Source organism: Streptodolium elevatio (assembly GCF_040649515.1).
In the GTDB taxonomy this organism is placed as follows: Bacteria; Actinomycetota; Actinomycetes; order Streptomycetales; family Streptomycetaceae; genus Yinghuangia; species Yinghuangia elevatio.
Map to the genome: position 1 here is coordinate 57,672 of NZ_JBEZFP010000002.1, position 57,671 is coordinate 115,342.

Below are 57,671 nucleotides of genomic sequence, written 5' to 3' on the forward strand. Positions count from 1 at the left end.
TCCAAGGGCCTCGGCTCGACCACCCCGCGGGCGGGCATGTAGCGACGATCACGTGTTTCGCCTTGGAAGGGCTTCCGCCGCTCGGTCGGCCGCTGAGCGCGGACCCGCCGGACATCGAGATCCTGGTGCCCGGTCCCGGTCAGGACACCGCCCGGCTCAGCGTCGCGCTGTACTCCGGGACCGACGAGGACGCGATGCGGCAGCGCTACCCCTTCCTCCAGTCCACCACGCTGCTTCGGTTTGACCGCCTGGGCATGCCCACCCCGCTCTTATTCGGACTGCGCGCCGCTCACTTCCCAGGTCCGCCGCAGCCGACCCCGGGCGTTGTGGCGGTCGGCGGATGGGGGCCGGGGGCTGCGGCGGACGGCCCGATCCCGATGGTCTCGGTGTGGGTCGGGCCGGACGAGGTCGACGAGCCCGCCTCCGCCTGAGAGCCCGAACTCTCACATTCGCGAGTTCGCGCGACACCTTGGGGTCAGCGGTTGATGGCGCTGTCAGGCGTCGCCGGGCGGGGCTGCTGGTGGCGTCGCGGCAAAGAACCCCCGCAGCGGCCGCTCGACGAGGGAGTGGCGGACGCCGTCGTTGATCAGAGCGTCCTGCAGCCGATGCGCAATGTCCTTGCCGAGTGCGTCTGACGTCACCAGCCACCGCAGCAGCGTGTCGATAAGCAGGCAGCGGGCGCGATCAACCGCATCGTCGTCAAGGTCCTCGGCTGCGTCGCCGTGCGCGTACCCCGAGCGTAGCTTGTAGCTGCCGCCGAACGTCTCGAACGCGGCCGACCGGCGATCGTCATCGAGCCAGAGCATCGCGGCGTTCTGTTTGATGCCCATCGTCGGGAGCTTCGCACCACCCTTGAGGATCGCCTCCAGCGCAATGACATAGTGCAGCAGGAGTTCGTTCGCCTCCTGAGGGTCAACGTAGTCCGTGCCGTAGGTGCGGGCGGACGCCAGGATCAGATGCTCCACGGCCTCGCGGAACCTGCGCGCACGTCCCTTGAGCGACTGTTGCGTGTGGCCAGCATCCGGATCGACGCGGTCGATCATGTGCCAGACACAGTCAGTGAACCGCTCGAAGTTGAACAATTCGGCGGGTCCCACGGTGTAGCGCCCACGTACATGCGCTTCGCCGAGCTCGTTGCCTTCGTGATCTGGAATCGGCTCAGTGGGGTAGTCGCGTTGGAACAAGTGCGCGCGTACGTGGCGTCCCCGCTCGACAGAGAAGATTGCGTCCACGTGAAGGGGTTCACTGCGCCACAGCATCAACGCCGCCAAAACCTTGGCATGCGTAAGCGCGGGCCGCGTATCAAGGCTTACGCGCAGCGATCCGCGATCGAGCTTGGCTCCTGGCCGAGGCAACTGCAAGAACGCAGATCTCTGCAGTTCCGTCGGGTCCATCACCGTCCGGTCCGACAACGCCAGTAGTGAGGGCAAGGGATGGACGGCGGCAATCTGGTCCTTATCGAGCACGCGCAGGTTGTATGGCCCGATGGCCAGGTCCGTCCCGCGTGGCAGGTCCGCGTCAAGCAGCAGCCAGGTCTCGGGTACCGGCGTTGGAGCCGCACACGCTTGCGCAAGGTCCGATGCGAGCGCAGGCACCGGCACTGGCATGCCGGTGGCCGCAGCATTGGCTGCCCGGTCAAGGCCGAGCACGCTCAGGACGACTCGCGACGATGGCAGCGAGTCTCCGTCGATGTACAGGTCGGGACGTGCGGTCCGCGGCGCGGCTGCGGCGATTTGGCGCAGGACGTTGGCGAAGAGGTCGCTGTCGGGTGACCACTGCGACGGGGCGTTCTGCCTGATGTCGTCGAGCCAGGCATGTAAGACCTGTTCGAAGTCCGAGATAGACACGGGGGCACCGTAACGTGCAGACGCATCGCCGGTCGGTGGGTTGGGCACGGCTAGGCCGAAGTTGACCAGCTTCATCCCGATTGTGCCGGTCGCCTTGTCGAGGATCTCATGGAGGACGCAGAGCGCCTCGCCGGCGACGACGACCTTAACTCGAACGTCTGGGTGCGCTCACGATGTCGGGAAGGCTGACCTCCACGCCGAGAGGACTGTCTGGATTTCCCCCTTCTTGGGCGCAGGCATGAACGTCGTCTGGCTTTGTTCATGAGAGGTCACAGACAGAGTTAGATGGGGACACGGCGAAGAGGCTGGGGGCGAGCTCCGGGGGCCGTTGCTTATTCACAGAGTTCTGCTGGAACGGGCCCAAGAGCTGTCGGACCTCGACGGGGTCCGGCAGCATGGACGCCGCCTCCTCAGGGAGAGCAAGGGCATACTGCCTGTCGTCGTGCGCCAACGACTTGCGATGCCCTGATCAAGTCCGGGGGTTTGGCCGCCGCGACCGAGCTCTAGGAGCCGCTCCTGCGAAGCACACTATCCATCGTCTGGGTGATCCTCCTTGGCGATCCAGCGACCTTGCGCGTCGTAAGGCCACGGGAAGGCTCGCAGGTCCCCATGTAGGTGTTCTTCGAGGGCGCGGATCGTGGCCGGCGGATCGGCCGGTGCCGTAGGAGGCGAGGTTAGGGGATCAAGGGAGTCCGCATGGTGCCGGGCCCAACTGAGCCACTCCGCGGTTGCTTTTGGCGTGTTCTCGGGGAATCGGCTTTCTGCCTTGGCACAGAAGGCTCGGATTTTCTCGGCGAGGCTCCACTGATCGACTTGGAGCAAGATGGCGTCGATGCGATGCTTGCGAACCTGGCGTTCGCGGCCGTCGCGGATGCTCTGGTGCCAGTTACGTTGGCGTGCAGCTTCGCGTTGTTCCCGGACTTTGCGTTCCTGTTCGGCCCGGGCTGAGGCTTCTTCGACGTCGCGTAGGAAGTGGCCCAGTCGGCTCTCCAAGGTCCAGCGTGACGCATCGGAGTAAGCGAGGCTGACGGTTTGATAGCCGCCGCTCGGTGTGGCGATCGTCAGCCTTCCGTCGGGATTTTCGTCGTACTTGGGGATGCGTAGCCATGGCTGGCGCTTCTGCTGCTGAATTTCCTGAGGTGTTGGATCGTGCGGGACCTTGCTGGTGCGCTCGAGGATCTCCCATGGGTAGCTGTGGCGACCAATGCGGATGACAAGTCGGTGGACAGTTTCCCCGTGGACGAGGTCGCTTTCGACAGCGACTTCGTGCCCGCGGCGTTCGGCTTCGCTGATCACGGCTTGAGCGATTCGTAAAGCGCGGTCGGCAAGGGGGCGTGAGACGTGGATCGGTACGGCATCGGGGTGGCCGCGGGAGTCGGCCATGGTGCGTGATCGCCCCAGGGATTTCGCGGCGCGAGCGACGAGCGAGTGTGGGTGTGCAAGCTCCTGGGGGACCTCGATCAGGGGAACGGGCGGCGGTTCTTCGGCTCGTTGCGCTTCCTCGTTGAGGAGGCGTATCACGATGTCGCCCTTGTTCCGGCCGGTGAAACGCAGCTTGTGGCCTTCGGGGACATGGCCGTGGTGCAACGCGTGGTAGTACGCGGCCTTCCAGCGGTTGCGAGTGCCGGGCCCGGGGTCTGTGACGGTCACCGTCCCTTGCCCTTGGACGATCCGGGCTAGGAGTTCGACGCCGTCCTTCGGCGCCAGGGCCGCCTGCGCCGGGTCATTCTTGAGCCGTTCCTTCTCGGCGGCGATCTCCTGCGGGTGTTTGCCGTGTTTGAGGAAGAACCGCCCGTCGGCGGTGACCGCGACAGCCTTGCCGCCACGGGCGTAGCTGCTCTTGACCAGCCCACGCGACTCAAGAGCCCACACGATGTTGGTTTCCTGAGGCCCGGCCACGAAGGTTCCAGGTGCCTCCGACACTCGCCTGAGCAAGCCCAACTGCTTCTCGTTGAGGGTGTATTTCACGGCATCGCTCCGTGGCACTCGACGTGAGTATTCGTGACACCTGCAGCCCGCTCGGACCCCATCACGACTCATACCGCCGTTCGGCCAGGAGTGTGTCCGTGTCGCCGAAAGCGCCTCGATCCGCCACCCACGACCACGGCCTGGACGGACACAGCCGCTTATCCGCGGTCGTCGCCCTCAGACCGGCGCTGCGCGGATCTCTTGCACAACGGCGAGAGTTCGGCGGCGGCGGAAACGATAGGGTCTGGCGGTGTGCCTGCGCAGGCGGGCAGTACGGGGGCTGGGATAGGTGCGTGTGCACACGGGCGGCGCAGTAGCTGGGATGACCGCGGCTCTGGTGATGGTCTTGGCGGGGTGCAGTGGTTCGAGCGGCGCAGGCAGCGCGCCTGCCGCAGTGACAGGGACGCCGACGGGAACTCAGGGGTCGCCCCGGGCGGTGTCAGCCGACTACCCCGGGGCTGCGCTGCCGGGGTTGGACACGCGTGCGTCGTGGTCGGCGCCGCTGCCAGCGACCGGCCGGGACCCGGCGGAGGTCCTGGCGGTCGGCGACGCGGTAGCAGTCGTCGCCCCCGACACGCCTGGGTCGAGGGTGTTCACTGCGCAGATCCTTGACGGCGCAACTGGCGCGCCCCGCGGCACAATCCACAGCGAGGGGACGTGGTCCGTCGCCACCTGGCGCGGCGTACCCGCACTGGTGGTCTGGACCCCGACGCACACGCCGGCCAGCGGGCTGAATCCCGCCAAGGACGGATGGACCGTGACCGGCTACAACGCGCACGGCAAGGTCCTCGGATCCATGGACGTCGACGCCTTGGCCAACACTTCGTCCGGCTCGTCCTCGGTAGAGGACGGTTGGTACAGCACCAAGGGCGGCGACGGGTCGACCACGTGGGCCCAGGTGTCCGATGGGCCCGCGGCCCCGGGCTGGCGGCTGAACTGCGGGACGGCGTACGGCGACAGTTGCGACCGACGTGCCTTGGAGGTCACCGAATTCACCGACACCCGCGGCATGTCCTTCCTCGTCGCCGGCCTGGTGGTCATGGCCGAAGGCATCGGCGACGGCCGCCGGTTGGTCGTGTACGACCCGGCGAGCGGGGCACGCAAGTGGACCTCGGACGCCATGGGCCGCCCTGGCGGCACCGATCCGAAGCAGTTGCCGAAGATCGTCGGCTTGGTCGGCGGGCGGATCCTGGTCGCGTGGCCGACCAAGCCCAACAGCACCGACCGGCTCCTGACCATCCAGGATCCCGTAACCGGGGCCCAGGTCGCCGTCGGCCCGACGATCACCGGCGGGTACGGCCTCGACAGCTACATCGCCGACCAGGCCGGGCGCTACGTAGTCGCGTGCAGCAACCAGCGGTGCACCGCGTGGGACACGCAGACCGGCCAGACCCTGTGGCAGCAGGCCGGTGGGGAACTGCGGTTCATCCCGACCGCGATCGTCGGCGGTGTGCTGTACGGGCAGCGCGTCAACGACGACGCGATGAGCACCAAGACACCGCTCGCGCTGGACGTGCGGACCAAGCAGATCCTCGGTGAAGGCACCGGCCTCGCCCTCCCGACACCGGTCGGCACCGACCATGCAGCCGTCACCCTCAACGGCACCGCGTACGGATTCGTCGTCCGCACCCGGTGACGCCCCGGCCGGTGCCCGCGCCCTGGATGCATGCTCTCCGCCTTTGCGTCTGAGCTCACTCATAGGCCGCGTGACCGCTCGCGCCGCTGACACCATGCGCTCATGGACGCAGGGGTCGTGGCGCACTTGGGGCGGGGTATCGGGTCGAGGGCGACGCTGGGGACACGTAGATAGCCGGTGCTGCACAGGACTGAGTTCAAGAGCGGCAGTGGCTGCGGCAGGTTCGGCTCCGCCCGCTCGGGTTTGCTGGTCGCGATGATCCGGACTTCTGTGTCGTTCACACCATGAGCGGCGCATGGCGGATTGTCCGTACCAGCCGATCCCACCGTTCCTGCCATGCCGTTGATCGCGTCTGGTTCCTCCCGTTGACCTGACACCGCGTCAACACAGGGGTCCGGCTGATGCCGATCGATCTCGTTCCTTGGGTGGCCCAGCCCAGTGCGCAGCGTCGGCACAGCTACTGCCTCACGTGGCAGGACACTGCCGAGGTTCTCGTAGTCATCGTCCGGCACCCTGGTGGGCTCGATGCAGACGATCGCCCGCGGTCGGTTGCACGTTCGCGGATGTACAACCAGGGCGTCTACACGTCCTCTATCATCGCTTGCACGCTACACCTTGTGCACTTCTGCGATCCGTCGTCGAACTCAGCAACTGTTGAAGGACGTGCGCCTTCAGCGCATGCAGATGTTGCGCCTGGGGAGCGGCGAGTTGCGCAGCGCGGGGGGCGATCATGAGGTACTTGCGACCCGGGGGTTTCGTTCGGGTGTCCGGCGGACCGGGGATCGGCAAGATCGGGGATGTCGAGGGCGGGCGCGTTCGCGTCGATTACTTCGAGTCGCCGGTCACGACGGTCGCGCACTCGGAGTGGGTAGCGGATCAGAAGGTGCATCGAGTACTCCTCGAGCGTGAGGAGCGCGTCTGGTGGAGAAGTCGCCACGGGGATTGGAATGCGGGACGAGTAGTTTTCCCGGGGGAGCGCGAGTACGGCGTGCGGTTCCCCAATACGGAACTCGACTTTCCGGTCCCTGAGGACGATCTCTACGTCCGCTGGGATCGACCCGTGCGGGACCCTGTGGCCAGTCTTGCCGTTCGCGGAGGTAGTACGGCGCCCTTCCGGGATGCGCGGCTGCCAATGTTGCACAGCCTGGTGCATCAGCGCGGCGCCTGCGCGGGTATGAGTACCTTCTTGTCCTCTTCGGTGGAGATTTACCCGCATCAAGTAGAGGCCGCTCTGACAGTGTTGTCCGACCCAGTTCAACGCTACTTGCTGACAGATGAAGTGGGCCTGGGCAAGACGATTCAAGCTGGGTACGTGATCCGGCAGGTACTGCTGGATGATCCGGCATCGCGCGTCGTCGTTGTTTGTCCTCCGGTGCTGCGTCGACAATGGCAGAGAGAACTTCAGGAGAAGTTCCACATCGGAGACTTCGTGGCGCAGCGGGTAGTCATCTCGTCGTATGACGATTCCCGCGAGTGGCAAGCGTATGAGGATTATGCGCTCGTCGTCGTGGATGAGGCGCATGCTCTGGTGCGCTCGGCCCCAGACGCGTCGCCGTATCGAGAACTATGTGCGCTAGCGCACTCTGCGGAACGGCTGCTGCTGCTGTCTGCCACGCCTATTACATCGAACTACCTGACCAACTTGGGGCTACTGCACCTGTTGGATCCTGAGCTGTACCGGTGGGACCAGCAAGAAGAATTCGAGCGCCGCTATGCGATGCGCTCGGCTCTGGCAGACAGCGTCCAGTCGCTCGACCCGGATCTGAACTACGTGATCCGCGACAGCCTCGAGGACATCGCCAAGCTGCTCCCGGAGAGCGACAGCCGATTTCACCAACTCGCGCAGGACGTCCTAGCGTTGCTTGACGACGAGGACGAGTTGGTTGATCCCGCGCAGCATAGCGAATTCAGCTACCGAATTGCGCAGGTCCGGGCTCATCTCGGCGAGACGTATCGCATTCACCGGCGTGTGATCCGGCATCGCCGCGAGGGTGTGTTGCGGGAAAGCGTCGACCCGGACGGTCTGGGGTTGGCGTATGCGGTGCGGGGACGGACACGGCCCACGCTCATCCCAACTCTGCCAGGCGCAGGCGAAGCGGGAAGTGAGTTGGTCCTGCGTTGGTGGAGCCATGTGCGCAGTCATCTAGATGACACGGGCGACGCAGACAACGGTGCCTACGGCATGGTGCTGGCACTCCTCACGGCGCGTGCAACCGCGCTGCCGGGGGATGTTGTGGACGTTCTGCGCTGGCGGGCACTTGCTGATCACGACGCGGCTCAACGGGCGGGGTTGAGCGAGCATGACCTGGCTTTGCTGGCCAATGCGCCGGTGGTTGCCGGGGAACGCACCCTCCTCAGCGGATGGGAGTTCGAGGACCTCCCTTCTGCTAAGCGGGACGTGCGGGCACTCGTCAACGTCTTGCTTCCCCATCTCCGTCGGCTCAAGAAGTCCGTCATCTTCTGTGGCCCGGGGCAGTTGGCCGCCCAGTTGGCTGAGCATCTGCACAGCCGTTTCAGCCATTTGACGGTTGCCGAGCACACTGAGCGCCATGGGCCGGAGCGTGCAACTGATGCGCTGACGAGATGGTCGTGTGCTGAAGGACAGGCAGTGCTCGTAGCCGACCATTCCGCAGAGGATGGTCTAAACCTGCAAATGGCCGATGGCGTGTTCCATCTGCGATTGCCGTGGTCAGCCAATCAGTTGGAACAGCGGTTGGGGCGAGTCGACCGATACCCCGGCGCCGAGGGTGCGTGCCCAAATAGCCCGGCGGCACAGTTCCGTCTCGCCGACGAGAACGGCGCAGATGCCTCGTTCGCCGAGGCATGGGCGACGTTGCTAACCGAGGGCTATCAAGTCTTTGACGGGTCGACCTCCACATTGCAGGATGCGATTGCCCAGTCGCTGGGGTTGGTGTGGGCGCATGCCTTCGCGGTAGGTCCGGAAGCGCTGTTGGCGCAGCGGGAGGAGTTGCGACGTCGGCTGGATGATGAGCGGCACGAGATCGCCAAGATGGACCTTCTGGAGTCCATCCACGACGCAGGCCAGGGGCTGCGTAGCGTGCCGACGTCTTTGCTCCATGCGGAGACGGAGTGGCGACAGATCGAGTCGGCGCTTGTGGGCTACACCGCCGAGGACACGGGTGGGGTTCGTCTGCCGCACGTAACGCGTTCTGTGGCGGGCGCGTCCGCGGTGCAGTTCAATGTGCGGTCAGCGCAGCCTCTCTTGGCGCCTCGGCACTGGCGGCGGGTGCAGGCGCGGATCACCGAAGATGCCCTGGCGCTCGGTTTGTTCAACCGTTCAACGGCGCTGCGGCGGCCTGGCACGCGGCTGTTCCGCCTGGGTAATCCGCTGGTTGACCTGCTGGGCGAGGCGGTCCTCAACGACGAGTTGGGCCAGAGTGCTGTGTTTCGTCGCCTCGATCGGGCCATGCCTCGTGGTGAAGAGCCCCAGCCCTACTATGGTTTTGACTTTCTTGTCGAAGCCGATGTGTCGTCCGCGCTGGCGCATGTGGAGGGAAGCCCGGACGCGGCGCGTACGCTGCGCCGGCAAGCAGACCGCATCTTGGCCCCATTCGTGAGGCGCGTGTGGGTGGAAGGCGGCACCAACCGCGCTGTGACTGATCCAGCGCAGTGTGCCTGGCTTAATCGGCCATACAACAAAAGCAACGGCGACCGCAATTACAACAGCGCCCGCGTTGACGATTACTTTGCTCTGTTCGGCGGGCAGGAAGCGGCGGCATCCTTTGCCGATGAGGCTGCGACGGCCGCCCTGGGCTTCCTGTACGAGCACACGAATCTGGAGACCATCTGCGAGGGGGCACAGCAGCAGGCTCTGGAGGTGGCGGCGGTCCTCAACGCCCAATGCGCCGCGCGACGCGCGGCAGGACACCTGGTGGGAGACACCGAAGGGCTGGTCACCGATGCGGCCATCTTGCAGACGTTGGCAAGTGGCCTGTCCCGACCGACGATCCGCATCGTGGCCGCCGCGTGCGTCGTGCGCCGCGGGCTGGAGTACGTGCACGCATGAGCAATGACGAATGGGGGCAGGCACGACGCCTGTTCGACGCGTGGCCAGCCCCAACATCGGATCCTCCGCTTGTAGGGACCGTGCGCCGACTGGGTGATGCACTGGCTGGACTACGCAACGGTGACAGCGGATGGCGCGACATCGTTGCGTTGACACACCAGATCTTGTTGCGGGCAGAGGCTCTGGGCAACTCAGCTCGGCTTCCCGTCCCGCTGCGTCCGGGGCTGCCGACGTTCGAGCAGTGGCGTGCGGGCGGATGCGATGCCCTTTTTGACGGCGAACGAGCCTTGCTGCGAGGCGCCCTGTGGGCGCCGACCGAACCATCCGCCTCGGCGCGGGACGCGGGGCTTGACCAGGTTCGCCACGCGATCATGGGCACCGACTCTCCGATGCGGCGGGAACTGGACGATACGCCAGCCGATCCATTCTGGGCACATGTACTGGGCTATAGCCACTATTTGTCACGGGGGCAGCAACAGGCTGCTCGTTCGCTTGCCATGATGCCGCAGGGAGAAACCGCGATCGTTTGCCTCCCCACAGGGCACGGCAAGACACCGGTGGCGCTTGCGGCCTCATTGCTGGCTGGTACGCACGGTGGTGTGTCGGTACTCGTCGTTCCCACGGTGGTATTGGCCATCGACATGGAACGCAGAATCCGAGACTTGCTCGGTCATAGCGACCCCAGTGCTGCCCATCGCCGGTACGCCTATGTCGGCTCGCTCGATCCTGCTGCTAAGCAACAGATGCGCGACAACATCGTTGCGGGGCGTCAGCCCTTGGTGGTGGCTTCCCCGGAGGCTGTGGCCCTCGGGCTCCAGGCGGCGTTGCTGGAGGCGGCGAAGACAGGGAACCTGAACTACCTCATCCTGGATGAGGCGCATTTGGTCGAGCAGTGGGGGAACGACTTCCGCACGGCGTATCAGTCCCTGGCTGCGCAGCGCCGCTCGTGGTTGATGGCAGCTCTCCCGGGGCGGGCGCCGCGCACCGTTGCTATGAGTGCCACCCTCACTCAGCAGCAAGTGCGCACCTTGGAGAACCTGTTCGCTAGGCCACAGCAGGCGAAAATGGTATGGGCTTCGGAGTTGCGCCAGGAGCCGGCCTACTTCATCAGCTCGTTCCCCATCGAAGCCGACCGGGCTGAGGCCGTGCTGGAAGCCGTCACCCGCCTGCCCAAACCCATGGCGCTATATGTGACGCGGCGTGAAGACGCCAAGCATTGGGTAGAGGTGCTGCGCGAAGCAGGCTTGCATCGAGCCGCCGCCGTGCATGGTGACTCAAGCGAAGACGAACGGCGGGCTGCTCTGGTCGGATGGGCAGGCGGCAACAGTGCAGCCCTTATCCCCACTCGCTTCGACGTCATCGTGGGCACTTCTGCCTTTGGCCTGGGGGTCGATCTTGGTGACGTTCGGTCGGTGATCCACGCCTGCCTGCCAGAAACGGTGGACCGGTACTACCAGGAGGTAGGGCGTGGCGGGCGTGACGGCAGCCCATCCCTGGCCTACCTCGCCACCTGCCCGTATGCAGACCGAGGGATTGCACAAAGGCTGAACCGGCAAAAACTCATCTCTGCTCCGACCGCCTGGGAGCGGTGGGAAGGCATGTTCCTACAGCGTTCCCGCACAGACAGGGACCTTTATCGGCTCAACATGACACACCGGCCAGCCCGACTGCCGGTGGGATACAAGTGGCACCGCGGTTGGAATGAACAGATCCTCAACTTCATGGTTCGTGCAGGTCTGATTGAGATCTTCCCGCCGCAAGCGCCGCGACGCGCGTATGGTGAGGACGACCTGACCTGGGCGTCACGGCTGGCCGCGTTCTACGAGCAGGCATCCAACCTTGTTGACGTGGACCTCAAGGACTGGCAGACAAACAATCCCGGCCATTTCGCTGCCGCTATCGACCGTGTTCGCACCGACATCAAGGTCGCTCAGGACGGCGCTCTTGAGCGAATGGAGCAACTGCTGCTTCGTCAACGGTGCATCGCCGAAGATCTGGCGGAGTACTACACCGTGGACGACTACTTCACGATGCCAGCATGCCGTGGGTGCCCTGCTTGCAGACAGCAGGGGCTACCGCCCACCGGTCCCGGGACGCTGTATCGCGCCGCTTTGTCCCCGGATCCTGACATCGCCGAATGGCCGCGCCACAACGCTCCGCTTGGTTCCCTGCATCCCTACCACCAGAGTCTCTGCCTGTATTGGCGCAGCAGGGAGGAGCGCGACTCGGAACTGATGTCCCTGTTGATACGGCTGGCGCGGGCGGGGGTGTCCTGCTTCGGCGGTCCTGGTCTCGACGCTGCACATGCGTTCCAGATCCAGGAAGAGGCCGGTTCGGCAGCTGTGTTGTTCGACCGCGATGGCAATCTTGTGCACGAATTTCACGGACTCATGGTGTGGGTGGAGAAGGAAGACGCCGCCATTGTGGACGAAGACGTATGGGTGCGCATGTCTGACGGCGAGCCTGTGTATCTGCTGCATCCCGAGACAGCGGAAGAGCCTGGTCGGCCCGGTCGCCTTCTACTCGACACGCATGCTCCCGCGCTCCCCCTTCGGCATGCGAGAAAAGGTCTCTAGCTCATGCAGTTGCTGAACACCCCTGCTCCGTACCCAGCAATCATCTGGACCGTGGTCCGTTTCATGGTGGCGGAAGGAAAGCCCACACACAAGAAGACGATCACTACATACCTGGAGCCCGGCGAAGCAGACGCTAAGAACTCGGGTCCGGTGCACCACTCTCTGGGCACACTCAACGACCTGGGCCTAGCGATCCGTTCTGAAGCCGACACCTGGTCGCTCCGCGGCGGACTGGAAAAAGTCGGTATCGATGACTACGCCGGATTCCAAAGGGTCATCCGTAGGGCGGTTCTGGCGGTCGACGGCGAGGTTCCGGATCCGCCCGATGATATCCGCCGTGCCCTCGCCTGGATATTGATGCGAGACCCGTTCAAGGAGTCCTTCAACTGGGCGACGATTGATCAGCAACACAACCGGTCGGCGCCCGATGGCCAACTCGTGCTGGCCAACGACACCCGCTGGCCCTCTCTGGCCGAGTGGGGCAGGGCACTGGGACTGATGGCGCCTGCACCCCACGCGCGCGACCGGCATGTGCCAGATTGCACGAGTGCCGTGCATCAGGTGCTAACCGATGGATTGGAACGTGGCCGTTCGACCGATTCGATGAGCGTGCTGCAACTGCTGCGCCGCCAACTGCCGGTGGTGCCTGGCGGTTCGCTTGCCGCATCACTGGGTTGTGCACCCGAGGCCCCAAAGATTGCAGGTGCCGCCCTGTCATTTGCACTGATGCGCGGCGAGCACGAAGGCTGGCTAGTTCTGGGCCAGGACTCGGACGCCTCTGCGGTGATCAATTTGCATGACCCAGACCGGTCCTCTCCGCGCTTTTGCTCATCGATCACCTTGCTGGAGGGCGATGATGCCTGAGTTTCAGGGCTATGTCTGCTGGGACATTGAGCGAGTCATCTCGACGATCCAGACTGAGGCGGTGGTGGCCTCGTCGGCAGTCTTCTTGGCCACACACACCCCCCTACAGATCCATCGCGCCGAGATCGACGGAAGGTCATTCAGCAACACCGGCCAACTGGCCAGCGAGAAGGACGTCCTCAAGGATTTCCTCGGACGAAAAACGGCAACGGGGACCGTGCTGATGCCCATCGTCGGCGAGTCCGGATCTGGCAAGTCGCACCTGGTCCGCTGGGTGCGGGAGAACCTCCCTGTTACAGACAAACGAAAGGTGATCTACCTCGAGAAGTCGAAGACGAGCCTGCGGCACGTTATCGAGTCGCTTCTGGAGGGCGTCGATGACACGGAAATCTCCCAGATCCGATCGGATGTGCGGAGCGCCACCGGCAACGCTGATGCGTCGTCGCTGGCTCTGCGGCTCATCAACGAACTGGTGATAGCCCTCGCCGGGACTACCGCTGCCGCACTACCGCGGAGGCAGCGGCAACTTGCCGGGAAGAAGGGCCTCGCGCTGCTCTTGCAGGACCCGGTCCTGCAAGAACAGATGCTTGAGGAAGGCAAGTTCGTCCCACGCTTCGCTGAACATATGATCAGCGACCGCGGCGCGGATGCCGAACGCCCTCCTCGTTTCACCGTTGACGACCTGCCGCTCAGCGTCGCCTCCACGACCCAGGACACTGCCGCTCCCACGAAGAGCATGCTGCGGCTGTTGTTGTCGAAGCCGGAGATGCGTGACGTCGCCGTGGAGATGCTCAACGAGTACTGGGAGAAGTCTGTCCAGGCCACCGCATCGCTCGGAGGCGGACGCGTTCTGGATGCCATGAAGAAGGTGCGGGAAATCTACGCGCGCCAGGGCCAGGAGATCGTCCTGCTGGTCGAGGACTTCGCCCTGATTCAAGGGGTCCAGCGCGACCTGCTGGACGCGATCACGGAAACTTCGCAGCGCGAAGGCCAGAGGGTCCTGGCGCCGATGCGGACGCTTATGGCCATTACGAGCGGCTACTTCCACGATCTACCGGAAACGGCTCTAACCCGGATTGAGGCTTCCACAGGCGGCCATGTCTACAACTTGGATCTTGTCCTGGAGGGCCAGGACAGTACTGAAGCTTTCGCATCCTTCGCCGGTCGCTATCTCAACGCGGCACGCGTAGGACGCACGGAACTGGAGACGCATGCCGGAGAACCGATGCCCAACCGATGCGAGGGGTGTCCGGTCAGGGTCAAATGCCACGACTCGTTCGGAAGTTCGGCTGAAGGGTACGGACTCTACCCATTTAACCGATCCGCTCTGCGTCGGACCGTCCACGCCGTCGCCCCGGCCGGGCAACCGTATGCCTTCGTCCCACGGACCATCCTCAGTCGCGCTCTGATCCCAGTCCTCACCGAGTCCTGCGACACGATCTCAGAGGGAACCTTCCCCGACGAGCAGTTTCGACAGCGCTTCAAGAGCAATCGGGCCGCCAACGATCTGCCCCTCGCCAGCAGAGTCCGAGAACAGATCGATGAGATGGACCAGTCAGACGGCCCTCGCCGCGAAAGGTTGCTGGAGTTCTGGGCGGACAGCCCAACCGATCTCGTCAACCTCGATCCCGGTATCGCAGAAGCGTTTTCGTTGCCCCATCTGCCCATTGACTCTGAGTACCCCCGGGACAGGGGGAAGACGTCCCCCCGTCAACCTGACGTAGAGGCTTCGCCTAAACCATCGCAGGTGCTACATGATCCGCGTTCTTTGCCGGCAAGCCTCCAAAAGCGCATAGATCTAGTGGAACGCTGGAGCGCTGGCGACGCCGGTTTGGCCACGGGGGAAGCCTCGACAGTGCGTTCCATGATTTCGCGAGCCGTTGTCAATCGCCAGGACTGGACACATCCCCCGACAAAACCAACCAGCGGTTCAGAAGCTGCGCAAGCAGGCTGGAACAACAAGGCCAACACGGTTTCCATCGAAGGAGCTGCCGCTGAGGCTCTGGCCCGAGGCGTATCGCCGATCATCTTCAAACGCACTCCGGCCAACGCGGAGTTCTTCAAAAGCTTGATCCTGTTGAGCGTAGACGCCGCTGACGGCGCACGTACCCAAGATGTCCTGCGATTGGCCCACCTGGCCGACCGCTATGCCCAAGTGCTCAGAGAGCGCATCACCGCCCACGCACAGATGAGCGACGACCATCTGGTGGCCGGTCTGCGAGTGTCGTTGATGGGCGCGGCCCTCGCCGGTCGGGCGCATCCCGGCATGTCGTTGCTGCAATTGCATGCTGCTGCCTTCGACCCTGGTGCGTCCTGGCAGCGCTCCGATGCCTCCTCCCGTACCGAGGCATGGCAAGCGAGTCTCGGCGCCCACGTGGCCAAACGCACCAATCTCGTGGAAACCTTGCGCGGAGCCCTAGGCGTGGGGCAGGGATCGGGCGCGGTTCAAGTCATTGATGCTGTCCGGGCACTGCCTCTGCTGCGTCGTGCCGCCGAACGCTGGGAGTTGGATGGCATCGAACTACCGAAGTGGGCGCAGGATGCAGCAAGACCGCTGGCGGGATGGCGCGAACTAGTGCGCGCTCAGCATGTCCAGTTGGTTACTTTGCTTGAGGAGATACGGCAACGCTTCCCGCGCGGAGAGCGTTCGAGCGAAGTTCTGCCCCAGTTGGAAGCCTCGCTGCGGGTAGCGGCTGAGTTGGGTTTGGAAGGCGGCAGCAGAGTCCCGGAGATTCGGCAACTCATCGACCAGGTGCAGGACGCCGACTGGGCCAGCCTGACAGCCCTGGAAAGAGACCTGGCCAAGCTCACCGCAGACCTTGAAGGGACTGCTGCGATGACGGCTGCGCTGCACGGCGTCGTGCCCCTAAGGGATCCCCACCTAGCCGACCTACATAGCTTGCTGCGCGCAGCCGATGCGTTCCTCAGCGATGCCCTTCAGGCGGCCGAAGACCGGGGTCAGACCGCCGCGAGCACTGCCAGCCAGCAAATGACATCCCTAATGGATGACTGGCAACAGGCAGCACGGTTGGCGTTGTCGGCTTCGGAGGACGAGACATGAGCACAGCCTCGGTTCTGGAAAAGGCCCGTGCGTTGCAGAACCAGGCGCGGCACATCGCCGAGGCGCAGAAGGACGCTGCTCAGCAAGAGCGGGTGGTACGCCGAATTGACGAGGTCCGAAGCGCGTTGGAGAAGGCCCGCGGACAACTGCGGACTGCTGTACTACTCAGGGAACGCACGGGACTGTCGGTGAACCTGGCTTCCTTGGCGGCGGCCTATGAGCGTTTCGAGAACAAATCGCGGGGCGGACTCCCGGCCGACCGCGTGTTCGCGGAGGCCCAGAAGGCGCTCGACGCCTGCGCCAAGGAGTTTGCCTCCACGATCCGCGACGCGTGGGCGGAGTGGGCTCGAACCTGCGTCAGCGGTGTGTCATCCGTGCGTTTTGCGGCCCTGGCGCCGCCGGATCGCCGTGAGGCTGAGAACTCCCTGCGTACTCTGCGGGTGCTTGCTGAGCGGAAGACAGTCGACGGGACGACCATTCGCGCCTTTTGTGCCGATCACGCCAATGTGTTGCGCCTTCTGGAGCATGCGCCCAGCGAAGTGCCAACCGAGCTGGCCCAGTTGATTGAGCGGATCGACGGCGGCGGGCTGACCCTCTGCGATCTCAGCGATGATGACATTGCGTTGCTGCGCACTTACGATCAGGACGTTTGGATCTCTGTCACTCGGAAGGCGGACTGACGGTAGGTGGCTTCGCAGACGGTTCCCAGCCGCGCCTTGCTCGGACGTGCATTGACAGCGCTCGAAGACCTTGAGCTGCCGCTGTTGTCCTGGGGGGTGACGGAGGGGGCCTTGGCACACGATGAGGTGCTACATGCACTGTGGAAACTTGCCGAGGACGACCCTGACGCCGCGAGGGTGGGGGCAGAGGGGCTGCTGGCAAGCCTGCAGCAGCGTCATTTGCTCTTCCGCTTGCCGGAGTCTGGTTCCCCCCGTTACCGCACGCGTCTGGCGGAAGGCATGCGGCTGACTGCCGCGCTGCGACAGTCGTTTGCCCCTCGGGGCCATCATCCTGGTCGGCCGCTTCCAGATCGGTGGTGGGAACAAGGCCGGCGTCTGGTGGCGGACTACCGCCTGCACGTGGCCGAACGGCGCTATCCCAAGCGGAACATCTCGGCGTCCGAGGCAATCGCAGAGATGGCTCAGGTGCCTGGATGGACCGACCTGCATGCCGAGGTGGCACGTAGTCAGATCGGTACCTACGCTCTGTCCCGCTTTCAGGTAGATGCCACCAAAGCAGTCTTGCTGGGTTTGCAGGCCGACGAGTCCCGAGGCGTCGTGGTCAGCGCGGGCACCGGTAGCGGCAAGACTCTGGCCTTCTACCTTCCTGACTTCGCGGCTCTGGTGCAGGATCGCCGTTCCAATACGGTTCACACCCTCGCTCTTTACCCGCGGGTGGAACTGCTGCGCGATCAGTTGAGAGATGCCGTGGTGCAGAACCTCCGTTTGAAGGAACGGGGCTTGAGTGCGCCGCGCATCGGCGTGCTCTACGCCAGCACTCCATGGGATGGGGAAGATCTACTTAAGACGGCGGCCGGCAAGCGTAGGGGAACGTCGTGGCAGGCGGCCGGCGACGGCTTCATCTGTCCCTACTTGGGGTGTCCGCGGTGCGATGGCGGGCAGTTGGCGTGGTCGCGTCGTGACATCGCGCGACAGCGAGAGGTGCTGCGTTGCACGCACTGCCGACAGGAACTGCCGCCGGCGATGCTGGCGCTGACGCGGCAGTCGCTGCGCGGCAACACGCCTAAATTGCTCTTCACAACTACTGAGATGCTCAACCGGGCCAGCTCCGGGTCCGCATTGGGTCGGTTGTTGGGCTGGGGGGCAGGGGCCGGGCCGCGCGTGGTGCTACTGGATGAAGTACACACGCATTCCGGTGCCGCTGGGGCGCAGACCGCCTTCTTGCTGCGGCGGTGGCGCTACGCGCGCCGCGGACCCGTGACGTTTGTAGGGCTAAGCGCCACGCTTCGGCATGCCGACCAGTTCATGGCCCAGTTGACCGGGCTTAACACAGACAAGGTCGCGGTGATCGAGCCGCGGCCAGCCGACCTGGAGTTCGAGGGACGGGAGTACGCGCTAGCTCTGCGGGGCGACCCGGTCTCGGGCGTGAGTCTGCTGTCAGTGGCCATCCAGACTGCCATGTTGCAGGGCCGGATGCTCGATCACGATGTCCCTCTACAGAACTCTCTTCATGGCAGTCGGGGCTTCTTGTTTACGGATGACCTGGATGTAACAAACCGGTTGTATGACGATTTGCGTGATGCCGAGGGTGGTCAGAAAGGCCGTCAGGGGCGGCGTAGAGACAACAAATCTGTTTTGGCGGCGCTGCGAAGTCCGGACCTGCCAGCACAGGATGCCCGTTACAGGGTGGGACAGTCGTGGAATCTCCCTGAGCGGATTGGACACCACCTCAGCGCCGATCTCACCCAGCGCCCACTGCTGATTGGCCGTACCTCGTCTCAGGACGCCGGTGTCGATACACAAGCCAATCTCGTCGTGGCCACAGCATCGCTTGAGGTCGGCTTCAATGACCCTCGCGTTGGATTTGTGCTGCAGCACAAGGCTCCGCATGATGCCGCGTCTTTCCTTCAACGGCGTGGCCGGGCTGGGCGTGAGCGTGGCACACGACCAATGACGGTTGTCACCTTGTCCGACTTCGGCCGTGACCGGTTGGCTTATCAGGGCTATGACGCCCTGTTTTCCCCTGAGCTCACCGCTCGGAAACTGCCGTTGAGTAACCGCCATATCGTCAAGATTCAAGGCGCGCAGGCGCTCGTCGACTGGCTGGGGCTACGACTGCGCCAACGAGGCATCGCGGTGGATGCGCGCCAACTTCTTACTGGCCCAGCCGATCCGAAGGAGGGTGAGAAGTTCGCCCTGGCACGAGGGCAGTTGTGCGCCGATCTGGCTGCTTTGCTGGACGGGGACGACCGCTTGCTGGCCGACCTCACTGTTCACCTGCAACGGTCCTTGACGTTGAATGACGACGATGTGCTGGCGCTGCTGTGGGAACAGCCCAGGTCCGTGATGTTGGCTGTCGCGCCGACCATCTTGCGGCGCCTTTTGGTGGGTCGTGATGCCGTCCACAGCGATGCTGGCGCGGGCCCGTCCGCCTTCTTGCCAGAATTCATCACTCGTTCGCTTTTTGACCCGCTGAATCTACCAGAAGTCGAATTCGCGCTCCCCTTCTCCGCGGATGAAGAGGAAAGAATGCCGGTCGGTCGGGCGCTTGCTGAAGCGGTTCCCGGTCGCGTCAGCCACCGCTACGGATACCAAAGCGACCGTCATCGCACGTGGCTTGAGGTGCCGCCGGGCTCGGCAAACGTCAGCCTCGATCTGGCGAAGATTGTCGATCGTGAATTCCGGCAGGGCAGGTGGAACGCCGGTCGACGCGATGGGGGCACGCTGTTGGTTACGCGTCCACAGAGGATGGTCCTAGCCGCACCCCCCGATGATGTAGCCAATCATTCCCAAGGGCGTCCACTGTGGGCCACCGAGTTCGTTCACAACTGGTGGGGCGGCCCGACAGAGGCCACTGTGCCGAATCTTTCGGCTTGGCAGGACCGCATTGTCGGGGTGGGGTTCGCGACGCATGCGACGGGCAGCCCCGTCGAAGTCCGCCGTATGACGTACGGCGCCGAGTGCGATATAGCACGTGGCACGCCGCCGACTCGAGAGCGGGTGACAGTCCGCTACGTGCTGGACGGTGAGGACGCTGCCCTGGGGTTTGCTTCCTCCGTCGATGCCCTGCGGGTACGGGTAGCCGCCCTGGATGTCACCGCGCCGCGCATCAAGAGCCACCTTGGATCCCGACAGTGGCGCACGAAGGCGTTCACTCGGCTCGTTGCGGAGGACGCGCGTATCAGCGCGCATGCCAATGTGTTCCAGCGGGGCTGGCTGGCGCTGGTCTACCTTGCGGCATTCGCTATGAAGGGACTACAGAACGAGAGCCCGGCGACGATCCACGCTGCATTGGCCGGGGGAGCGTGGCGCGATCACGTCATGCAGGTCATCCAGATGCTGTACCGGCAGGACCCAGCGACGACTGGCTCGCCAGCGGCAGGCGGTGGGGCTGCCGACAGAGTGACATCTGATTTGCTGGCGCTCAGCCGGCAGTCGGGTGTCGCACAGGCTATGGACGAAGCGGGCGCGCTGCTGTTCTCTGCCGATGTTGGTGAGGCCACCAGCGACCTCGCGCGTCGTGCCTACCTTGACACGTTGGCCGCAGCGATTCTCGAGGCAGTGTTGCGTATCTGCCCTGACGCCCAAGACGGTGATGTGACCATCGATGTCGTACCCGGCAACGACGAGGACTTCGACACGATCTGGATCAGCGAGACGTCAGAAGGGGGCCTGGGCATCGTTGAGGCGTTGGCCTACCGCTACAGCGAAGACCCAACGCGCTTTTGGACATTGGTAACGGCTGCGTTGCGACCCAACGCCTATGAGTACACCGATCGGCGACTGACCGATCTGCTGCGGCATGTCCTCGACGAGGAGCCTCAGGGGGATCTGGCCAAGGCTATGGCGCAGGTGCGGTCCGCTAAATCAGCGGGTACCGCCAGCGACGCGCTCCAGCAAGTCCGAACGGCATGGACAGCGTTGGACGGTTCCCCCCGACACGGTGACGTGGCGGCATTGGCAACACGTTTGCTGCGTCCGGGCTCTGACCAGACGACGGATGCTGCCGCATGGGCACTGATTCAGTCCTGGGATGATTTGGAAGAGACCACGGGCATTGAGGTGGATGCACGGGTGGTGGCGTATGCGGCGGGCGCCGGCGTGTTGCAGCTGCCGCGGCCATTGACATCAGATCAGGCGTTCAGCATGTTGTGGCCACGGGGTGACCAGGCCCGTAACCATCACTTGGAGTCGTACCAGCCATATCGAGACAATGAACGCCCTGCTGTTCTGGATCGACTGCTCGTTGCAGCGATGCATGCGCGGGATGTCCCCAGGATCGACTGCACGGTAGGCGACTGGATTGAGCGGTACCAGAAACTGCTGGCGCAGCACCCGGAAGTGGACTTGGAACTTCCCTTGAACCAACCTGAACTGCTGCGTGCGGTAATGCTGCAGATACCGCTTGTTGAAGTGGACCGTGGCGTGTTGCGCGTGTTTGGAGAGATCGTTCAAATAAGCCGGGATCACGAACATGCTTTGGTACGGGTGGTCATCAAGGAGTCGGAGCAGTGACCATGGCCGGCCGGACATTGCGTACCAATGCACGCAGTGCATTGCGCGCGGACTCGCTGATCCGTACTGCGCTGTTGGCGCAACTGGTCGGCGGGCAGGGCGAGGTGTGGCTTGTGTCCGCGTGGATCAGTGACGTGGAATTGGTGGACAACTCTGATGGCTCCTTCGATCATGCGCTCGGTGAGGACCCGCCTGAGCGCTGCCGATTGTCTGACTTGCTGTTGCTGTTGGCCCAATCGGGCACGAAAGTGCGGGTGGTGACTCGATCGGCTGCGGCCAACGCGACGTTCGTGCAGCGGCTGCGATCGGGAGCGGACCCCGCCTGCGACTTGCGGGTGATCCAAGACAACGATGTCCATGAAAAGTGCCTGGTAGGTCCCGGATGGATCCTTCAGGGCTCGATGAACTTCACTCGCAACGGACTGGCTCGCAACAAGGAGCAGATCACATACACCACTGATGAACGCAGCGCCGCCCAAGCGCTTGTGGAATTTCAGCATGAGTGGGGGCAGACGTGATGAATGCGGATCCCCAGATGAGTCAGGCTGGGTCACTCGACGACGTTATAGATCTCCTTTTCAATCCTCGCCACAACGCCGCAGGTAAGTTCCCCGACTGGTGCGCAGTGTTCCGCGACAGTGCCGTACGTGCTCGGCGCGCACCCGTGGTGCTGCCGCGCCTGTGGGAGACGTCGGACGAGTCCGCGTACTACGTCATCGCCCGACGGGCGAACGAGGCTGCCGTAGTGCGCGAACTTCTCGTTGCTTTCGTCGGCCCGTCCATGGTGAAGACAGGCTATGACATCCCGGTCGCGCTGGACCACGGTGATGCGATTGAATCCGCAATTGCCGTCCACTTCGGACCGTTGGGCACCTTTAGACTGCGTGCTCCGCGCGATAAGCGCAAGGCATTGCATGCAGCGCTGACGCGGATGCTGAATTTGGTGGAGAACAGTCCACAAAGGGCTTGGACGGCACCCAAGGCTTTGGGACGGCTACTGACGGACTTCGAGTCTGCCCTGGTGGGCGGTGCGCCTCAGGTGGCCGCGGATATTTTGGAACAAATAGGCCGACAGGGCGGGCTGTCGGTGGCCAACCTCAAACACCTGCAGATCAAGCGACTTGCGATAATGGGGCAGGCCGCCGAATTGCTTGCCCTGCCGGGACTTCGCGAGGTCCTACTGCAAGATCCTCCCCGCGTTGTGAAGGATATGGTACTCAGCGCCGTCCACGCGACCTGTATCGAGCCTGCGTTGGCTCAGGGGTCTTTGAGAATGGCTTGCGAGGCCCTTGCGCAGCCTCAGGTACCGATCGCAATTCTGGCAGAGGAAGATCCGACGCAGTTCGGTGATACGGCAGCAACGGCACTGCTGGTTGGTCTTCTGGCGCGCGGACAGGAAGAGGACTTGGCGCGCGGCATCAAGGCCCTGGACGCGGTGGAGCGGTCGTCGGCTGTGCCGCCAATTCTGGACCGCTTCCGCAGCCGTGTGGTCTCCCCGCGGTCAGCGGAAGCCGACGGCACAACGCAGGTCAGCGGCTCAGCTTTCCTGGTGACGGCAGACACGGCCGACAGCGCGGCGCCGTGGTGGCCCGAGTCTTGGAAAGAACTGCTCGCCGCCGTGGCCGAGGGAGACAAGGCCGCATTGCGGATCTGCCGGGACATGGAGGCCGCTGGCGGCATAGAGTTGCCGCTGTCAGCAGACGCCGCCGCAGATGCTGTCCTCGCCAATTTGCTGTCGGGGTTGAATGATTCAGGCTACGAGAACGTTTGGCGTCATGCGTTGTCACCGCTCTTGCAGGAAGTCGCCCGCAGCGGTCTTTCCTTGCCGCTGACGTTGGCGCAGATCACCACCAGCAGCATTGGACAGAGGCGTGACCCTGCGAACCTGGCCGTATTGGATCTGCTGCTGGAATTGTTCTTGCGCACCTCCCCATCCGCTGGCGACTATGATGAATTCCTCGAGCATCTGACCATGCGTGTGCAGGAGTGGGTTGCCTCGGAGACGGCCAGCCAGGCATTGGACTTCGTCGACCGGTTGGCAGCCTTCGCGGCCCCGGACCAGCAGGTGCGTTCGCAGGCGGTGCTGGAATTGTTGGCTCCGTTGCACCGGCATGCCCATCGACTCGACAAGGCATCTCTAGCCTCGGCCTGCTCCTTGTCGCACGAATTGGAGTTGGGCCTTGACTGGCCAGTCTGGCAAGAGCCGAGCAACGACGTAGAGACGGTGACCATCCTGCCGGCTCACGTTCTCGTGTACGGCATGGACAAGGGGGTGCTGGATCGGGTCCAACATTGGATGGCGGAGCAGTACCCCCAGGTGAAGCTGTCCCTGTCAGCGGACAAGGTCGGCTCCACCCAACTGCGAGAGATCGCGCGTCACGCGGACTTTTGTGTGTTGATCACCCAGTGTGCAACCCATGCCGCTGCGAATTTCATCACTCAGCACGCACAGGCAGTGGTATATCCAAAGGGCGCCGGGTCGGTCTCCGTGGTGCGCGCAACGGTGGATGCTCTGCAACACCACTCCACCCAGTCCGCACCCGCGCAAGGCAGAAGGCGCGCGCGCAATGCGTGAGTTCCGCGGTTCAGCCTCTCCTCGCACTTGGTGAAGAGGATGCCGGCCGCACTCACAGCGAATGCGCGACTAATGGGTGGCCGCACGCGAGTTCGCCGCGGCCACCCGTTCGCTAACGGCCGTTGGCAAAGGCAGTGAGCGGCTTCAGGTAGTCGTTGAGGAGCCGAAGATCGGATGGCGTGTTTTGGAGGCTGTTCCAGCGGCGTTCCTCGTCCGGGAAACGCCAGGTGCCTGACGTCCAGGCCACGTGCGGCACAAGGCCTTCAAGCGTTGCTCGTACGTTTTCCCAGTCGACGTCCTCCACCGGTGCTTCCGCCGTGAGTCGGTCCATGACGAATCCCATCGCCTGGATGCCTGCACCATGTGTCAGCCGTGACTGGCGTGGTGGCAACTTCCAGGCGTCCGGGAAAGTCTCTTTGACCAAGTGCCAGTACATGTGGAGGTGCGCGACCATCCTGTCCAGGTCGCCGGTGCCGTCAGCGTTGCGGTACTGATACAGCGCGCCCTCGTAGAGGCTGTGTTCCAGCATCTTGAGCACGGTGTTGTCCTTGATGTTGCCGTCCGGCGATGTCGGACTCTGCACCCTGCCGAAGAACGCACTGTTGCCATCAGTGTTGAGCTGAGTCATCAAGCGGGCCGGGAGCTGGCGACGGGCGTAGGCGGGCGGCAATTGGCCTGCCGTGTCAGGCAGCAGCTCGTGCACGAGTCCCTTAGGCAGTGGCTTCGTCGAGTTGACCAGGATGAACTGTGATCGTTGCTCCTCCTGACCATCGGCGATGAAGCCCACGGCTGCCACCGGGAACTCTGCGAGATCGGCATCTCTGATGGCGGCGCTACGCTGTTGGCCATCGACCAGCCACGCGGGTTTGTCATCCTCGGACAGTGACTCGTCAACGGGGATATGCAAGACCCCAGGGACGGAGTACCCGATGCCCTTAGTGCCGCCCATCGGGACGAACTCCACTCGCTGGTCGAAGGCGAGTACCAATGCATTAGGGAGCATCGCCCCGTCGGACTCCAGGTACCGGCGGATTGATCGGATGTGGCTCAGGACTTCCGGTCGCTGGTATCCCTGCAATTGCCGCTCGTCATCGCGACGGATCCGCGAGACGGCGGTGAAGTCGTGCAACTTCTTGCCATCGACAGCAAAGCAGTAGATCTTCTTACTGCCTTGCCGCACTTCGATGGCGGGAAGCTGCAAGGTGTAGCGATCGGCCACATCGGCTCCTGAATTGAGATCTTACGTGGATGGAGTCGAGGATTATGCGAATCGCAGCGCGCGCATTTTTGCCTCGAGTACGGTCATATTGTGGAAACCGCGACGCTTGTTTCTCTCGGTTCCTCGGAATACCAAGATCTCAATACCTATTTCCTTGCATAGAAGGCATGGGCATTTCTCCCAAGGCCGGTCGGCCAGAGCCTCTTCGTAATTGGATAGATACTTCTTTCTCTTTGTCTCGTCGACAAGAGAGAGATAGGCATCCAACGCCGCGATTGTTTCGGTTAGCGACAGCCCTCTTTTGTCGTAAGCGCGAAGGGCTTGCAGACACTCTCGCTCGGCCTTGATTGCAGCTGCCTGTGAAACTGCACCTGCCAGGATGAGCCGCTTGAGCGCCGGGTTTCCATCAACCTGAGGGACGCGAATGGCAGTATATGTGCGCTCGGGGGTGTGATAGTTATTGCGCTCGTCCATAAAGGACTGGCGGAAGGCGGAGGTGCTGTCAAAACTAGAGACACCACGCTCGAAGAATTCCTCCATGTGGCTGATGCGCGTAATGCCCAGGAGGTGAAAATGGGTGCTCTCGCGGCGCACTTCGTTGATCTTGTCAAGACATGCGAGAATCTCGGGGGTTTTAAGGGGAACCATCCCTCCGAGCGCGATTCGCGTATAGCCCATTTCCTGTAGACGGGCCACGCTGTCGGCGTAGCTCGCAGGGCTCCATCCCTGAGCAGCGCCGAGCGGCTGGAGTTTGCTGCCGCGGGATTGGATGGTTTCGAGGAACTTTTCAGCAAGATCGAGCGAGATATGGCGTCGCTTAACCCACGCCGGATCGACATCAGCTTCGGATGCTTCAGGTGCGTAGCCGAAGATCACGTGGTCAATACTTACGCCCTCGTCAAACTGGCACCCTTCGTAGAAGTCAAGGACCTCGTCGACAGAGTAGGGCGGGATCTCCTCGTCGATGTAATTGAACGCCCCACAGTCGCCGAGGCTGGTCATCTCTTGGGGAAGTCTGAAGAATCGTCGGACCCCTAGTCGGTAGAGGCGCTCTCGTTGTGGCGTGCTGTACTTGCCGGCTCCCTTTGTGGAGCCATCGACGATTGCCTTGCTGACCAGTATCCCTTCGTAAGGCGCAGGGGTGACAGCCTGGTGTGCGTAGAGGTCGTCGCGTTGCCGGACGCGGAAAGGAGAGTATTCGTCGTTCGGGAAGTCGTATGTTGGACTGATTTGGTCCTGACTGTCCGGAAAGTAGAACTTCACGACGTACTCTTCCTTGACTGAAGATAGATACGGATCAAGACGTTTGATAGCAAGTTGATGTGCCGCCCTGTGTTCTCTAGTTCATTCCAAGGCAAGTTGAGTCCGTTCCAGCGGCCCTTCGTCCAGTGGCAATGGGGGGCGACGATCGCCAACTCACCCATTGTTATTTCGTAGGCATCTTTAGAGTTCGGCTCGGTGGTCTCGAGGACTCGGTCCATGAGCCGATCCATGAGTCGCCCCATGGAGCGGATTCCTACCCCGTGCATGAGACGACTCTTTGTAGGGGGCAGCCCCCATGCCCCGGGGAAGGTGTCGCGCACTGCCGTCCAGTAGGTGACGAGAATGCTGCGCATGGTGTCAGTGTCAGTCGTGCCGTCGGAGAGATTCTTGTAGGGGAAGAGGACGCCCGATGGTGTCAGCGATTGTTCGATCGCGGCAACGAGGCTATTGTCTGCCACGACGGCATGAGTGTTCTTTTCTGTCGTGCTGGAAGCCCGCTTAATCAATCCCTTGAAAGGTGAATCAGGATCTTGATTAAGGGCATTGACCAAAATCGATGGAAGTTTGCGTGCGGATAGTCTGGTGGGGAGTTTGGTATTTACTTCCGGCAGGAGTTCCGTCACCAGATCGCGGGGGAGTGGCGACACCGTGTTGACACGCAGGAACTGGTCACGCTGGATCTCGACGTCTTCGGCGACGAAGCCAGCGACGGTGATAGGCAGTTTGGAGTGGCGGGTCCGTGCGAGTGCGAGGCTCCGTTGCTGCCCATCAACGATCAAGGCCGGTCGCGGCGCGTTAGGTGAATCAGGCAGCGGAATCTCCAGGGTTCCAATGGTTGCGAGGCCGTCGGTGCTGTTCGGTCCTCGGCTTCCACGGAAGCGCACCGTGGACGGAAGGGCAAGGATTAGTCCATTGGGAAACAGGACGTCGCCGCCGTCGAGGTACTCAAGGATCTGCTTCACATGCTGCCGTTTCTCGGGCCGCTGGTAACCCAAGAGCTTCCCGGCCTCGTCTCTGGAGATACGCGCCACATCGGCGACGCGATCGATTTCTCCAGCCTCGAGGGCGAAGATGTAGAGGGGAATGTTCGGATTTTGTTCAATCCGAAGAGCCCTGCGCCTAATGATCCTCTCTGTCATTGTTTCCCTACCGTCTGTGCGAACAGGTTGGCAAACCTGCTCTGTTCGCAAGCCTGGCCGCCGTCGCGCAAGGTACGCAGGAGTCGTGTGCGCGAGATACCGGGTGTCCGCTTGGTTTCTCGTGTGATGAACGCGATGACCTCTTGGTCGGTCATCGGACGTCGGTCGTATCGCTCCTGCGCTTCGACGTGTGCGGACCACTTATCCCACAAGGACTGACCTTCGGGCGAGATAAGTGATCCCTCCTGGCAATGCTTCAGCCATGACGCGGCCATGCGGACGTTGAGACTGGTCAAGGTACCGCCCAGTGCACGCCGCAGCCCGGCGTTGGACGGGATGCGTTGGATGCCTGGAATGTCCGCCATCCCGCCGACGAGCAGCGCCTCGCTGCCCACTCCCCCGAGAGTGAGCAGTTCCGCCTCCATGGCGCTTGCGTAGACCTCAGACAGGACCGCCAGGACTGCTCCTCGGCGACCGAGTTCTTGCAGCGTGGTACGACCGCTGCCAGCTTGCAGGTGACTCCACCAATCAGCATTCTCGGTGGCCGACGTCGCGACTGAGTCGGCGTGCCGCGTGCTGAACGTGGCCGCATAGGAGGGCGCCGAATACTCCGCCGGCTCGACTGGCTGTAGCCCCAACCCTGCAGACGCAACCCAGAGCCGGGGGGCAAAGCCGGCGTTGGTCGCTGCTCCGACGAGGCCGCATGCTTGGGTCCAATGGTCGCCGCAGTAGAGGTTCGCCAGAGATCGAACCACCGTCTGGTCTTGCGACGCGACTGATCGGATGCGCTCCTGCCAGTCCGTGGCGCGTTGCTTCACGCTGCCCTCGGGCAGAGACCTGGCACGCAGAGTCTCGTTCGGCGCGTCGACCTTGCGATCGGTGCAGGTGACCACCAACGATAGTTCTCTCAAGGTAGTTCGACTCCCGACACCAATAACTGTTGCTCTGCTGTGGTTACTGTACCCGCAAGTTTTGGCGCTAGGCTGCAGGCTTGCAAAGACGGCAAACTAGGGAGTGAGGCATGGGACGTCCCGCGATCGTTCTGTTGAGTGGCGGCCTGGACTCGACCACGGTCTTGGCCATCGCCAAGGATCAGGGCTACACGCCGTACGCGCTCAGCTTCCGCTACGGGCAGCGGCACAGCATCGAGCTCGAGGCCGCAAAGCGCGTAGCTGAGGAGCAAGGCGTGGCACGGCACGTCGTCGTTGATATCGATCTTCGAGTCTTCGGTGGGTCCGCTCTGACCTCGGACATCGAGGTCCCCAAGCACGACTCCCTGGACGACACGGGTGACGGAGGTGTGCCGATCACGTACGTTCCGGCGCGCAACACGATCTTCCTGTCGTTCGCCCTCGCCTACGCGGAGACAGTCAACGCGAGCGACATCTTCACCGGCGTAACGGCAGTCGACTACAGCGGTTACCCCGACTGCCGTCCCGAGTACATGGACGCCTACGCCCGCATGGCCAACCTTGCGACCCGTGCCGGCGTCGAAGGCACACAAGAGTTGAAGCTCCACTCCCCGCTCATCGCCATGTCGAAGGCTGACATCGTGCGCGAGGGCCTTCGCCTCGGCGTCGACTACTCGCTCACATCTAGCTGCTACGACCCGGACGAGCAGGGACGCGCTTGCGGCCACTGCGAGACCTGCTTGCTGCGCCTCAAGGGCTTCGCCGAGGCGGGAGTGACCGACCCCGTGCAGTACCAGGGCATGTGACGATGACCGATCTGGTCAAAGAGATCTCCTGCACCTTGCAACGAGACCCCCAACCGGGCGGTGATGCAGCGCAGTTCGAGGACTTGGATTTCCACTCCTTCCGTCTTCAGCCTGCAGACGGTCCGGCTGCGGAGACCAACACTGAGGCGACCGTCGAGTACTGCATCAAGAACCCGCGCTGGATCTTCTCTCTTCAGACGCACAAGTATCTGGGAATTCAGTAATGGAAATCTTTCGCGAGTTCTGCTTCGAGGCTGCGCATCGGCTGCCCAACGTCCCGGAGGGACACAAGTGCGCTCGGCTTCATGGGCACTCGTACAGGGTCATCGTGCACGTTGAAGCCCCGGTAGATCCTGACGCCGGGTGGGTCATGGACTTCGGGGACGTGAAACGGGTCTTCCGCCCCATCGAGGACCAACTCGACCATTACTACTTGAACGAGATCCCGGGCCTCGAGAACCCAACGAGCGAGATCCTGGCTCAATGGATCTGGACACGACTGCAGCCGGACCTCCCGGCCCTGTCCGCGGTGACCGTTCGCGAAACGTGCACGTCAGGCTGCACCTACCGAGGCATGTAGGCATGCACGACATCCAGAACGAAACTGACACACGAGGCATCGAACTCGACCGTGTGGGCATCAGTGGACTGCGCTATCCGATCTACTTCGAAGACGGGTACCTACGCCAAGAGGGCGTCGCGGACATCGAGGTCACCGTCCGGCTCCAGCATGATCGCCGGGGCACGCACATGAGCCGCATGGTGGCACTCGTGCATGACCACCTGCAGAGATTCGACCCCCGTCAGTTGCCGAATCTGCTTAAGACTGGTGCGCACCTCCTGGACGCTCCTGCGTTCACAGTCGAGGTGTCGATGCCGATCAGCACGACCGTCGTCGCTCCGGCCAGCGGACATGAGTCGAAGCAGGTTCACGACGTACGGGTCGAGGGCCAGTGGAATGACGGAGCCGTGACGGTGACGACAGCCGTGACCACCGACGTGACGAGTCTCTGCCCTTGCTCCAAAGCCATCTCCGACTATGGCGCGCACAATCAGCGCAGCCGAATCACGCTCGCCGTGAGCGGTCACGGCGACACGCCGTATCCCCTGCCGGTGCAGAGCGCGGTCCGGCTCCTTTCGTCTTCGGCATCTGCGCCGGTGATCCCACTGGTCAAGCGGACGGACGAACGAGTGCTCACGATGCAGGCATACGACCACCCGGTTTTTGTCGAGGACATGGCCCGCAACGTCAGTCTTGTTTGCCGTGAGCGCGGGCTCCGTCACAGAGTCAGCGTCCGCAACCTTGAAAGCATCCACAGCCACGATGCGGTCGCGTACGTGGCTGGGTGAATGCGGCCCCGAGCTTCCCCCGATTGTCGAGAGTTCCGCGCTGGGCTGCCTCAGCCTCGTCGATTTCGAACAGCAACACGCGACACGCGTCGATAGCCTGAGCCAGGTCGCATAGCAGTCGAGTGTCCGCAGCCAGCGCGGTGTGTCCACCGGCGCCGCGCTGGAACTGTTGCTGGGGGACTACCCGCGCTACTGCCTGACGGCGCAGGCTCCGGAGTCGGACGACAGCAGCCTTGCTGGGAACTGTTCGCCGGCACGGTGCAACGAGGACCTGGCAGACACGCTGCGGGACTTCGTCTGCCGGGTGCTGTCGTTCTCCCGCGACCGGTTCGGTGACGAGGTTCCTGCCGGTGGGCAGCCTGGTGAGGGCGACGTGACTCGGGGAGCTGGTTGCTGAGCCGCTCCTTCGGGATCCCCGGGCGGGCGGCGCTACCGCCGCGCATTGTGGATGCCGGATCGCAAGAAGCGTCCGCGGCTACCAGAGTGGGGCCGGCTGTCCGGACGCTGTTGCGTTCGTTCGTGTAGGAGAGGGTGCATGCTCAAGATCAGTCAGGTGTTTGGGCCGACGGTGCAGGGCGAGGGGAGCGCTGCCGGACGACACTGCCTCTTTGTGCGAACCTTCGGGTGCAACCTGGAATGCGCCTGGTGCGACACGGCGTACACCTGGGCCGTGACCGAAGCGAAGGCGGCGAGGACCCACAGCGGGCGGTTGTACGACAGGGACGACCCGGCTTACGGCATGAAGCCGATGGAGCCGGATGAGGTCTTGGCGCAACTCCGGGAGTTGTGGGACGTCGAGCGGCGTCCGACGGTCGTCGTGGTCTCCGGCGGAGAACCGATGATGCAGCAGCGCGACCTGGTGCCGTTGCTGGACCGGCTGCACGGATGGGGCAACGAGGTTCACGTCGAGACGGCTGGCACGATTGCCCCCGTCGACGCGTTCGACGCCGTCGTCACGCAGTACAACGTGTCACCGAAGCTGGCGAACAGCGGGAACCGACCCACGAAGCGGTACCGACCGGAGGCGCTCGCCGCCCTGCGCGATACTGGCAAAGCGTGGTTCAAATTCGTCGTCACCGCGGACCTCGAGACGGATCTCGCGGAGGTGGACTGCATCGTCGCCGATGTGGCGATCCCATCGCGACGGGTGATGGTGATGCCTGAGGGATCCGACGCACGCACCAACACCGCGACGGCCCGACGCATGGTCGACACCGCCCTCGCGCGCGGATACGGGCTGTCTTTGCGTACGCACGTTCTGCTCTGGGGCGACGACCCGGACCGCTAAGCTTTCTCGGTGAAATCCGCTGTGCTGGGTGGGTGATTTGGCGGGAGGGTCCTGCCATGCCGAAGGTGTTGCGGTTGGAGTTGTCGGCGGAGGAGCAGCGAGAAGTGCGCGAGCGAGTGGTGGCTCGCGAGTTGGCCCGGCATGCGCGGCAGCGTCTGGAGTACGTGTGGTTGATGGGGCGCGGGGCACCCCGTGCCGGAGGTTGCCGACCTGGCGGTGTGTCACCAGGTGACGGTCCGCGACGGTTGCGACGTGACGGCTATGCATCAGTGCGTCGACGTTCCCAATAGGAAGCTCTTGACGAGGTCCCAGCGGTAGGTCCGGTGTTCTCTGCGTAGTTCTACGAGGTGCAGTTCGCCTACGGGGAGGCTGACCGATTCCCGAGAACGCAAGGCCGCTACGGCGTCAATGACCGGTTTGGCGGGCATGGTGCGGTTGCTGTAGGCGATCCCGAGGTGGGGACGGAATGCCGAGCCGGATGGTGCGGTTGGGAGGGCGTCGCGTATTGCGGTCAGTGGGGCCCAGGGGGCCACGCTGAACCGGACCGCGCCTGGTGAGCCGGCGAGGGGGATGACCCGCAAGTCGAACGCGCCTATGGCCGCGCAGGCGCGCTCGGTGGCGCCTATGGCGGTGCTGAGGTGTTCGTCGGTCACTTCGTCGGTGAAGCCCAGTTTGGCCATGGTGATGTGAAGGCCATCCGCGGGGATGACGTCCAGGCGGAAGTGGGCAAGTTCGGCCTGAAGTTCGGCGGCGGTGGACGCCAGGTCGGGCGCGTCGGGGAAGGTGAGGAACCAGTGGTAGGAGCGTCGGCCCGGGGTCCAGCCTGGGCGGTCCCAGTGGTTGACCATCGACCGGATGGAGGAGAACGCCTCCCAGTCACTCGTGGCGATGGCATCGGCGTCGGTGAGCGACGGCGGTAGCGCGGGGTGCGGCGACGATGCTGGCGTGGGTGACGTGGGCGGGTATGCCACGGGGCCTCCTGGCCGGTCAGTCCGCTGGGGCGATGGCCTGGCTTTCGGGAAGCGTGCGCCAGGCGTGGAGTGCTTCGGCATACTCGCGTACATCGGGCACAGTGAGCCACCGTTCGGCGTGCCCGTGGAGTTCGTGGGCTCGTTGCCAGACGGATCGGATGGGGTGTTCGGAGGAGATCGTGAGGGCTTCCCGTCCCAGGCTCATCGCCTGTTCGACGTCGGGCTGCCGGTCGCGTAACAGAGCGGTCGCGATGTCCAGGCGGACCAGCGCACGGCTCCATGAGGAATCGGACTGTTCGACGGGACTTTCGATCTGCTCGGCCCACGTCAGGACTTGGCGGGTGTCGCGTAAGGCCACGTACGCGGTCGCGGCGTTGGCGGCGGTTCGGGCTCTGCCGTAAGCGCCGAACGAGATGCAGGACGTGAGCCCAGTGGGTGCCGCGTGGCGGTCGAGCAACGTGAAGGCGGCGTCGACGGCGCGGTCGGTCCCTGCACGGTCCCCGAGTTTGGCGAGCGCACGGGCTTCGCCGTTGATCAGAAGTCTGATGGACTGCCGGCTACCAGGGGCGAGTTGCTGGCCGTGCCGGGCGAGGTCGACGGCCTCTGCGAAGCGCCCCGCGTAGTACGCGGCCAAGGACTGGGTCCCGCGGATCCACGCAAGCATGTCAACGTCATCAACGGCTTCCGCGAAGTGGAAGGCCTCTGCGCAGTACGCGGCCACCAGTTCGGGCTTGCCGGCATTGACCGCCATGTAGCTGAGCAGTGCGGATACTTTCGCCGCCGTGACGTAGAGCCATTCGCGTTGTCGCGGCGGTTGCGGTAGTTCAAGTAGTCCCTGGATTCGTCGGCGTAGGCGCGTCGCTTCCGGCGCGAGGAGCTGGGGCCCCTCTACCTCGTACCGCGCCACGATCGCGGTGATCGACTGCTCAAGGGTGTCCAACGCTTCTGGTGCGATGCCAGTCGAGGTCGCCCAGTCGACGCGCCGGGCGATGTCGATCGCGTGCTCCCACGTGGTGCGAGCGGACGCGAGGTGCGTGACCGCCGGTTCATCCGTGGCAGCGGGGCCGCCAGGCGCCTGCGGCAGGGCCCCGATCAGTTCACTTGGGACGGCGAGCGCGGTGGCCCACTGGAGGAGTTGCTTTCGATCGCGGATCACCTTCTTCCCGCGTTCCAAGCGGCTGACCTCGGCTTGGTCGATGTTGACGCTCCGGGCGACGGCCGTTTGCGAGAGTCCGGTGTGCTGACGGTACAGCCGTACGAGCCTGCCCAAGTCCCAGGAGCGTGCGGCGTGTTGGACCGCTTCGTCGGCCCAGAAGGCGGGGTCGACCGCCGCCTTCCCCGCGCGCTGGCACGGACCACACGCTGTCCCCGCGTTGAAGCGGCTCAGGTGGGAGCCGCAGAGCACACACCGACGGTCTTCATCCACGCCCACGTACGCCCCCGCCCGCCGAGCTGTCCTCCTCAGGCCGCCGGGTCGCCCGGTGCTCATAAACGCTCATAGCCCGGTCGCCAATCGACGTCCACCATGGTGAACCATACGCAAGTCTCCAACTGTCCCTGTGTTCCCGGCGGTTGTCGCCGTTCGGATGCGGCATCCCAGGGGACGCGCCGCAGACCTGGTCGGGCATGGGGCGAGAGACGTACCGCACCACGGGAGGTGATCGATGTCATCCGTTGCTGGGCCGTGGCTCGCGACGCACCGACCGGCGCACGGTGGGCGCTACAGTCGCCTGATCTGGTACGCCTGTTCGATACCTCTGGACGCGTCGGCACAGCCGGTTACTGCGCATAGACTCAGCGTTGTTCGCCAGCCCATGGGTGTTCGCCGCTCGGCGGAACGCGCGGCTGTGTCACGAACTCGGGCGCCCGTGTCGCCGCGCCCGTTTCCACCGGATGAAGAAGGGGTGTTCCCGTGCCCGAGAGGGTCACCAAGGACAAGGTCCTGTGCTACATCGTGCGTGACGGTCGGCTGCTGGTGTTCCGGCACACGGACTACAGCTACGAGGAGGTCGGCATCCAGGTCCCGGCCGGCAGCATCCGTGAGAGTGAGACGCCGGAGTCGGCAGCGCTACGCGAGGCGCGCGAGGAGACCGGCCTGAACGACTTCAAGATCGTACGCAAGCTCGGCGAGACCGAGTACGACATCAGTCCCTACCGGTTCGAGATTCAGCGCCGCCACGTCTTCCACCTGGAGTTGACCGAGCCCACCCCGGAGCGGTGGACCAGTCAGGAAGACCACGACGGGGAGCAGGAGCCCACGCACTTCGAGTGCTTCTGGGTGCCGCTGGAGGCCGCCCACATCCTCCAGTCGGGCCAGGGCGCCCTGCTCGGGCGGCTCTACGACTGATCTCGCCGGGCACGGCCCGCCTGGAGGCAGCCGATGTACCGCACCAGGGAACAGCGGGGCCCGATAGCGCAGTTGTATCGGGACCTGGACGTGAAGGACACCGCCAGCGCCGTTTCGGTGATCTTGAAGCTGCGCGGCGAGACATGCGACATCGACTGCCTCTACTGCTACGAGAAGCGCAAGGAAGTCCCCGGAGGGGCGCGGATCGACGCCGCGCAGGTGCGACGGCTTGCCGATCTCTTCCGGGGACGGCCGCTCGCTGTGGAACTGCACGGCGGCGAACCCCTCACCGCCGGACGTGATCACCTCGCCGCCGTTCTGCGCGAACTCGCGAAGCAGCCGTCCGTTGTGCGCGTCTCGTTGCAGACCAACGGCGTGCTGTTGGACGAGCGGTGGCTGGACCTGTTCGACGACACCTATCCGGGCTTGGAGATCGGCGTCTCCCTAGACGGCGATGCTCGCGGGAACGCGTGGAGAGTCGGCTACGACGGACGCCCGGTCTACCCACGCGTTGCCGCCGCACTGCGACTGCTGGGCCACTGCGGTCGGAGTGTAGGCGTGATCGCAGCGGTCACCCCGGCCGTGCTTGGCCGCGCGGAAGCCGTCCTGGATCACCTCGCGTCATTCTCGGCGGTGAACGCGGTCAGCTTCGTGCCGTGCTTCGACGCTGGGGTCGAGCGTCCGACTGCCGCTCCAGGCGAACGGCCGCCGGCCAGTCGACTGCTCCAGCGAAGCGCTCTCAATGGGCGTGCGGGCCCGGCCTGGGCCGTCAAACCGCAGGAGTATGCCGACTTCGTCCTGGCTGCCAGCGCGCACTGGATCCACGCGGGGCACTTCGCCCGTATGAAACTCGAACCGACCGTGTCCACCATTCGGCGACTCCGTGGGCTGGACACCGGCTTCTGCCACTTCTCCGACCTGAAGTGCGATCACGTCTTCACGCTCTACCCGGACGGCCGACTCGGGAGTTGCGACGAACTGCCCTGGCCGCAGGCCCAGCTCACCAACCTCGACGAGACCGCGAACATATCGTCCGTCCTCGCCGAGCAGCGGAGATTACCGCTGCTCAACGAAGGCAAGGCCCTGATGCGGCGATGCGTCGAATGCGCTTACCGAATTCCCTGCGGTGGTGGGTGCGTCGCCACCCGCCGCCGGTACGACGATCGCGGTGACCAGGACGCCTACTGCGACTACAGAATGCGGATGATCGACGGCATCGCGGCGCTCGTGTCCCAGCCAGCCCACCCGGCGGGCACGTGGTGCCGAATGGTTCGCTGGCGTCCGCGAAAGCCGAACAGTATGCGCGACGTCACGGGCTTCGTTGCCCGTTGGGACGCTGTGAGCGTTTCCCGGAAGCCTGTACGGCTACGAACGAGCGCGCACGGCAACATCAACACGGTTGGCTTGCCCGGCATACACGAAGCCGACGACTTGGATCCCGCCCATCCCCAGTGGCATGAGGCGATCGAACCCGGTGTAGGCCCATTGGTCGACGTCGTGACCCGGGACTGGTCTGTGGTCACCTATGACAGCTGCGAAGGCCACGCGTACGTCGGGCTGGACGTAGCGACCGCCGAGCGTCGGATCGGCATCCTCCCACGTCACTCGGGAGAGTACGCCGCGATCGCCGCCGCGCTGTGCCGCGCGATGACCACGGCCGCCCCAGCGCTCCCTTCGTCGGTGACAGCGACTGCCGGACGCTCGGAACTGACGTGTGAGACGACCGGTGAGACCACTCCCGTGCTGGATCTCGCGCTGGCGCCCACCCCTGGCCACACGTGGTCCGAGTACTTCGACGCCCTGGACACGGCCACCGCGATCGTCAGCAAGGCGCTCGCGGACGTGCGCCCCACAGCGAGCGGAGAATGCTCGTGCCCGGTGCCGTCGGCCTCCCCGCCGGTCGTCCCGGGGGAGCCGGCGTGATGACAGCTCTGGACACGCTGACGGTCCATCAGCTCATCGGGCGGATCGTGTATTTCCACGCGCTCTTCATCGAACCCGTCAGCCGGGACCGGCCGCAGTCGGTAGCCGGCGAGGCGTGCTGCAACCACTCGGATGGCCCGCCGACGCAGGGCACTGTCGACGAACTGTTGGAGGGTTCCGCCTGGGAGGTGCTCCGGGAAGTCGCGGAGACTCTTCCGGCCCACCACCGGCCATGCCCGGTACAGACTGGTTCCTGCTGCGCGACCTGCCACGTCGCTTCGGCCGGTGCCGCCGTCGGCGCGGGATGGGCGGAGATTGAGCACCGGGCCTATGGGCGGACTCCGTCCACCGAGGTGCTCGCACGGGCCTGCGGATATGCGGTGGGCGCCAGGCTGGGGCGGGCGTTCGCCGCTCAACACGCGTCGCTGTGTCCGAGGCCGGACCGAATCGACGGCGGTTTCGCCTGTCCGGTTGGGTTGCCGAGCCCAGAGGAGCTGCCCCTGACCGGGGAGCTGTTGTCGCTCTGGGCCGACCCGACATCGATCTCCCAGCGACCTGTGGCGAGTTGGCTCAATCACTGCACAAGCCTGGATGACGTGCGCGGCGTGCTGGGAAGGAGGACCGACCCATGATCCACGTATCTGAGACGGTCACGCTGGGCAGCGTCGAGGGATTCCTCACGGACGGGGAACGCGCCCGGCTGGCCACTGTGATGGACGCATTCCTCGGGACCGAGGAGCGCGTCCGATTCAGCGACGGCCGGACCACCTCGATCCATGAGATCCCGGGGCATTCGCACGAGCGTGCGATGGCCGTGTACGAGCCCTGCGGAAGGCTGGAAGCACCACATATTCCCGCCGAGGTGGAGCAGGTGCTGCAAGGCGCCTTCGACCGCGCTCGACCTGCGCTCTCGCGCGTCATGCCGTCAATCACCGCTTGCCGTCCGTGGACCTACGTGGAGTACGGCCCAGGGCAGTACATCACTGGACATCTTGACGGCATCGCCCCTGACCCTCTCGCTTGGCCTCGGCAGATCGCCGGGATCAGCGTGGTGATCTCCGAGGCCGAGGCTGGCGGTGCGTTCTACGTTGAGACGTCCTCCAGTGACGTCATGTGGAGTACCCGCCTGGACGAGGCCGGCGGGCACGGCTACGCGGATGGCATGTGGCTCGCCCACGACGGGGCCGACCACTCTGCCGACTGGTTCGCGCGGTTGCCTCGCACCCGCTGGACTGTGCGTCCCGCACCCGGCACCGCCTTGGTCTACGGCTCGCAGCTCACCCACGGGACCGAACCGGTGGCCAAGGGCAGGGTTGCGAAGTTCATCAGCTGGCTCATCGCCGAGGAGCAGGGGTGACGGGCGTGCTGCTGGCCTTGGAAGGGATCGCTGGAGCCGGGAAGAGCACGATGCGGGACCGGCTTCTTGAGGGGGCACGTTACGACGGCGTCCCACTGGCGCACGTGGGGCAGTTCTCGTGGCTCTCGCTTGAGGCCACACGCACCGTCATCGAGTTGCGTGCAGGGCGCCCAGCGCGCACTGCAGAGCAAGCCCTGCGTGCCATGCGACGCGACCTGGAACTGCACGCACGTCACAACCTCATCCCGGCGTTGCGCCTCGGCGCGGTGATCGCCGACCGCCTCACTCTGTCCACCGCTTGTCTGCTGGCCCTGGTGCACGACCTGCCCGTCGCTGACTGTGTACGGGAGTTGGCCGAGGTACCCGCAGCGCGGGCTGATCTGACTGTGCTGCTGACCACTCCGCTGGAGCTCTGCCACGGCCGAATTTCTGACCGTGCCACCAGGCGCCGGTTCGGAGAGGACGCGCAGACGGCTTCTCGGCTTGCCGAACTATTCGATCTGGCCGTCACGGTGTGGACCGACACGACGGGGTTGCCGGTGCTGCGGCATTCGTGCGCTACCCAGCCCGACCTCGCCTGGCTCGTGGCTGAGTGTCGTGCCCGGCTTATGCGATCAGCGGCAACGACCATGCGAATATGAGGAACAGCATCATGCGTCTCCACCCGATGCACCCCGCCGCCTGGGTCCTTGACGAGGTCCGCGAATGCGGATGGCACGTACACGACCTGCTGGCCTTCACGCGTGCGAGCACCCTGCTTCTGGCCAGCCGCAACGACGAACCTCCCGTAGTCCTCAAAGCGGGCTTCGGCAGCAACCACGTCCTGGCGGACCTGGACGAGGAGACACGTCGAGCGGCGTACGGCTTCTACTGGTACGCGGAGATGACGGAAGTCGAACGGGCTCTCGCTCGTGAGGACTTCCAGCACGAAGCAGCCCTCACGCGCGAGGCCGCAGGCATCGAACACGTCGTGCCGCTTCTGGAAGACGGCAGCGCCGACCGGTTCGACTGGTACACCATGCCGTACTGCCCCGGTGGCAACTTCCGTCCGCTGCTCGCGGCACGCGACAACCGAGGGGTAGCGGCCGGCCTGGGCATCCTGGCCGACGTCGCGGAAGGACTCCGCGGCCTTCACGAACGCGGGCTTGTCCATCGCGACGTCTACCAGGAGAACATCCTCGTCCTCGACGGCCGCGGACTGATCACCGACCTCGGAGCGGCTCGCCACGTCCACACACCGCGTGGGCCAGTCGCGAGAGGCCCGGAAGTCCATTGGCCTCCCGAGTACGCGTTCTCCTATGACCGCGCCACGCCGGCCGCCGACGTCTTCAGCCTGGCCGTCTTGATCTATCGCCTCGTCTGCGCGGATATCCCGCGCCATGGACACTCCCGGCTCGACGCCGCCCCTGCCGCTCTGGGGTCGGTGACCGCCGCGGCACTCGCCCCGGAACCGAAGGATCGCCCTGCGATGAGCGAACTGCGCGACGTCCTACGCCAAGCAGCTGAGGTCACCAGCCCATCGGCCGAACGCCGTCGCTGACACGGCGTCACACCGAAACGGAACCCAGATGCACACCGCCAGAGCACCCCCGCGCCACCCAACTCCAGCACGTGCACCCACCTGTCACCCGAGCCAGGAAGGACGAGCACAACGATGGACGACCGGATCAGCGAGTTCCTCGCCGCAGTGGACGCAATGCGCGGCGACGACCAAGACGTCCGCACGACCGCCCATACCTCCAGCGTCTCCGCCGAAGGCTGGCCCATCCACGAGACCGCCGACGACAGCCAGGCGCTCACTGCCCGCGAACCGCACCAGCGGTAGACCGATGTGAACAGCTCCTGGGGCCGGGCCCGAGCCCGGCCCCAGGCCGTTACCTCACGAGGGAGCCCGTCCGTGCCCACCCTGGCCGCTGCCTTCTCCTTCGCACCCATCCGTTCCCTGCACCACGAGCGGGCCAGACGTATTCGCGGCATTGTCCAGCCCGTGGCCTCGCACATGGCGGTCACTCCCGCACCCGCAGTGGCCGCAGCGGAGTACTGCTTGGCGCACCACGCCCTCGAAGGTGCCGAGTCGGCAGCGCGCAACGGGGACACGGCGACCTTCAACTGGTACCGAGAACACCCCGACGGAAACGCGCTTGCCCTTGCCATCGCCACCGACGTCGGTCCTCGCGTCGTCGTAGCACCTGACCTCCGTCGCCTGCCCCGGTCTACGATCTCGGAGACCCCCTACTACGTCATCGGCCCCCAGAGCAGCGCGGCCCCTGCCGGACTACGCGAACTGGCCGAGTCCGCATTCGCGGCGGGCTATGCCGCAGGGTTTGGCGAGCTGTTGGGCGCCCACGCCGTCGTGGTCTGCTTCCTCCGCCGAAAAGTCCTCGGCGACACCCTGGACAGTTGGACCATCACTCGCCTTCCCGGCACCGTCTTCTGCGACCACGTCGGCGACCCGGTCGTCCTCGCCCGGGACCTGGTCCACGAAGCCGCCCACAACTGGCTGAACGACGCCTTTGCCGCCACCTCGTGCAGGATCAGCGACGAGTCGTGCTTCTACTCACCCTGGAAACGAACAAGCCGGCCCGCCTTCGGGTTCCTGCACGCCTGTTGGGCCTTCCCGCTGACCATGATCTACGCGGCCCGCGTCCTGGGGGAGACCGACAGCGACGTACACCGCTTCCTCGCCGCCTACCTCGACCAGCAGCGACGACGTCTCGCCCAGACCATCGACGACCACGCCCGTGCGCTCGCCTTGGTGACCGACACCGAACTGCGTCACCGCCTCGCCGCCGTCTACCGTGAGGCACTCACCTTGTGAACGGCACCCGCAGCACGTCGACTCCGGAGATCCCCAGCGGCACGAGTCACGCCGCCGAGCCGGGCATAACGCTACGCATTCACCCCGTCAACGGGCCGACGACACAGGCGTCTCTGGGGCTGGCCAGCCTCGAACTTGTCGCACCGGTCGAAGCGACGACCGTCTTCAACGTCGGCTCCGTCGCCAAGCAGATCACCGCATACCTCTGCGTCCGTGCAGTCCAGGACGGCCGCCTGAACCTGGACCGCCCGGTTAGCGAACATCTGCCGCGCTTTCAGATCCCCGACGTGTCGGTACGCGACCTCATCCGGCACCGCGGAGGCGTCCGAGACGCCGAATCCCTGCTGTCCCTGGCCGGTTTCCGCGATCTCGACCACTACACCGGCGCCGACCTGCTCGAACTCGCGTACCGCCAAGACCACAGAGCCGTTCCGCCTGGCCACTTCCTCTACAGCAACACCGGATACCTGCTCCTTGCCGAGATCCTCCGTCAGATCCACGGAGGCGACCTGCAAGACATCGCACAACAACAGGTGTTCAACTCATTGGGCATGAACGCCACGCGCTTCAAGCGCCACCCCACCGAGGTCATACCCGGCGCGGCCAGCAGCTACGGCCCTGACGGCGGAGGCTGGAGCCACCAGCAGCGCCCTGTAACCCTCCCCGGCCCTGGCTCGCTCTGGTGCAGTGCCGCTGACCTCGACCGTTGGCTCGCCCACCTCGCCGACGAATGGAGGCGGGCCGCCTCCACGAGCCCGATGCCGTTCGACGGCCATGTCAGTTACCAGCCCAGCGACCACACGCCGTTCACCTACGGGGCCGGCCTATACGCCGATCCGCGCCGTGGACGAACTGCCGTCTTCCACTACGGCCATGAGCAGGGGTTCTCGGCCGCCACCCATCTCACGCCGTGGGGACTGCGCATCGTATGCCTGTCCAACCGCACCGACATGCCTGCCGATCACATCCTTGCGACAGTGCTCGCCGAAATCGTAGGGAACCCCGACGTCGATGCGGACCAACTCCTCGCGTCCGCAACTCAGAACCGACGGAAGCACCCCACGGACACGCAACCGGATGCTGGCCCTAACCTCGGACCCGAGGAACCGCACACAATCCTGGGCACGTACGAGTGCGAGGCCGTCCCTGGGACGCTGCGGCTGTCCCTCAGCGCCGGGGTACTGCACCTGTGGCGCCGAGGCGCCCGTGAGCCGCTGCAGCACACCAGCCAGGGGCAATACACGTCCGACAGCTACACATTGACGTTCCCTGCCGCGCAGAGCGACGACGCCGAATTCCCTCCCGGCGAGTTCATTCTCGATCTCCGGCGTGCACCTGACCTGCGCTACCGGCTCAAGCCCGGAACCGTCGGCGGCCGAGGCTGACGCTGACGGGGAACTGTCCGCCGCTCGAACTGTGTGAGGGTTGAAACGATGTCCAGCGCCGACGAACCCATCCATCAACGCCTGCTCGCCCTCGCCGCGCCGAGGCCCGGTGAGATCGTCGTCGACTTGGGCTGCGGCGCCGGCCCCACCTTGAGCGCATTGGCCCTGGCCGCTCCCGGAGCCCGCTTGTTGGGCATCGACCGATCCGAACAGTCTTTGCGTGCCGCGGTGAACGTCCTGAAAAGGCATATAGGCGGACGATCCGGAGTGGCGATCGCGGATCTGCGCGACCCACTGCCACTTCTGGATGGCTCCGTCGATGTGGTCCTCTCGTACAACACCGTCGAGTGTGTTCCCGATCCCGTCGCGCTGCTCCACGATGTGGCCCGAGTGCTGCGGCCGGGTGGACGGCTGGTCCTCGCGCACGTCGACTTCGATTCGCTCATCATCGCCGGAGCGGACGCCGACCTCGACCGCCGGGTCTGCCATGCTTACGCCGATCTGCCCCAGCCCTGGATGGACAACGCCGACGGCCGCGTCGGCCGCAAACTCCCCGGACTGGTTCGTCAAAGCTCGCTGCGCTTGACGATGGTCGAATCGATGGTTTCTGCGTCGACTGAGCTCGACGGACATGCGGCGGAGCGAGTCGACGAGGTCTACGGCGCGTTGCGCTCGGCGTCACGGCACGGAACGGGCGTCCCCAGCCTCGACGACGTTGAGCGCTGGCGGCTGCAGGTGTCCGAAGCCGACGTGCGCGGAACGTTCTACTTCACGGAAGTCACCGTGATCGCGGTAGCCGAGCGTCCGTAAACGATCCTCGCAGACTGACCTATGGCCATTACGGGCGCACGTACGGCCGCCGCGTCAGGTGACGGCCGTGTCCGCTGCTGGGACCTGCCCTCCGGCAAGCCGTCGGGGGCCGCGCTCGTCGCCTACGACCTCCACGCACTGATCCAATTTCGGCAGTGACGACAGAAACTGGCGGGCCGGGGGTGGCCCGGGCGGGCGATGGCGGGTCGCCTGGGCCGGTCGGAGTCACGAACAATCCGTGCCTGGACCGGCAGGCGTTCCGCACCTCTGAGCAGGCCAGCCCGCCGACAGCAAGGGGCAACGGTGACGCGTCCACGCTACGGCGCCGGTCACCGCACAGCCGCCACCGTCATCGGCACCGCCCCCACGAGTGATCGGATCAGGTCGCCTTCGAGCGCCGGAGCGGGTCATCCCCAAGCACCAGGTACGCTCCCATGTCGTGCGCAGGATCAGCGTCATCGGCGTCGGCGGCTCGGGCAAGACGGAGCTGGCCAACCGCTTGGCGGCGCTGCTGGAGGTGCCCGTCACCCATCTGGACGCCGTCTACTACGCGGACGATTGGACTCCGCTCGCGCCGGAGGAGTTTGCCGCACGCCAACGCGAACTGGTCGCCGCGCCGGCCTGGGTGATCGATGGCAACTACGCTTCGACCCTGGACATCCGGCTGAAGGCATGCGACACCGTGATCTTCCTGGACATCCCTCCAGCCGTCGCCCTGTTCGGCGTCCTGCGCCGTCGGCTGCGGTACCGGGGCGGGCAGCACCCCGGCCAGGGAGTGTACGACCGGATTACGTGGGGGGTCGTCCAGTACATCCTGGGCTACCGCAGGCGCATGCGCCCCAAGGTGGAGCATCTGATCGCCGAGCACGGCACGCACGCCACCGTTCACGTGTTCACCTCCCGCCGGGCCGTGAACCGATGGCTCGCCTCGCTGGAGCCGGCCGCCGGGTGAGGTTAGGGGTTGGCCGTGACGACGTCGACCAGTAGCCCCTTTCCAGTACCCGGGGCGATTCTCCGTCCCGGTTGGCAACCCGCGTGGACGTGCGGTGCCACATTGGTCCCGCTCGACCTCGCCGTTCCGTTCTCTGGCGATGGCAGCAGTCGGAGACGCACCAATGCTGCGTTTCCGCCGCACAGTTGATGGGTTTCCTCAATGGCGACTACCGAGACGATCGTCGGAGGCCGGGATGATGCCGAGTCTTGACCTGTGCAGCACGCTCGTTCGTATGGTCCGCTGCCGTATCCGGGAAGTCCTCACGTCCCGCCATACGCGCCCACAGCGTCGCCGGTCCGGAACACCCCCGTGCCGTCGGCGGCGATGGCGAACGGCACCAGGGTGCCCGGCGGGAGCAACTCGACTTGGCCGCCGAGCGGGACGCGTACAGCTTGGACCGACCAGCTCGGGTTGAACGTCGGTGCCACCGGAACCGGAAGCTGGCCGAATACGGCGGTGTCGCCGACTGTCCCGTACACGGTGCCGCGGTCGTCGACCGACCAGATGTCCACGCCGAGGCGCGCAGCATCTGCGGTCAGGCATCGCCCGGTCCGTGCCTGTAGGTCGAACACGACCTGGCCGGACGCCAGGAAGCGGCCACCCGGCGAGGCCTGCGTCGACGGCTGGGCAGAGCCGGGATACAGCCCCAGGGTGTACGGCGAACGGCACGCCGTCTGCGCGATCACCGCCCCGGACGCCAGGTCGTGCACGGCGAAGACGGTGTTCTGCGCGCTGTTGAGTTCGGGGTTCGTGATGAGGTTGGTGGTGCCCTGCCAGGCTGCGACCAGGTAGCGGTCCGTCACCCCGAGCGGGACGCCGACCGGCTTCCCCGCCGGCGCCACTGCGGTACTGGCCCACGCCGTGCCGACTTCCCACCCCAGTGCGCACGAAGGCCCACCGGCCTGCTGGTACCGGTCGCAACCGGTCGACTGCGTCCACGCGGCTACGGCACCGCGAGCCGTGGACAGCACCGGGGAGGTAGCGCAAGTCCCCTGCGGGCACGACACGTTCCGCGGCGCCATGGGCGTCTGGATTCCGGTCTGCGGGTCGATGGCCACGGACGTCGCGGTGCTGCTGTCGAGGATGAGCCCGGTCGGCGTCGCCACCGCCTGCCAGCCCAGGCCCTCAACCGTCACCCGCCGGGCGAGAGACAAAGGCCCGGTGGCGCTGACGGCGGCGAGATCGACGAAGGTGATGGGCTCGGGATAGGCGCCCACCACCGGCGCCGCTTCCTGCTCCGAGACCACCGCCACGTATTCTCCGCCGGGCGTGTCCACCACCACCAACGCGGCCCGGGCGGCGTATTCCAGCCCGGCCGGCCCCCAAGACCACACCTCACGCCCGTCGGCCGCGCTCACGGCCCGCACCGCACCGGACTCGTCCAGGTAGACCACCTGCTGGGCCCGGCGCGCGAACGCTGTGTGCGGGAACCCGGCCCTTCCGCTGGTGTAGGCGTCCGCAGCGACCTCGAACTGCCAGCCGCGCCGCGCATCGAAGTCCTTCCCCACCGGCAACGCCGCACCCGCAGCGGGCGCGGCCCCGGAGGGAGCGCCCGCGGCTGGGACAGGTGACTCCCGGGGGTTGCTACCCGCGTCGTCGCGATCGCCGTCACGCAGGTCCAGCACGACACCGATCGCGACCATGACCACCACCAGCGTCCCCGAGACCCACAACAGCGCGCGGTTCCATATCAGCCGCGAACGCCAGTTGCTGCGCCGGTCGTTCCCTTGCTCCACCCTGCGCCCCCGTTTCGACCCGTCACCGGGTGTGCCGTCCAACGCTCAATTCTGGCATCGGCCATGATGGCCTTCAGGATCACTCCGCTGACACTCCCGACCGCCAGTCCTCTCGGGACTCTGCTCGAAGGTGGGCACCCAGGGCGGTTACGGCCGCGTCGAAAGCGTGTGCGCGATTTGCGTGATGGGATCCGAGACACTGTGCTGCGACCGTGCGGTAGGCCAGGTTGAAAATCCGTCGTCTGGCCAGCGAGGGACGACATGGAAGTGCAGGTGAGGGACGGACTGCTCCGAGCCGACTCCGCTGGCGTGAAGAATGTTGACCCCAGTTGCCCGCAGGGCGCTGCGCATCGCGTCAGCCACGCGTTGCACAAGCGCGACGGTGTCGGTGAGCACATACTCGGGCGTTTCAAAGATGTCGGCGTAGTGCCTGGTGGGGACCACCAAGGTGTGCCCAGGGGCGAGCGGGTCCAGCGGGGCGAACGCACTGGCCGTCGGTCCGCGCGACACCCAGGTGGCGGCACCATCTCGGATCAACGAGCAGAAGATGCATTCCATCTGGCTGGGCGCCTCTACTGCTCACGATGCCTGAACCGGCGCGGATCCGCCGTCGGCCGAACGAGCTTGGACCACGTCGGATTCCTCCGGAGGCTCCGCTGTTACGGTCGGTCGCCGGTCATCGGCGTGTCGAATTCGCCGTCGTGGACGCCGTTCATGAAGGCTGCCCATTCGGCGGCCGTGTAGCGCAGGACGGTTCCGTTCGGGTCGGCCGGGTTGCGCAGTGCCACCGCCCCGCCGTCGAGGTGGGCGATCTCGATGCGGTCGTCCGGGGCGGCTCCCGGTGCGGCCAGCCAGATCGCGTCGGACAGGTCGAGGTGGTAGATGTCGGTCTTCGCGCGGGCGGTCATGCCGGCCGGAGACTTCCTTGCTTGGCGGCTTGGACGAAGGAGCTCCAGGCGGTGCTGGAGACCCGCGCCGCGGGGATGTGGGGGTTCTTCGAGTCGCGTACCGCCACGGCCGGGGACGTGGGCACGTCGGCTATCTCGACGCACTGGTCGTTGTTGGCGGTGTAGCTGCTCTTGCGCCACGTGACATCGTCCAGCTCGATCTCGTACAGGCCGCTCACGTTCATGTCAGGTCTCTCTCGACGCGCTGGATCAGGGCACGGCTCTCCTCCGGATCCAGGGCCACGTCGGCGAGGTTGCGGAACAGCCGGTTGAGCCGCCGGACATCCAGGGGAGCATCCAGCATGACATTACCCGCGACGGACTCCGCGAAGGCCACGTCAGGGGCGTCTCCGGGGAGTTGGAGAATGTTGAACGCGCCCGCCTGTGTGCCGTTCTCGCCCTGTTCGTAGGGGATGACGCGCAGCGAGACGTTCGGGAGCCGGGTGACCTCCAGCAGGTGGCGCAACTGGGCCTTGTGGACTTTGAGGCCGCCGACGTGGAAGTCCAGCGCGGCCTGCGTGACGACGGCCGTGACGGTCAGCAGGTTTTCGCCGTTGAGGCGGTGCTGGCGGATCATGCGCACCTCGACCAGGGCGTCGACCTGGTCGGGCCCGAGGGCGGCGAAGCCCACGGCGGTCACTGCCCGCGCGTATCCCTCGGTCTGGAAGTGCGGCGGCAGAAGCACGGTCTGGTAGTCGAGGCGTGCCGTGGCGTCGTGTTCGTACTCCAAGAGCCGGGCGTACTTCGCCGAGACCGTATCGCCGTACTGCTCTTGCCACCAGGGCTGTTGGCGCCGACGCGCCAGCTTGGCCAGGTCCTCCAGTTCGGCACGCCGCTCGCCGTCGACCTCGTAGAGGTCCATGAGGGCGGCGAACGCCTTGGCGGAACACGTCCGTTCCCCGGTTTCGATGCGGGTGACCTGTGAACCGCTCAGCCTGATCTGCGCACCGACCTCCTCCGCCGTGTCGCCGGTTTGGTCCCGCAATCCGCGCAGCGCCTTGCCCAGTTCGCGGCGTGCCCGGCTTGGGCTGCTCGACCCGGCGTCCGCCATAGCCCCCTCTTCTCCTGCCTCTGAACGGAGAACGCGGTCCGTTCGACATCACGAAAGTGCGGCAATCGTACGCCCGAAGCCCGACTTGGCACCTGCTTGGCATTTTGCCAGTCACGTGCTTGACGTGATGCCGAGAGGGGGAGCAAGCTGAATCAGCCAACTACCGATGGCACTTGGATGATCACTGACCGTGGAATTTCTGGGTGTCTACGCACATGCAGCCAAGGAGGTTGCAGTGCCCGACCAGGGTGATCTGACGCGTCCGGCGAGCGCCGCCGAAAGCCTCCCGGTCTCCTGCCCGACCTACGAGAACGGACCGACGGCGTCTTCGGGAACGTCGCAATTCCGTTCCTGGCGGAGGCTGTTCCTCATCGCGCGTTCAACGCCTGCGCGCCGCCCGAGCTATCGGCACTCCCGAAAGACCATCAGGACCAGCGGGCAGCGCGGACGCGTCAGGGGCCAGTGGGTGCGATACCGATCTGCGAGGCACGCGGCACGGCCGAACCGTTCATCCAGTCCGGCTGGGGTACGCGACGTCCTCGCCGAAACGCCTGGCGCTGCGGGCGGGCGGCACGCCATCCACCGACATGTACGAAACACCTCCTCCCCGCGACTGCCGGGACAGGGCGTCGTGGCACGCACGGGGAGCATCTTGAAAGTTGAGAGGAGAGTGGGCAGATGACTGCCGAGCACGCTGTCGACAACCGATGCGCCGAACTCCCGGACAACGGCCGCACTGCTCGCGCCGACCGCCAGCATGGCCCCCGGCCACCCGTGCCGGCTCAGCGCCTGGCTGCGGACGCACGCCAGCCGGGCGGCGTCCGCCGCATCCAGGCCGCCCCCGGCCACAAGCGCCCACAGCTCGCCGATGCTCTGCCCGAAGATGGCGTACGGCTCGCCGCCCGAAGCGACGAAGTCCTCGAAAACCGAAAGAGACACCGCCATCAACGCGAGATAGTGCACCTCCGGCGTCACCTCGTCGAGCCTGGCCGAGGGCGAGGTGAGGTAGGCGGTGAGCGGCGGAACCCCAAACTCAGCTCCTGCGAGGTCGATCTCAGCCAGCAAGGTGCGGACCGCCGGAGTCTCCGCGATCGTCTTGAGCGCACCTGATTGCGGCATGTCGATCGTTCCCGGCATCGCTATAACGATCTTTTCACGCATCACGACCGCTTTCCGTGGGAGGAACAGGACAAGTAGCTGGATGAGCGGAATATCTATTTCTCGTGGCACACCGCATATGGAGTCGGCGGTGGCAACGTCAGCGCCCCCGAGGCCCGTCCGCGGTCGCACCAGCACACGGCGGAGCTGGATGCGGTCATACGCGACGTCATCCAGGCGAAGTGTCGTCTGGTGCAGGCCCGTTGATGTGGCCGCTCCGCAGACGACTTCCCGAAGGCTGGCTGATGATGCGACTGTGGCCGCTGCGCCGGGGGCTGGAGCTCACATCGCCCCGCCAGCGACACCGGCGCGCTCGTTCACGTACGCGAGAATCAGCCTTGCGGTCCGCAACGTGTGCACGCTGTCGCCTGGAATCCTGACCAGGTAGCAGTCATGGATGCAGTCGGCGAGCTCAAGCAGAGATGGGGAATCCACACCCAACTCGGCCAGCGGAGTGTCCAGATGCTCTTCGCTCAACTCGACTTCCAGGGGAATGTTGCTCGTCTCGAGCAATATCTGCAGGTCGGAAAGCGTGCAGATCATTGGCATTCCAGCTCCTGTCTGAGGTGACCCGCCAGGCAGATGTCCAGGAGGTGACCGGCGGCACAGCACGAACTCGCGGTCCCGATCACCAGCGGATCGGGAATGACGCGAGGCACGCGCGCAGATGATCTGGTGTCAATCGCCGAAAGAGCGGCGACATCTGGGTTGAGTGGAAGTCTGAAACAACTTGGCGAACAGCGTTTCGGCGTATGAAAACCGAATCCGTGCAACGCCGTTGAAGCGAGACCTCCCCACCGCGTGCAGTGCTCACGCAAACAGCGTGAATCAGCCCGAAGCATGGCGATGCACGCCACGCGTGCGCGTGTTCACGCCAGGCTCACGCAGGGGCGCTCGTCGGCAAGCCCTCGGGGCCCGTCAGACAAATCACGGCTCACACGGCCCGGACAACATCCCCACCGTGGATTACACGCGCACGCAAAAGGCGCGCCTCCGACGAGGCCCTCGACCGATCTCGCAGCGGCCAGCTCCGAGCAGGGGGATCGTCCCCGACCGTGCCAGCTCGTCGCCCATGGCGGTGTCCTGGGCCGTCAACGTCAGCAGCTGGAACATGCGCCCGCGTACGCCTGGCGTTCGGCGGCGGTCCATTCCGCCTCTTGGACTGGCGGGGCGGGTTACTCGAGACGTGGGCTGTTCCTCTTGTCTACATCGGGGTGGTCCACCAGCGCCCACCGCTGTGAGGCACGTATCGGAGCCCTTGTCCTTGTGCCGCCACGAGGAACGAGACCGACGCCGCCGCGCGGTGGTTTATCCGAACCGGTGACCGGTAGGCGAGGTGGCGCTGTCCGTGCCGAGGGGGCGGGGCGGTGCTATGCACGGTCGGTCTCGGCGGTCACCAGCTCGACGCGCCGACTCGTGGCGACGCGGGCTTGGAGGTAGGCGGTCCAGTTGGTGGCGGCGCGGCGGCGCCATTTCACGGCAGCCACGATGTGCAGGCCGAGCATCGGAGCCAGCATTGCAGGCGGAAGGTCTTCGGCGAGTTGGACCAGGGCCGCGGTGTGGGCCGGGCGGATCGGGATGCGGAACCTTATGCGCCGTTGACCTGCCCCGCAGGGAGCCACATCCAGCGCGACATTGATGCAGCGAATGCAACTCCGCCTACTTGCCTGGCCTCGACGCGCCGAAATAGTCGTCGCCCGGCCAGCGGAATCGGGTTTCGCGGGTTAAAGCACCTGGGTGCGGGGCGTCGATCATGAGGCCGTTGCCCGTGTAGATGCCGACGTGGTGGATGTTGGTCGCGGTGCCGTAGAAGACCAGGTCACCGGGGAGAAGCGGCGCGCCGTAGGGGACTTGGGGGCCGGCACGGAACTGGTCCTGTGCGACGCGCGGGATCGTGATACCGGCGGCGGCATACGCGGCCTTGGTCAGGCCGGAGCAGTCGAAGCCCCCCTCTGTGGGGCCGTCGCCGCCCCACACATAGGGGGTGCCGATCTGGGCCCGGGCGAACGCGATCGCTATTGCGGCTGACTGGCTTTCCGAACCCGCATTGGATCCGGGCATGGAACTCGGTGCCGCTGTGTAGGCAGCGGCTTGGGTGAGGACCTTGTCGACGTACCAGTCAGCGTGGTTGTACGCGAAGATCGCGCCACGTATGTCCTTTCCGTCCCGCGCTCCGCTGGCGCACAAGTAGCGCGCGGCGGCGGGGATGGCATCGGCCGGCTTCCAGACGGAACCGCCTTGTCCGTATTGGGCCCAGGTGTCAGCGATGAATTGCATCGGTCCCAGAGCCCCGGCGTCGGAGACGAGGTCGGGGGCGCGACCGTGGTCGGATTCGATCTTTCCGATCGCGGCGAGCACGGCCCAGGGCAGACCGGGGCATGTGGCGGCAGCTTGTTGATAGAGCGTCAGGTAGTCGGCCGGGATGTCGGAGCTGGCTTGCGCGCTCGCGTTGGCTCCGGGGACGAAGCCGGTGAAGAGCCTGCCGACCATCCCGACCAGGGAAGCGGCCATCGCCGCGACGAGGACGATGCCGAGTAGGAGAGTCGCCAGGACGATGGTGACGGCTTTGCCCACTGCAGCCTCACTGGTGTTGGACACCGAACGGGATCGGCTTCGGCGGGATGGGGCTCGGTGGGTTGATCCGGTCTGCGCGGGTGGTGTTCAGCTGGGGTGACGCGGGGGCGGATTGACCGGACTCGTCGGAGTTGGGCTGCTGGACGCGTGGCCATGCCGCGCTGAGATCGACCAGCGGCATGCGGTTTGTGGCCCGTCGACTCAGTGGCAGCCACGCGGCGCAGGATGGGTCGGAGGCGCCGTCGAGGACCCCTTGCTCGATGCTCGCTGTGGCGATCGGGACGAGCGAGGGGTCCGCGAGGTGGGGGACCGCGTCGGCGAGCGCACGACGCACGGCGGCCTCGCGGCTGATCGTGGTGGTCCAGAAGAGGACCGGGGTGACGATTCCGGTGGTCGCCGCGAGCTTCGCGTACCCGAGGACTTTGCTTCCGAGCTTGCCGGCGGGGCGTTCGCTGCCGGTGTCGTGTTCGAGGAACCATTCGAGGTCGGCCCCCGGAGAGGTCCAGCGGCCGTAGGCATCGGGCTTGACGATGTCGCCGAAGTGTTCGGCGCACCGGGATTCAGACCACCAGGCGGTGAGGCGGCCGGTGCTGCCAGGGGTGCGACCGTGGTGGACGAGAGCGGTGAAGAAGCCGTTTGTGGCGATCATGTGGGCGAGACGCAGTGAGTGCGCCAGCCCGAAGGCGTTGTCGCGGCTGAACTTCACTCGGCGGGGTTCCAGTCCGTCCTCGTACGCCAGGACGGCGACGCCGGCGAGATCGAGCACGTAGTGCATCTGGGCGCGACCGCGGTCTTGCCGGGGCTGGAAGCGGTCGAGGAGGCGCCACTTGTACAGATCCAGCAGCCGGGAGTTGGCCACGCGCGGCTGGGGCCAGGCGAGTTCGGTGATCTGGCGGGTGGTGAAGACGCGGTGCTCGTAGAGCATGCGGGCGAGCCAGCGGTCGCGAGGCGTGAGCCGACGGGCGAGGAGTCCGAGATGGTCTGCGCCGACGGCGGCGGGAGAGGTCGGGCGCGGCACGATTTGGCCGCGCAGTGCGCGCTGTGGAGTGGCGATGCTGATCATGTCGACGGTGTCTCCTGATTCGCGTGGATGTGGTGGCAGATCAGGTTGCGCGACGAGGGTCGGTGCCTTGTGGACGCAGGCGTGCGGTGTCGGGCGTGGTGCGTGGTCGGGCATTGATGTTGGCGGCGGTTCGGATCTGCTTGGCACGGCCGAGGATCGGCGGCGGGAGTTTGTGAGTCGTGCCGGTGAACGCGGAGGTCTCGGTGCCGCGGACGACCGGTCGGATGGCCACCTGGAACGCACCGAGGTGGGACAGGTCGTGCTCGGTGAGCCGGGGTGCGGTGTGCTTGGCGAGGTGTCGTGCGTCCTCGGGCGAGGCGGTGAAGAAGATCTTCGTGCGGGCGTTCGCGCTGATGCCCTCGGCCAGTTCGCCAGGCAACTGGCCGAGGTACTGGTGGGCGAGAACGATCGAGAGACGGTAGCCGCGCGCCTCGGCGAGCATGTCCTCAAGCGGGTACGGCATGTTGAGGAAGTTGTGCGCTTCGTCGATGTACAGCGACGCATCGGGTCGCTGGGACTGTGGGACGCGGGCCCGGCGGGTGGCGGCCTGCCAAGTGCGGGCGACCACGATTGATCCGACCAGGCGGGCCGTCTCGGTGCCGAGTGCGTCCCGGGCGATGCGCACCAGACAGATGCCGCGGTTGTTGAGGATGTCCTCCACGTTCACGGTGGATGCGCCGCCTGCGATGGCCGCACGGACGAAGGGACGTAACAGGAAGCCGCGGAGCTTGTTCATCAGGGGCGCCGCGATCTGGGCTCGGGCGGCCGGCGACAGGTCGTCGTACCAAGCCCAGAAGCCGGTGAGGATCTCGTCGTGTAGGTGGTCGACCGCCTCGGCGCGGAATGCGGATGACCCGAGCAGTTTGGGTAGGTCGGCGAGGGTGGCGGGGCCAACCAGAGGCGGTCCGGCGAGGGCGCGCAGCGTCAGCAGCCCGGAGCGCAGGATGTCCTCGGTCCGGTAGCCCCAGGACGAGGCGTAGATGCGCGAGAAGATGCCGACGAGATTGTCGACTGCTCGGGCGGCGTCGTCACCCTCGAGGGGGTTGAGGATCGGCGGCGCGGCGCGGCTGTCGGCGTCGAAGAGAATCACGCGGCGACCTGCGTGTACAGGAAGGCGCATCATCACGTCGGTGACGAGATCGCCCTTCGGGTCGACGACGACTACTCCGCGGCCGGCCTCCGCGTCGTTCAGGATCATGCCTGCCATCAGTTCCGACTTGCCGGACCCGGTGGCGCCGATGATGTGGATGTGGTGGCGGGCGTCCGCGATGCGCAGTCCGATCGGGCGGGCCGGGCCGCTGTCACTGGCGGCGATCGGCTTGACGTCCGGACCTTCGGTCGCAACGTCGGCGGGCGGTGGTACGGCCTGTGCACCGGCGCGCTGAACTCCTGGCAAGGTGGGGTCCCAGGGCAGATGCGCAAGTACGGCAAGCTCCGCCACGGACAGCAGGTCGCCTCGGCGCAGGTCGCGGTCGGCAATGCTCGGCAGCGGTCGGCGCAGGCGCTTGCGGCGGTAGTAGTTGTGCTCGGTAAACGCGGCGGTCGCGGCGGCGATTGCGTGGGCACGACCGCGAAGGCGGTTGTGCAGTGCTGCGCGCAATCCGGGGTCGGCCAGCGCGTCCTTGTCGAGGGCGACGGTGACGGCGTAGCGGATCCGGGTCTCATACATGGCGCCGCGGAGTTTGGACACGATGACCCGGTCCTGCGCGGTCGCTTCGAGAATTCCCTGTCGTTCGGCGGTCGGCACGGTCGGTCGTCGTTTCGGTGTGGCGGCCGAGCTGTGCGGCGTGATCAGATCCAGCAGCAGGCTGACGGGTCGAGTGGCGGGTGGGGTACCGGTCATCCGTGCCGCTCGCCGTACCTTCGCGATGCGCCGCCCCGCAACAGGGCGGGCGAGCACCTGGACGACGGCCTGTTCGCCGCGTCCAAGGCCGACGGGTGCCCCGAGCAGGGACCGGAGTGGGTCAGCGGGGAAGGCGGTCCGGATCGGTAGCGCTTCGCCGCGTCGCAGCCGGAGTTCGCCTCCGACGCTGTCGATGAGCCCGCCGACTGGCGCTTCGGTCGGTATGGGGGCGGAGGCCGGGCATGTGCGAGTGCGCGCGCCTGGCCATGCGGCCTCGATGGCGTGCTCCACCATGCCCTGCGGGATGACGCCGGGTACCCAGACCTGAATCGCGATGCCGCTCCGCGTAAAGACGTACTCCCACACCAGATGTGGTTGGCCGGTGAGCAGTCGATGCCAGGAAGGACGCAGCAGCCCGGCGAGGTTGGCCCACAGAGCTCCGGCGCCGTCGGCGGATGCAGCGGGTGGAGCCAATACGGTGATCAACCGCGCATCGGTGGCGAACCGTTCGTGGCATCGTCGCTGCCACCGTCGCCAGCCCCAGAGGAGGAGAAGGACCGCGGCCAGCAGGAGCGGAGCTGCGACGACTCCCCAGACTCGAACCCAGGCGGCGACCGAAGCGAAGATCGCGCCCGGGTCTCGTAGGTAAGTCTGCAGAGGTGTGTCAGGGCTCTGGTCAGTCTGCAACGCGAATTGGCCGGTCTGCGGAGATGGAGATCGGCGGCTGAGGTACCAACCCACGGTTTCGCGCTTCATGCGGCCCGGCCCCTGGAGGATGAGGGTGTGGAACGGCCCTGATGTAGGGCTGTGTTCGCGCGCGACGTACGGCATTCACTCGTACGTGCGGTCTGGTGGGGTGCCCCGCGACGGTCATGTCGGGCACGGCGTCGAGCATTGACCTCTGCCTGCCAGGAGCCGAACGTCCGGTTGCGCTGCTGCTTGAGGAACTGCGGGATGCGGTTGGCCGGAATGCCCACGAGCCGCGGGCCGAGGACCGCGAGCAGGTCGCTGGCTTCCTGCGAGTGCCAGCCAGCGGCCTCGATGGCCGCGGCATCGGGGAAGACGTCGGCTACCCGGTCGCGGGCAGGGTCCAGCGCCTCGTCTTGCGTGCCGCCGAGGCTGTAGACCCACAGGAAGTTCGGTGGTGGATCCGGCTCGACCAGGAGACGGAAACGCGCGACTTCTTTCGTGTACGCGTAGAAGTTCACGAAGGGACGGGCGCGGATTACCCGAAGCCACGCGAGCAGGTATGCGTCGGAGAAGAAGTCGCCTGAATCGTGGATGCGGATCCACGACCCGCGGAACCGCGCGGCGCCGAGTTCCGCGGTCATGGCCGCTTCCCAACCCGACAGATCGTCCAGGACGAGCCTCAGATTGGCCTGGTGACGCGCCCGCACGACGGGCCACGTGTAGGTGCCGTGGCGCGCGTAGCACACGTGGCGGCAGACACCCGCGGAGGGACACGTGTTGTACGTACGCCCGTCAGGTGGCGGGAACCGGCCCGCCCAGGCCGGAAGCGTCCAGTTCCAGACGCCGATCGCGCGCAGCTCGCGGTTCTGTCGCAGCAACCGAGCCGGGCGCTGGGTGCTGTGCTGATGGATCGCCTGCCTGGTCATGCTCCTCCCAACCAGTGCCAGAAGAATGCGGATCACGGTGTTCGTGATGTCGGCTATGCGGCGTCGACTTCGATGTCTTCGGCGGGGTCGTCGCCAAGGTCGTCGTCGACGCTGAACTCGTCGTCGATGTCCACGCAGAGCTCGTTGCGCTCATGTCCGGCGTAAGGCGCCAGCTCGGCGGGGTTGCTGGTGATCAAGTCGTGTTCGGCGGGCGAGGCGATGGCTTCGAACGCCACGCGGTGCGCGCCGGTCGACAAGAGTCCCTGGCCCTGGTCTGCGGACAAGAGAAACTGACGCTCGCCCTCGGACAGGTCGAAGGCCTGGGTCACCTCGTCGATCGCCTGGGTGGCTTGCCGGAGCAAAATCTGTGTCGCCGCGTTCGCGATCACGGCGCGGCCGAGGTCGGTCGCCAGTACGTCCGCGGTGTCCTGGGTGGCGACCGTGAGCCCGGCCCAGTGCTTGCGGCTGGCCTTCGCCATCCGGAACAGGAAGTCGGCGCCCGCCGCCTGCCGCATGAGCAGCCAGGCCTCGTCGACGACGACCAGGCGCGGTCGCCGCGCTGCGGGGTCGACAACCTGTCGCCACACGGCATCCAGGACCAGCAGCGTTCCCATCGGTTTGAGTTCGTCCGCGAGTTCGCGCAGCGAGAACACCACCAGGTGTCCTTCTGGGCGGAGAGTGGTCGCGCCGCGGAACAGGTCGGCGAACGCTCCATGGACGTACGGGTGCAGCCGGGCGGCCAGGTCCGTCGCTTCGCGCTTCTTGCCGTCGAACAACGCCGCTTCCAGATCAGCGAGTTGAGGGGCGGGCCGGTGCCAGGTGCGCGGGTCGTTGGTGATCCCTGCGCCGCGGTACGTCGCAGTGATCGCCGCGTCGAGCGCGGCGCGCTCTGCGGGCGTCGGTTGTTCGCCGATCAGGACGGTGAGGAAGGTGTGCAGGAACAGCGACCGTCGCACCAGTGCGTCTCGGGAGGCGATGCGGCGGCCGTCCGGCCCGGTGCGGATCGGTAGGTCGAACGGGTTGAGGCGTACGTCGCCTGCGCCGAGTCGGACGTGGGCCCCGCCAACTGCCGCGGACAGGCGGGCGTACTCGTCCTCGGGATCGATGACCAGGGCGTCGACGCCGCGGTACAGCGAGCGCAGCAGTTCGAGCTTGACCAGGTACGACTTGCCGGCGCCGGAGCGGCCCAGAACGACGCTGTTGTGGTTGTCGAGCGCGAAGCGGTCCCAGTGCACGAGTCCTTGCGAGCCCAGGTTGTAGCCGTACAACACGCCGGTAGGCGCTGCGACCGATGCCGGGTCGGGCGGCGGCAGGTCCGGGCTGGTGAACGGGAAAGCAGCCGACAGCGCGGCG

At 65.4% G+C, this 57,671-nt stretch carries 48 protein-coding genes (2 of these 48 cut by a window edge); 27 read left to right on the forward strand and 21 right to left on the reverse strand.

Annotated features, from left to right (window positions below; all coding sequences use genetic code 11):
* Positions 1 to 431 carry the 3' portion of a hypothetical protein gene (locus AB0C36_RS01330; RefSeq protein WP_358347459.1) on the forward strand. The gene continues 331 nt to the left of window position 1, outside the view, so 431 of the gene's 762 nt are visible here — the last part of the coding sequence; the start codon falls outside the window, past its left edge; its stop codon occupies positions 429 to 431.
* A gap of 63 nt (positions 432 to 494) precedes the next feature.
* Here the strand turns inward: AB0C36_RS01330 and AB0C36_RS01335 are convergent, their stop codons facing one another.
* Positions 495 to 1,922: a hypothetical protein gene (locus AB0C36_RS01335; protein ID WP_358347462.1), complete on the reverse strand. Its 1,428-nt coding sequence runs from the start codon at positions 1,920 to 1,922 to the stop codon at positions 495 to 497.
* Positions 1,923 to 2,375: 453 nt separating this feature from the next.
* Positions 2,376 to 3,815: a hypothetical protein gene (locus AB0C36_RS01340; RefSeq protein WP_358347465.1), complete on the reverse strand. Its 1,440-nt coding sequence runs from the start codon at positions 3,813 to 3,815 to the stop codon at positions 2,376 to 2,378.
* 472 nt (positions 3,816 to 4,287) lie between these two features.
* Between AB0C36_RS01340 and AB0C36_RS01345 the strand changes: the two genes are divergently transcribed.
* From AB0C36_RS01345 to AB0C36_RS01385, 9 genes are all read left to right on the forward strand, one after another.
* Positions 4,288 to 5,451, forward strand: coding sequence for a hypothetical protein (locus AB0C36_RS01345; RefSeq protein WP_358347468.1), 1,164 nt, complete (start codon positions 4,288 to 4,290; stop codon positions 5,449 to 5,451).
* Positions 5,452 to 6,181: 730 nt separating this feature from the next.
* Positions 6,182 to 9,478 carry a protein DpdE gene (dpdE, locus tag AB0C36_RS01350; RefSeq protein WP_358347469.1) on the forward strand — a complete coding sequence of 1,099 codons (3,297 nt, stop codon included), beginning with the start codon at positions 6,182 to 6,184 and terminating at the stop codon, positions 9,476 to 9,478.
* Positions 9,475 to 12,054 carry a protein DpdF gene (gene dpdF, locus AB0C36_RS01355; RefSeq protein ID WP_358347472.1) on the forward strand — a complete coding sequence of 860 codons (2,580 nt, stop codon included), beginning with the start codon at positions 9,475 to 9,477 and terminating at the stop codon, positions 12,052 to 12,054. The genes dpdE and dpdF overlap by 4 nt, the downstream gene beginning before the upstream one ends.
* Before the next feature lie 3 nt (positions 12,055 to 12,057).
* Complete coding sequence (gene dpdG / locus AB0C36_RS01360; RefSeq protein ID WP_358347474.1) at positions 12,058 to 12,918, forward strand: protein DpdG; 861 nt, start codon at positions 12,058 to 12,060, stop codon at positions 12,916 to 12,918.
* Positions 12,911 to 15,979 (forward strand): protein DpdH, encoded by a 3,069-nt coding sequence (gene dpdH, locus AB0C36_RS01365; RefSeq protein ID WP_358347477.1) that lies wholly within the window; start codon positions 12,911 to 12,913, stop codon positions 15,977 to 15,979. Before dpdG ends, dpdH begins: the two co-directional genes overlap by 8 nt.
* Positions 15,976 to 16,659: a hypothetical protein gene (locus AB0C36_RS01370; protein WP_358347480.1), complete on the forward strand. Its 684-nt coding sequence runs from the start codon at positions 15,976 to 15,978 to the stop codon at positions 16,657 to 16,659. The genes dpdH and AB0C36_RS01370 overlap by 4 nt, the downstream gene beginning before the upstream one ends.
* A 6-nt stretch (positions 16,660 to 16,665) precedes the next feature.
* Positions 16,666 to 21,174 carry a protein DpdJ gene (gene dpdJ / locus AB0C36_RS01375; protein ID WP_358347483.1) on the forward strand — a complete coding sequence of 1,503 codons (4,509 nt, stop codon included), beginning with the start codon at positions 16,666 to 16,668 and terminating at the stop codon, positions 21,172 to 21,174.
* A 2-nt stretch (positions 21,175 to 21,176) separates the two neighbouring features.
* Positions 21,177 to 21,692 (forward strand): phospholipase D-like domain-containing protein DpdK, encoded by a 516-nt coding sequence (gene dpdK, locus AB0C36_RS01380; RefSeq protein WP_358347671.1) that lies wholly within the window; start codon positions 21,177 to 21,179, stop codon positions 21,690 to 21,692.
* A complete protein-coding gene (locus tag AB0C36_RS01385; protein ID WP_494410240.1) occupies positions 21,692 to 23,749 on the forward strand; it encodes a hypothetical protein in 2,058 nt (685 codons plus the stop codon). Before dpdK ends, AB0C36_RS01385 begins: the two co-directional genes overlap by 1 nt.
* Before the next feature lie 112 nt (positions 23,750 to 23,861).
* Here AB0C36_RS01385 and dbpB (AB0C36_RS01390) read toward each other — a convergent pair whose 3' ends face one another.
* The 4 genes from dbpB (AB0C36_RS01390) to AB0C36_RS01405 are packed head-to-tail and all read right to left on the reverse strand — an operon-like array spanning position 23,862 to position 28,263.
* Positions 23,862 to 24,968 (reverse strand): DGQHR domain-containing protein DpdB, encoded by a 1,107-nt coding sequence (gene dbpB, locus AB0C36_RS01390; RefSeq protein ID WP_358347487.1) that lies wholly within the window; start codon positions 24,966 to 24,968, stop codon positions 23,862 to 23,864.
* 42 nt (positions 24,969 to 25,010) lie between these two features.
* Complete coding sequence (dpdA, locus tag AB0C36_RS01395; RefSeq protein ID WP_358347490.1) at positions 25,011 to 26,231, reverse strand: tRNA-guanine transglycosylase DpdA; 1,221 nt, start codon at positions 26,229 to 26,231, stop codon at positions 25,011 to 25,013.
* The gene (dbpB, locus tag AB0C36_RS01400; RefSeq protein WP_358347493.1) at positions 26,228 to 27,370 is read right to left on the reverse strand and encodes a DGQHR domain-containing protein DpdB; all 1,143 of its coding nucleotides are present in this window, start codon (positions 27,368 to 27,370) and stop codon (positions 26,228 to 26,230) included. The genes dpdA and dbpB (AB0C36_RS01400) overlap by 4 nt, the downstream gene beginning before the upstream one ends.
* Positions 27,367 to 28,263 (reverse strand): hypothetical protein, encoded by an 897-nt coding sequence (locus AB0C36_RS01405; protein WP_358347495.1) that lies wholly within the window; start codon positions 28,261 to 28,263, stop codon positions 27,367 to 27,369. The genes dbpB (AB0C36_RS01400) and AB0C36_RS01405 overlap by 4 nt, the downstream gene beginning before the upstream one ends.
* A gap of 128 nt (positions 28,264 to 28,391) precedes the next feature.
* Between AB0C36_RS01405 and queC the strand changes: the two genes are divergently transcribed.
* From queC to AB0C36_RS01435, 6 genes are all read left to right on the forward strand, one after another.
* Positions 28,392 to 29,087, forward strand: coding sequence for a 7-cyano-7-deazaguanine synthase QueC (gene queC, locus AB0C36_RS01410; protein WP_358347497.1), 696 nt, complete (start codon positions 28,392 to 28,394; stop codon positions 29,085 to 29,087).
* Positions 29,088 to 29,089: 2 nt separating this feature from the next.
* Positions 29,090 to 29,311 (forward strand): radical SAM family protein, encoded by a 222-nt coding sequence (locus AB0C36_RS01415; protein ID WP_358347500.1) that lies wholly within the window; start codon positions 29,090 to 29,092, stop codon positions 29,309 to 29,311.
* Positions 29,311 to 29,667 (forward strand): 6-carboxytetrahydropterin synthase QueD, encoded by a 357-nt coding sequence (gene queD, locus AB0C36_RS01420; protein WP_358347503.1) that lies wholly within the window; start codon positions 29,311 to 29,313, stop codon positions 29,665 to 29,667. Before AB0C36_RS01415 ends, queD begins: the two co-directional genes overlap by 1 nt.
* A gap of 2 nt (positions 29,668 to 29,669) precedes the next feature.
* On the forward strand, positions 29,670 to 30,437 hold the full coding sequence (locus tag AB0C36_RS01425) for a GTP cyclohydrolase I FolE2 (protein WP_358347505.1): 768 nt from the start codon (positions 29,670 to 29,672) through the stop codon (positions 30,435 to 30,437).
* Positions 30,438 to 30,579: 142 nt separating this feature from the next.
* The gene (locus tag AB0C36_RS01430; protein ID WP_435838958.1) at positions 30,580 to 30,834 is read left to right on the forward strand and encodes a hypothetical protein; all 255 of its coding nucleotides are present in this window, start codon (positions 30,580 to 30,582) and stop codon (positions 30,832 to 30,834) included.
* Between the two features lie 138 nt (positions 30,835 to 30,972).
* Positions 30,973 to 31,725, forward strand: coding sequence for a 7-carboxy-7-deazaguanine synthase QueE (locus AB0C36_RS01435; RefSeq protein WP_358347507.1), 753 nt, complete (start codon positions 30,973 to 30,975; stop codon positions 31,723 to 31,725).
* A 266-nt stretch (positions 31,726 to 31,991) separates the two neighbouring features.
* Here the strand turns inward: AB0C36_RS01435 and AB0C36_RS01440 are convergent, their stop codons facing one another.
* Together AB0C36_RS01440 and AB0C36_RS01445 are read right to left on the reverse strand one after the other, a co-directional pair.
* Positions 31,992 to 32,696 (reverse strand): 2'-5' RNA ligase family protein, encoded by a 705-nt coding sequence (locus AB0C36_RS01440; protein ID WP_358347510.1) that lies wholly within the window; start codon positions 32,694 to 32,696, stop codon positions 31,992 to 31,994.
* Positions 32,697 to 32,712: 16 nt separating this feature from the next.
* Positions 32,713 to 34,185: a helix-turn-helix domain-containing protein gene (locus AB0C36_RS01445; protein ID WP_358347513.1), complete on the reverse strand. Its 1,473-nt coding sequence runs from the start codon at positions 34,183 to 34,185 to the stop codon at positions 32,713 to 32,715.
* Positions 34,186 to 34,608: 423 nt separating this feature from the next.
* On the opposite strand from AB0C36_RS01445, the gene AB0C36_RS01450 reads away from it, so the two are divergent.
* From AB0C36_RS01450 to AB0C36_RS01500, 11 genes are all read left to right on the forward strand, one after another.
* Positions 34,609 to 35,043, forward strand: a complete 435-nt coding sequence (locus AB0C36_RS01450; RefSeq protein WP_358347516.1) for an NUDIX hydrolase — start codon at positions 34,609 to 34,611, stop codon at positions 35,041 to 35,043.
* Positions 35,044 to 35,076: 33 nt separating this feature from the next.
* The gene (locus AB0C36_RS01455; RefSeq protein WP_358347519.1) at positions 35,077 to 36,966 is read left to right on the forward strand and encodes a radical SAM/SPASM domain-containing protein; all 1,890 of its coding nucleotides are present in this window, start codon (positions 35,077 to 35,079) and stop codon (positions 36,964 to 36,966) included.
* Complete coding sequence (locus tag AB0C36_RS01460; RefSeq protein ID WP_358347522.1) at positions 36,966 to 37,598, forward strand: hypothetical protein; 633 nt, start codon at positions 36,966 to 36,968, stop codon at positions 37,596 to 37,598. Before AB0C36_RS01455 ends, AB0C36_RS01460 begins: the two co-directional genes overlap by 1 nt.
* On the forward strand, positions 37,595 to 38,323 hold the full coding sequence (locus AB0C36_RS01465) for a hypothetical protein (RefSeq protein WP_358347524.1): 729 nt from the start codon (positions 37,595 to 37,597) through the stop codon (positions 38,321 to 38,323). The genes AB0C36_RS01460 and AB0C36_RS01465 overlap by 4 nt, the downstream gene beginning before the upstream one ends.
* Complete coding sequence (locus AB0C36_RS01470) at positions 38,320 to 38,964, forward strand: hypothetical protein (RefSeq protein WP_358347527.1); 645 nt, start codon at positions 38,320 to 38,322, stop codon at positions 38,962 to 38,964. The genes AB0C36_RS01465 and AB0C36_RS01470 overlap by 4 nt, the downstream gene beginning before the upstream one ends.
* Positions 38,961 to 39,863 (forward strand): protein kinase domain-containing protein, encoded by a 903-nt coding sequence (locus AB0C36_RS01475; protein WP_358347530.1) that lies wholly within the window; start codon positions 38,961 to 38,963, stop codon positions 39,861 to 39,863. Before AB0C36_RS01470 ends, AB0C36_RS01475 begins: the two co-directional genes overlap by 4 nt.
* 114 nt (positions 39,864 to 39,977) lie before the next feature.
* The gene (locus AB0C36_RS01480) at positions 39,978 to 40,148 is read left to right on the forward strand and encodes a hypothetical protein (protein ID WP_358347532.1); all 171 of its coding nucleotides are present in this window, start codon (positions 39,978 to 39,980) and stop codon (positions 40,146 to 40,148) included.
* Positions 40,149 to 40,310: 162 nt separating this feature from the next.
* Positions 40,311 to 41,141: an aKG-HExxH-type peptide beta-hydroxylase gene (locus AB0C36_RS01485; RefSeq protein WP_358347535.1), complete on the forward strand. Its 831-nt coding sequence runs from the start codon at positions 40,311 to 40,313 to the stop codon at positions 41,139 to 41,141.
* Positions 41,138 to 42,526 (forward strand): serine hydrolase domain-containing protein, encoded by a 1,389-nt coding sequence (locus AB0C36_RS01490; protein WP_358347537.1) that lies wholly within the window; start codon positions 41,138 to 41,140, stop codon positions 42,524 to 42,526. Before AB0C36_RS01485 ends, AB0C36_RS01490 begins: the two co-directional genes overlap by 4 nt.
* A 48-nt stretch (positions 42,527 to 42,574) precedes the next feature.
* Positions 42,575 to 43,336 carry a methyltransferase domain-containing protein gene (locus tag AB0C36_RS01495; protein ID WP_358347540.1) on the forward strand — a complete coding sequence of 254 codons (762 nt, stop codon included), beginning with the start codon at positions 42,575 to 42,577 and terminating at the stop codon, positions 43,334 to 43,336.
* 439 nt (positions 43,337 to 43,775) lie between these two features.
* A complete protein-coding gene (locus AB0C36_RS01500) occupies positions 43,776 to 44,288 on the forward strand; it encodes a P-loop NTPase family protein (RefSeq protein WP_358347543.1) in 513 nt (170 codons plus the stop codon).
* A gap of 302 nt (positions 44,289 to 44,590) precedes the next feature.
* On the opposite strand, the gene AB0C36_RS01505 is transcribed toward AB0C36_RS01500, so the two are convergent.
* From AB0C36_RS01505 to AB0C36_RS01565, 13 genes are all read right to left on the reverse strand, one after another.
* Positions 44,591 to 46,066 (reverse strand): hypothetical protein, encoded by a 1,476-nt coding sequence (locus tag AB0C36_RS01505; protein WP_358347546.1) that lies wholly within the window; start codon positions 46,064 to 46,066, stop codon positions 44,591 to 44,593.
* A gap of 147 nt (positions 46,067 to 46,213) precedes the next feature.
* Positions 46,214 to 46,624 (reverse strand): HIT family protein, encoded by a 411-nt coding sequence (locus AB0C36_RS01510; protein WP_358347548.1) that lies wholly within the window; start codon positions 46,622 to 46,624, stop codon positions 46,214 to 46,216.
* A 101-nt stretch (positions 46,625 to 46,725) separates the two neighbouring features.
* Positions 46,726 to 46,974 carry a DUF397 domain-containing protein gene (locus AB0C36_RS01515; protein WP_358347550.1) on the reverse strand — a complete coding sequence of 83 codons (249 nt, stop codon included), beginning with the start codon at positions 46,972 to 46,974 and terminating at the stop codon, positions 46,726 to 46,728.
* A complete protein-coding gene (locus AB0C36_RS01520) occupies positions 46,971 to 47,198 on the reverse strand; it encodes a DUF397 domain-containing protein (RefSeq protein ID WP_358347552.1) in 228 nt (75 codons plus the stop codon). Before AB0C36_RS01520 ends, AB0C36_RS01515 begins: the two co-directional genes overlap by 4 nt.
* A complete protein-coding gene (locus tag AB0C36_RS01525) occupies positions 47,195 to 48,064 on the reverse strand; it encodes a helix-turn-helix domain-containing protein (RefSeq protein ID WP_358347555.1) in 870 nt (289 codons plus the stop codon). The genes AB0C36_RS01520 and AB0C36_RS01525 overlap by 4 nt, the downstream gene beginning before the upstream one ends.
* 402 nt (positions 48,065 to 48,466) lie before the next feature.
* A complete protein-coding gene (locus AB0C36_RS01530; protein WP_358347557.1) occupies positions 48,467 to 49,225 on the reverse strand; it encodes an acyltransferase domain-containing protein in 759 nt (252 codons plus the stop codon).
* Between the two features lie 279 nt (positions 49,226 to 49,504).
* On the reverse strand, positions 49,505 to 49,765 hold the full coding sequence (locus AB0C36_RS01535) for an acyl carrier protein (RefSeq protein WP_358347560.1): 261 nt from the start codon (positions 49,763 to 49,765) through the stop codon (positions 49,505 to 49,507).
* A gap of 827 nt (positions 49,766 to 50,592) precedes the next feature.
* A complete protein-coding gene (locus tag AB0C36_RS01540; protein WP_358347563.1) occupies positions 50,593 to 50,739 on the reverse strand; it encodes a hypothetical protein in 147 nt (48 codons plus the stop codon).
* A gap of 142 nt (positions 50,740 to 50,881) precedes the next feature.
* Positions 50,882 to 51,796 carry a C40 family peptidase gene (locus AB0C36_RS01545; protein ID WP_358347565.1) on the reverse strand — a complete coding sequence of 305 codons (915 nt, stop codon included), beginning with the start codon at positions 51,794 to 51,796 and terminating at the stop codon, positions 50,882 to 50,884.
* A gap of 7 nt (positions 51,797 to 51,803) precedes the next feature.
* Positions 51,804 to 52,859 (reverse strand): replication-relaxation family protein, encoded by a 1,056-nt coding sequence (locus AB0C36_RS01550; protein ID WP_358347567.1) that lies wholly within the window; start codon positions 52,857 to 52,859, stop codon positions 51,804 to 51,806.
* A gap of 40 nt (positions 52,860 to 52,899) precedes the next feature.
* Positions 52,900 to 55,458: a type IV secretory system conjugative DNA transfer family protein gene (locus AB0C36_RS01555; RefSeq protein WP_358347570.1), complete on the reverse strand. Its 2,559-nt coding sequence runs from the start codon at positions 55,456 to 55,458 to the stop codon at positions 52,900 to 52,902.
* Positions 55,455 to 56,318, reverse strand: a complete 864-nt coding sequence (locus tag AB0C36_RS01560; RefSeq protein WP_358347572.1) for a GP88 family protein — start codon at positions 56,316 to 56,318, stop codon at positions 55,455 to 55,457. The genes AB0C36_RS01555 and AB0C36_RS01560 overlap by 4 nt, the downstream gene beginning before the upstream one ends.
* Positions 56,319 to 56,371: 53 nt before the next feature.
* Positions 56,372 to 57,671, reverse strand: the 3' portion of a protein-coding gene (locus tag AB0C36_RS01565) for a VirB4 family type IV secretion system protein (RefSeq protein WP_358347575.1). Its footprint extends 470 nt past the window's final position; 1,300 of the gene's 1,770 nt are visible here — the last part of the coding sequence; its start codon lies beyond the right edge, outside the window; its stop codon occupies positions 56,372 to 56,374.

What these genes read in the sequence shown, in the direction of transcription:
- AB0C36_RS01335 (WP_358347462.1), bottom strand. Translation starts at nt 1,922, where the DNA reads ATGAAGCTGGTCAACTTCGGCCTAGCCGTGCCCAACCCACCGACCGGC.
- dpdE (WP_358347469.1), top strand. Translation starts at nt 6,182, where the DNA reads ATGAGGTACTTGCGACCCGGGGGTTTCGTTCGGGTGTCCGGCGGACCG.
- dpdF (WP_358347472.1), top strand. Translation starts at nt 9,475, where the DNA reads ATGAGCAATGACGAATGGGGGCAGGCACGACGCCTGTTCGACGCGTGG.
- dpdG (WP_358347474.1), top strand. Translation starts at nt 12,058, where the DNA reads ATGCAGTTGCTGAACACCCCTGCTCCGTACCCAGCAATCATCTGGACC.
- dpdH (WP_358347477.1), top strand. Translation starts at nt 12,911, where the DNA reads ATGCCTGAGTTTCAGGGCTATGTCTGCTGGGACATTGAGCGAGTCATC.
- AB0C36_RS01370 (WP_358347480.1), top strand. Translation starts at nt 15,976, where the DNA reads ATGAGCACAGCCTCGGTTCTGGAAAAGGCCCGTGCGTTGCAGAACCAG.
- dpdK (WP_358347671.1), top strand. Translation starts at nt 21,177, where the DNA reads ATGGCCGGCCGGACATTGCGTACCAATGCACGCAGTGCATTGCGCGCG.
- AB0C36_RS01385 (WP_494410240.1), top strand. Translation starts at nt 21,692, where the DNA reads ATGAATGCGGATCCCCAGATGAGTCAGGCTGGGTCACTCGACGACGTT.
- dbpB (WP_358347493.1), bottom strand. Translation starts at nt 27,370, where the DNA reads ATGACAGAGAGGATCATTAGGCGCAGGGCTCTTCGGATTGAACAAAAT.
- queC (WP_358347497.1), top strand. Translation starts at nt 28,392, where the DNA reads ATGGGACGTCCCGCGATCGTTCTGTTGAGTGGCGGCCTGGACTCGACC.
- AB0C36_RS01415 (WP_358347500.1), top strand. Translation starts at nt 29,090, where the DNA reads ATGACCGATCTGGTCAAAGAGATCTCCTGCACCTTGCAACGAGACCCC.
- queD (WP_358347503.1), top strand. Translation starts at nt 29,311, where the DNA reads ATGGAAATCTTTCGCGAGTTCTGCTTCGAGGCTGCGCATCGGCTGCCC.
- AB0C36_RS01425 (WP_358347505.1), top strand. Translation starts at nt 29,670, where the DNA reads ATGCACGACATCCAGAACGAAACTGACACACGAGGCATCGAACTCGAC.
- AB0C36_RS01435 (WP_358347507.1), top strand. Translation starts at nt 30,973, where the DNA reads ATGCTCAAGATCAGTCAGGTGTTTGGGCCGACGGTGCAGGGCGAGGGG.
- AB0C36_RS01445 (WP_358347513.1), bottom strand. Translation starts at nt 34,185, where the DNA reads ATGAGCACCGGGCGACCCGGCGGCCTGAGGAGGACAGCTCGGCGGGCG.
- AB0C36_RS01455 (WP_358347519.1), top strand. Translation starts at nt 35,077, where the DNA reads ATGTACCGCACCAGGGAACAGCGGGGCCCGATAGCGCAGTTGTATCGG.
- AB0C36_RS01460 (WP_358347522.1), top strand. Translation starts at nt 36,966, where the DNA reads ATGACAGCTCTGGACACGCTGACGGTCCATCAGCTCATCGGGCGGATC.
- AB0C36_RS01465 (WP_358347524.1), top strand. Translation starts at nt 37,595, where the DNA reads ATGATCCACGTATCTGAGACGGTCACGCTGGGCAGCGTCGAGGGATTC.
- AB0C36_RS01475 (WP_358347530.1), top strand. Translation starts at nt 38,961, where the DNA reads ATGAGGAACAGCATCATGCGTCTCCACCCGATGCACCCCGCCGCCTGG.
- AB0C36_RS01480 (WP_358347532.1), top strand. Translation starts at nt 39,978, where the DNA reads ATGGACGACCGGATCAGCGAGTTCCTCGCCGCAGTGGACGCAATGCGC.
- AB0C36_RS01495 (WP_358347540.1), top strand. Translation starts at nt 42,575, where the DNA reads ATGTCCAGCGCCGACGAACCCATCCATCAACGCCTGCTCGCCCTCGCC.
- AB0C36_RS01510 (WP_358347548.1), bottom strand. Translation starts at nt 46,624, where the DNA reads ATGGAATGCATCTTCTGCTCGTTGATCCGAGATGGTGCCGCCACCTGG.
- AB0C36_RS01515 (WP_358347550.1), bottom strand. Translation starts at nt 46,974, where the DNA reads ATGACCGCCCGCGCGAAGACCGACATCTACCACCTCGACCTGTCCGAC.
- AB0C36_RS01520 (WP_358347552.1), bottom strand. Translation starts at nt 47,198, where the DNA reads ATGAACGTGAGCGGCCTGTACGAGATCGAGCTGGACGATGTCACGTGG.
- AB0C36_RS01525 (WP_358347555.1), bottom strand. Translation starts at nt 48,064, where the DNA reads ATGGCGGACGCCGGGTCGAGCAGCCCAAGCCGGGCACGCCGCGAACTG.
- AB0C36_RS01530 (WP_358347557.1), bottom strand. Translation starts at nt 49,225, where the DNA reads ATGCGTGAAAAGATCGTTATAGCGATGCCGGGAACGATCGACATGCCG.
- AB0C36_RS01535 (WP_358347560.1), bottom strand. Translation starts at nt 49,765, where the DNA reads ATGATCTGCACGCTTTCCGACCTGCAGATATTGCTCGAGACGAGCAAC.
- AB0C36_RS01540 (WP_358347563.1), bottom strand. Translation starts at nt 50,739, where the DNA reads ATGCTGGCTCCGATGCTCGGCCTGCACATCGTGGCTGCCGTGAAATGG.
- AB0C36_RS01550 (WP_358347567.1), bottom strand. Translation starts at nt 52,859, where the DNA reads ATGATCAGCATCGCCACTCCACAGCGCGCACTGCGCGGCCAAATCGTG.
- AB0C36_RS01555 (WP_358347570.1), bottom strand. Translation starts at nt 55,458, where the DNA reads ATGAAGCGCGAAACCGTGGGTTGGTACCTCAGCCGCCGATCTCCATCT.
- AB0C36_RS01560 (WP_358347572.1), bottom strand. Translation starts at nt 56,318, where the DNA reads ATGACCAGGCAGGCGATCCATCAGCACAGCACCCAGCGCCCGGCTCGG.